The organism is Streptomyces sp. NPDC012637, assembly GCF_042954805.1.
Taxonomy (GTDB): domain Bacteria; phylum Actinomycetota; class Actinomycetes; order Streptomycetales; family Streptomycetaceae; genus Streptomyces.
The window spans coordinates 56,263-110,349 of record NZ_JBIBDS010000005.1 but is presented as its reverse complement, the minus strand read 5'-3'; the positions used below and the strand labels follow the sequence as shown (position 1 = coordinate 110,349).

57 protein-coding genes and 1 riboswitch (2 of these 58 cut by a window edge) are annotated in these 54,087 nt (G+C 71.8%); of the genes, 25 read left to right on the top strand and 32 right to left on the bottom strand.

Annotation, left to right across the window (positions count from 1 at the left end):
* The 3 genes from ACFY8W_RS20955 to ACFY8W_RS20945 all read right to left on the bottom strand — a co-directional run.
* Positions 1-511: the 5' portion of an AAA family ATPase gene (locus tag ACFY8W_RS20955; protein WP_391107178.1), read on the bottom strand. Its footprint begins 497 nt before the window's first position; only the first 511 of its 1,008 coding nucleotides appear in the window; the start codon lies at positions 509-511; its stop codon lies off the left edge, out of view.
* A 133-nt stretch (positions 512-644) separates the two neighbouring features.
* On the bottom strand, positions 645-2,690 hold the full coding sequence (locus ACFY8W_RS20950) for a trypsin-like peptidase domain-containing protein (protein ID WP_391107176.1): 2,046 nt from the start codon (positions 2,688-2,690) through the stop codon (positions 645-647).
* A complete protein-coding gene (locus ACFY8W_RS20945) occupies positions 2,687-3,247 on the bottom strand; it encodes a CU044_2847 family protein (protein WP_391107173.1) in 561 nt (186 codons plus the stop codon). The genes ACFY8W_RS20950 and ACFY8W_RS20945 overlap by 4 nt, the downstream gene beginning before the upstream one ends.
* Positions 3,248-3,352: 105 nt before the next feature.
* Between ACFY8W_RS20945 and ACFY8W_RS20940 the strand changes: the two genes are divergently transcribed.
* On the top strand, positions 3,353-3,535 hold the full coding sequence (locus tag ACFY8W_RS20940; protein ID WP_019075209.1) for a DUF6104 family protein: 183 nt from the start codon (positions 3,353-3,355) through the stop codon (positions 3,533-3,535).
* A 29-nt stretch (positions 3,536-3,564) separates the two neighbouring features.
* Here ACFY8W_RS20940 and ACFY8W_RS20935 read toward each other — a convergent pair whose 3' ends face one another.
* A complete protein-coding gene (locus ACFY8W_RS20935; protein ID WP_391107170.1) occupies positions 3,565-4,386 on the bottom strand; it encodes a hypothetical protein in 822 nt (273 codons plus the stop codon).
* Positions 4,387-4,564: 178 nt separating this feature from the next.
* On the opposite strand from ACFY8W_RS20935, the gene ACFY8W_RS20930 reads away from it, so the two are divergent.
* Entirely contained in the window at positions 4,565-5,452 is an 888-nt protein-coding gene (locus ACFY8W_RS20930; RefSeq protein ID WP_391107167.1) for a DUF4097 family beta strand repeat-containing protein, read from the top strand.
* A 1-nt stretch (position 5,453) separates the two neighbouring features.
* Positions 5,454-6,347 carry a helix-turn-helix transcriptional regulator gene (locus tag ACFY8W_RS20925; protein ID WP_391107164.1) on the top strand — a complete coding sequence of 298 codons (894 nt, stop codon included), beginning with the start codon at positions 5,454-5,456 and terminating at the stop codon, positions 6,345-6,347.
* 111 nt (positions 6,348-6,458) lie between these two features.
* Here ACFY8W_RS20925 and ACFY8W_RS20920 read toward each other — a convergent pair whose 3' ends face one another.
* From ACFY8W_RS20920 to ACFY8W_RS20910, 3 genes are all read right to left on the bottom strand, one after another.
* Positions 6,459-7,838 carry a cellulase family glycosylhydrolase gene (locus tag ACFY8W_RS20920; protein ID WP_391107162.1) on the bottom strand — a complete coding sequence of 460 codons (1,380 nt, stop codon included), beginning with the start codon at positions 7,836-7,838 and terminating at the stop codon, positions 6,459-6,461.
* 90 nt (positions 7,839-7,928) lie between these two features.
* Positions 7,929-8,894, bottom strand: a complete 966-nt coding sequence (locus ACFY8W_RS20915) for a zinc-binding dehydrogenase (protein ID WP_391107159.1) — start codon at positions 8,892-8,894, stop codon at positions 7,929-7,931.
* Between the two features lie 153 nt (positions 8,895-9,047).
* A complete protein-coding gene (locus ACFY8W_RS20910; RefSeq protein ID WP_391107156.1) occupies positions 9,048-10,259 on the bottom strand; it encodes a malic enzyme-like NAD(P)-binding protein in 1,212 nt (403 codons plus the stop codon).
* Between the two features lie 547 nt (positions 10,260-10,806).
* Between ACFY8W_RS20910 and ACFY8W_RS20905 the strand changes: the two genes are divergently transcribed.
* The 3 genes from ACFY8W_RS20905 to ACFY8W_RS20895 are packed head-to-tail and all read left to right on the top strand — an operon-like array spanning position 10,807 to position 13,516.
* Positions 10,807-11,772 (top strand): transporter substrate-binding domain-containing protein, encoded by a 966-nt coding sequence (locus tag ACFY8W_RS20905; RefSeq protein WP_391107153.1) that lies wholly within the window; start codon positions 10,807-10,809, stop codon positions 11,770-11,772.
* Between the two features lie 29 nt (positions 11,773-11,801).
* Positions 11,802-12,755: an ABC transporter permease subunit gene (locus ACFY8W_RS20900; RefSeq protein ID WP_391107151.1), complete on the top strand. Its 954-nt coding sequence runs from the start codon at positions 11,802-11,804 to the stop codon at positions 12,753-12,755.
* Positions 12,752-13,516: an ATP-binding cassette domain-containing protein gene (locus tag ACFY8W_RS20895; protein WP_391107148.1), complete on the top strand. Its 765-nt coding sequence runs from the start codon at positions 12,752-12,754 to the stop codon at positions 13,514-13,516. Before ACFY8W_RS20900 ends, ACFY8W_RS20895 begins: the two co-directional genes overlap by 4 nt.
* A 60-nt stretch (positions 13,517-13,576) precedes the next feature.
* On the opposite strand, the gene ACFY8W_RS20890 is transcribed toward ACFY8W_RS20895, so the two are convergent.
* Positions 13,577-14,362, bottom strand: a complete 786-nt coding sequence (locus tag ACFY8W_RS20890; RefSeq protein ID WP_391107145.1) for a methyltransferase domain-containing protein — start codon at positions 14,360-14,362, stop codon at positions 13,577-13,579.
* A gap of 96 nt (positions 14,363-14,458) precedes the next feature.
* Here ACFY8W_RS20890 and ACFY8W_RS20885 point away from each other — a divergent pair, with 96 nt between their 5' ends.
* Positions 14,459-15,088: an ABATE domain-containing protein gene (locus ACFY8W_RS20885; protein WP_391107142.1), complete on the top strand. Its 630-nt coding sequence runs from the start codon at positions 14,459-14,461 to the stop codon at positions 15,086-15,088.
* Here ACFY8W_RS20885 and sodX read toward each other — a convergent pair.
* Complete coding sequence (sodX, locus tag ACFY8W_RS20880) at positions 14,992-15,426, bottom strand: nickel-type superoxide dismutase maturation protease (protein ID WP_391107139.1); 435 nt, start codon at positions 15,424-15,426, stop codon at positions 14,992-14,994. The two genes, ACFY8W_RS20885 and sodX, sit on opposite strands and share 97 nt — an antisense overlap.
* Before the next feature lie 142 nt (positions 15,427-15,568).
* Here sodX and sodN point away from each other — a divergent pair, with 142 nt between their 5' ends.
* A complete protein-coding gene (sodN, locus tag ACFY8W_RS20875; RefSeq protein WP_128982927.1) occupies positions 15,569-15,964 on the top strand; it encodes a superoxide dismutase, Ni in 396 nt (131 codons plus the stop codon).
* A gap of 64 nt (positions 15,965-16,028) precedes the next feature.
* Here the strand turns inward: sodN and ACFY8W_RS20870 are convergent, their stop codons facing one another.
* The 3 genes from ACFY8W_RS20870 to ACFY8W_RS20860 are packed head-to-tail and all read right to left on the bottom strand — an operon-like array spanning position 16,029 to position 17,937.
* Positions 16,029-16,490 (bottom strand): GNAT family N-acetyltransferase, encoded by a 462-nt coding sequence (locus ACFY8W_RS20870; RefSeq protein WP_391107136.1) that lies wholly within the window; start codon positions 16,488-16,490, stop codon positions 16,029-16,031.
* Positions 16,487-16,987, bottom strand: a complete 501-nt coding sequence (locus ACFY8W_RS20865) for a hypothetical protein (RefSeq protein WP_391107133.1) — start codon at positions 16,985-16,987, stop codon at positions 16,487-16,489. The genes ACFY8W_RS20870 and ACFY8W_RS20865 overlap by 4 nt, the downstream gene beginning before the upstream one ends.
* Entirely contained in the window at positions 16,984-17,937 is a 954-nt protein-coding gene (locus ACFY8W_RS20860; protein ID WP_391107131.1) for a LysR substrate-binding domain-containing protein, read from the bottom strand. The genes ACFY8W_RS20865 and ACFY8W_RS20860 overlap by 4 nt, the downstream gene beginning before the upstream one ends.
* A 178-nt stretch (positions 17,938-18,115) precedes the next feature.
* Here ACFY8W_RS20860 and snpA point away from each other — a divergent pair, with 178 nt between their 5' ends.
* Together snpA and ACFY8W_RS20850 are read left to right on the top strand one after the other, a co-directional pair.
* Positions 18,116-18,757 (top strand): snapalysin, encoded by a 642-nt coding sequence (gene snpA / locus ACFY8W_RS20855; RefSeq protein WP_391107128.1) that lies wholly within the window; start codon positions 18,116-18,118, stop codon positions 18,755-18,757.
* A 40-nt stretch (positions 18,758-18,797) separates the two neighbouring features.
* Positions 18,798-19,274 (top strand): group II truncated hemoglobin, encoded by a 477-nt coding sequence (locus ACFY8W_RS20850; protein ID WP_391107125.1) that lies wholly within the window; start codon positions 18,798-18,800, stop codon positions 19,272-19,274.
* A gap of 43 nt (positions 19,275-19,317) precedes the next feature.
* Here the strand turns inward: ACFY8W_RS20850 and ACFY8W_RS20845 are convergent, their stop codons facing one another.
* The 5 genes from ACFY8W_RS20845 to ACFY8W_RS20825 all read right to left on the bottom strand — a co-directional run bounded on the left by ACFY8W_RS20845 (position 19,318) and on the right by ACFY8W_RS20825 (position 23,374).
* On the bottom strand, positions 19,318-19,737 hold the full coding sequence (locus ACFY8W_RS20845) for a DUF6304 family protein (RefSeq protein ID WP_391107123.1): 420 nt from the start codon (positions 19,735-19,737) through the stop codon (positions 19,318-19,320).
* A 42-nt stretch (positions 19,738-19,779) separates the two neighbouring features.
* Positions 19,780-20,049, bottom strand: a complete 270-nt coding sequence (locus ACFY8W_RS20840) for a hypothetical protein (RefSeq protein ID WP_391107120.1) — start codon at positions 20,047-20,049, stop codon at positions 19,780-19,782.
* A 26-nt stretch (positions 20,050-20,075) separates the two neighbouring features.
* Positions 20,076-20,660, bottom strand: coding sequence for a dihydrofolate reductase family protein (locus ACFY8W_RS20835; protein WP_391107118.1), 585 nt, complete (start codon positions 20,658-20,660; stop codon positions 20,076-20,078).
* 140 nt (positions 20,661-20,800) lie between these two features.
* On the bottom strand, positions 20,801-21,853 hold the full coding sequence (locus ACFY8W_RS20830) for a family 2 encapsulin nanocompartment cargo protein polyprenyl transferase (protein WP_391107115.1): 1,053 nt from the start codon (positions 21,851-21,853) through the stop codon (positions 20,801-20,803).
* A gap of 108 nt (positions 21,854-21,961) precedes the next feature.
* A complete protein-coding gene (locus tag ACFY8W_RS20825) occupies positions 21,962-23,374 on the bottom strand; it encodes a family 2B encapsulin nanocompartment shell protein (RefSeq protein WP_391107112.1) in 1,413 nt (470 codons plus the stop codon).
* 267 nt (positions 23,375-23,641) lie between these two features.
* Here ACFY8W_RS20825 and ACFY8W_RS20820 point away from each other — a divergent pair, with 267 nt between their 5' ends.
* Complete coding sequence (locus tag ACFY8W_RS20820) at positions 23,642-24,232, top strand: N-acetylmuramoyl-L-alanine amidase (protein WP_391107110.1); 591 nt, start codon at positions 23,642-23,644, stop codon at positions 24,230-24,232.
* A gap of 68 nt (positions 24,233-24,300) precedes the next feature.
* Positions 24,301-25,227, top strand: coding sequence for a pyridoxal-phosphate dependent enzyme (locus ACFY8W_RS20815; protein WP_391107107.1), 927 nt, complete (start codon positions 24,301-24,303; stop codon positions 25,225-25,227).
* Here the strand turns inward: ACFY8W_RS20815 and ACFY8W_RS20810 are convergent.
* Positions 25,206-26,801 (bottom strand): Na+/H+ antiporter, encoded by a 1,596-nt coding sequence (locus ACFY8W_RS20810; protein WP_391107104.1) that lies wholly within the window; start codon positions 26,799-26,801, stop codon positions 25,206-25,208. The two genes, ACFY8W_RS20815 and ACFY8W_RS20810, sit on opposite strands and share 22 nt — an antisense overlap.
* Positions 26,802-26,852: 51 nt before the next feature.
* Between ACFY8W_RS20810 and ACFY8W_RS20805 the strand changes: the two genes are divergently transcribed.
* From ACFY8W_RS20805 to ACFY8W_RS20795, 3 genes are all read left to right on the top strand, one after another.
* Positions 26,853-27,113 (top strand): UBP-type zinc finger domain-containing protein, encoded by a 261-nt coding sequence (locus ACFY8W_RS20805; protein ID WP_391107102.1) that lies wholly within the window; start codon positions 26,853-26,855, stop codon positions 27,111-27,113.
* A 226-nt stretch (positions 27,114-27,339) separates the two neighbouring features.
* Positions 27,340-27,753: an anti-sigma regulatory factor gene (locus ACFY8W_RS20800; protein ID WP_015036094.1), complete on the top strand. Its 414-nt coding sequence runs from the start codon at positions 27,340-27,342 to the stop codon at positions 27,751-27,753.
* On the top strand, positions 27,750-28,694 hold the full coding sequence (locus ACFY8W_RS20795) for a SigB/SigF/SigG family RNA polymerase sigma factor (RefSeq protein ID WP_391107099.1): 945 nt from the start codon (positions 27,750-27,752) through the stop codon (positions 28,692-28,694). The genes ACFY8W_RS20800 and ACFY8W_RS20795 overlap by 4 nt, the downstream gene beginning before the upstream one ends.
* An 89-nt stretch (positions 28,695-28,783) precedes the next feature.
* Here ACFY8W_RS20795 and ACFY8W_RS20790 read toward each other — a convergent pair whose 3' ends face one another.
* On the bottom strand, positions 28,784-29,239 hold the full coding sequence (locus tag ACFY8W_RS20790; protein ID WP_391107096.1) for a hypothetical protein: 456 nt from the start codon (positions 29,237-29,239) through the stop codon (positions 28,784-28,786).
* Positions 29,240-29,326: 87 nt separating this feature from the next.
* Between ACFY8W_RS20790 and ACFY8W_RS20785 the strand changes: the two genes are divergently transcribed.
* Together ACFY8W_RS20785 and ACFY8W_RS20780 are read left to right on the top strand one after the other, a co-directional pair.
* Positions 29,327-30,295, top strand: coding sequence for a diacylglycerol kinase family protein (locus tag ACFY8W_RS20785; RefSeq protein WP_391107093.1), 969 nt, complete (start codon positions 29,327-29,329; stop codon positions 30,293-30,295).
* Between the two features lie 319 nt (positions 30,296-30,614).
* Entirely contained in the window at positions 30,615-30,872 is a 258-nt protein-coding gene (locus tag ACFY8W_RS20780; RefSeq protein WP_003953983.1) for a WhiB family transcriptional regulator, read from the top strand.
* A gap of 341 nt (positions 30,873-31,213) precedes the next feature.
* On the opposite strand, the gene ACFY8W_RS20775 is transcribed toward ACFY8W_RS20780, so the two are convergent.
* Both ACFY8W_RS20775 and ACFY8W_RS20770 read right to left on the bottom strand, forming a co-directional pair.
* Positions 31,214-32,680 carry a histidine kinase N-terminal domain-containing protein gene (locus ACFY8W_RS20775; RefSeq protein WP_391108243.1) on the bottom strand — a complete coding sequence of 489 codons (1,467 nt, stop codon included), beginning with the start codon at positions 32,678-32,680 and terminating at the stop codon, positions 31,214-31,216.
* A gap of 364 nt (positions 32,681-33,044) precedes the next feature.
* Positions 33,045-33,647, bottom strand: a complete 603-nt coding sequence (locus tag ACFY8W_RS20770) for a TetR family transcriptional regulator (protein ID WP_391107090.1) — start codon at positions 33,645-33,647, stop codon at positions 33,045-33,047.
* An 86-nt stretch (positions 33,648-33,733) separates the two neighbouring features.
* Here ACFY8W_RS20770 and ACFY8W_RS20765 point away from each other — a divergent pair, with 86 nt between their 5' ends.
* Positions 33,734-34,486 carry an SDR family oxidoreductase gene (locus ACFY8W_RS20765; protein WP_391107088.1) on the top strand — a complete coding sequence of 251 codons (753 nt, stop codon included), beginning with the start codon at positions 33,734-33,736 and terminating at the stop codon, positions 34,484-34,486.
* A gap of 183 nt (positions 34,487-34,669) precedes the next feature.
* Positions 34,670-35,455, top strand: a complete 786-nt coding sequence (gene nagB / locus ACFY8W_RS20760) for a glucosamine-6-phosphate deaminase (RefSeq protein WP_391107085.1) — start codon at positions 34,670-34,672, stop codon at positions 35,453-35,455.
* Between the two features lie 78 nt (positions 35,456-35,533).
* Here the strand turns inward: nagB and ACFY8W_RS20755 are convergent, their stop codons facing one another.
* From ACFY8W_RS20755 to ACFY8W_RS20740, 4 genes are all read right to left on the bottom strand, one after another.
* Positions 35,534-37,051, bottom strand: a complete 1,518-nt coding sequence (locus tag ACFY8W_RS20755) for a glycoside hydrolase family 3 N-terminal domain-containing protein (protein WP_391107083.1) — start codon at positions 37,049-37,051, stop codon at positions 35,534-35,536.
* A gap of 9 nt (positions 37,052-37,060) precedes the next feature.
* A complete protein-coding gene (locus ACFY8W_RS20750; RefSeq protein ID WP_391107080.1) occupies positions 37,061-37,930 on the bottom strand; it encodes an ABC transporter permease subunit in 870 nt (289 codons plus the stop codon).
* A complete protein-coding gene (locus ACFY8W_RS20745) occupies positions 37,927-38,949 on the bottom strand; it encodes an ABC transporter permease subunit (protein WP_391107077.1) in 1,023 nt (340 codons plus the stop codon). The genes ACFY8W_RS20750 and ACFY8W_RS20745 overlap by 4 nt, the downstream gene beginning before the upstream one ends.
* Before the next feature lie 292 nt (positions 38,950-39,241).
* Complete coding sequence (locus ACFY8W_RS20740; protein ID WP_391107074.1) at positions 39,242-40,534, bottom strand: extracellular solute-binding protein; 1,293 nt, start codon at positions 40,532-40,534, stop codon at positions 39,242-39,244.
* Between the two features lie 283 nt (positions 40,535-40,817).
* On the opposite strand from ACFY8W_RS20740, the gene ACFY8W_RS20735 reads away from it, so the two are divergent.
* From ACFY8W_RS20735 to ACFY8W_RS20710, 6 genes are all read left to right on the top strand, one after another.
* Positions 40,818-41,582: a GntR family transcriptional regulator gene (locus ACFY8W_RS20735; protein WP_128983038.1), complete on the top strand. Its 765-nt coding sequence runs from the start codon at positions 40,818-40,820 to the stop codon at positions 41,580-41,582.
* Between the two features lie 140 nt (positions 41,583-41,722).
* Positions 41,723-41,977, top strand: a complete 255-nt coding sequence (locus ACFY8W_RS20730; RefSeq protein WP_391107072.1) for a DUF3311 domain-containing protein — start codon at positions 41,723-41,725, stop codon at positions 41,975-41,977.
* Complete coding sequence (mctP, locus tag ACFY8W_RS20725) at positions 41,974-43,599, top strand: monocarboxylate uptake permease MctP (protein WP_391107070.1); 1,626 nt, start codon at positions 41,974-41,976, stop codon at positions 43,597-43,599. The genes ACFY8W_RS20730 and mctP overlap by 4 nt, the downstream gene beginning before the upstream one ends.
* Positions 43,600-43,678: 79 nt before the next feature.
* Positions 43,679-44,191: a GNAT family N-acetyltransferase gene (locus ACFY8W_RS20720; protein ID WP_391107068.1), complete on the top strand. Its 513-nt coding sequence runs from the start codon at positions 43,679-43,681 to the stop codon at positions 44,189-44,191.
* Positions 44,192-44,272: 81 nt separating this feature from the next.
* Positions 44,273-44,349: riboswitch (cobalamin riboswitch) on the top strand.
* A 150-nt stretch (positions 44,350-44,499) separates the two neighbouring features.
* Positions 44,500-46,857 (top strand): ribonucleoside-diphosphate reductase subunit alpha, encoded by a 2,358-nt coding sequence (locus ACFY8W_RS20715; protein ID WP_391107066.1) that lies wholly within the window; start codon positions 44,500-44,502, stop codon positions 46,855-46,857.
* A 53-nt stretch (positions 46,858-46,910) separates the two neighbouring features.
* Entirely contained in the window at positions 46,911-47,867 is a 957-nt protein-coding gene (locus ACFY8W_RS20710; RefSeq protein WP_391108240.1) for a ribonucleotide-diphosphate reductase subunit beta, read from the top strand.
* 95 nt (positions 47,868-47,962) lie between these two features.
* Here the strand turns inward: ACFY8W_RS20710 and def are convergent, their stop codons facing one another.
* The 7 genes from def to ACFY8W_RS20675 form a co-directional block, all read right to left on the bottom strand.
* Entirely contained in the window at positions 47,963-48,592 is a 630-nt protein-coding gene (def, locus tag ACFY8W_RS20705) for a peptide deformylase (protein WP_391107063.1), read from the bottom strand.
* Between the two features lie 68 nt (positions 48,593-48,660).
* Positions 48,661-49,641, bottom strand: coding sequence for a hypothetical protein (locus ACFY8W_RS20700; RefSeq protein ID WP_345485738.1), 981 nt, complete (start codon positions 49,639-49,641; stop codon positions 48,661-48,663).
* 79 nt (positions 49,642-49,720) lie between these two features.
* Positions 49,721-50,968: an HD domain-containing protein gene (locus ACFY8W_RS20695; RefSeq protein ID WP_391107059.1), complete on the bottom strand. Its 1,248-nt coding sequence runs from the start codon at positions 50,966-50,968 to the stop codon at positions 49,721-49,723.
* Positions 50,965-52,515 carry an HD domain-containing phosphohydrolase gene (locus tag ACFY8W_RS20690; RefSeq protein ID WP_391107056.1) on the bottom strand — a complete coding sequence of 517 codons (1,551 nt, stop codon included), beginning with the start codon at positions 52,513-52,515 and terminating at the stop codon, positions 50,965-50,967. Before ACFY8W_RS20690 ends, ACFY8W_RS20695 begins: the two co-directional genes overlap by 4 nt.
* Positions 52,516-52,660: 145 nt before the next feature.
* Positions 52,661-52,972 carry a mycothiol system anti-sigma-R factor gene (rsrA, locus tag ACFY8W_RS20685; RefSeq protein ID WP_391107053.1) on the bottom strand — a complete coding sequence of 104 codons (312 nt, stop codon included), beginning with the start codon at positions 52,970-52,972 and terminating at the stop codon, positions 52,661-52,663.
* The gene (locus ACFY8W_RS20680; RefSeq protein WP_384419839.1) at positions 52,969-53,625 is read right to left on the bottom strand and encodes a sigma-70 family RNA polymerase sigma factor; all 657 of its coding nucleotides are present in this window, start codon (positions 53,623-53,625) and stop codon (positions 52,969-52,971) included. Before ACFY8W_RS20680 ends, rsrA begins: the two co-directional genes overlap by 4 nt.
* 254 nt (positions 53,626-53,879) lie before the next feature.
* Positions 53,880-54,087, bottom strand: partial view of an alpha/beta family hydrolase gene (locus ACFY8W_RS20675; protein WP_391108237.1) — the final stretch only. Its footprint extends 425 nt past the window's final position; only the last 208 of its 633 coding nucleotides appear in the window; its start codon lies beyond the right edge, outside the window — the gene reads right to left on this strand; the stop codon is at positions 53,880-53,882.

The window sequence follows — 54,087 nt, the reverse complement described above, 5'->3', positions numbered from 1 at the left end:
TGAGCAGCACCCGGGGCAGCTCGGAGGGGAGCAGCGCGGTGCCGAGCGGTCCGAGCCGGAGGTACGAGCCGATGCCGGCCGGGCTCGCGGCGCTCCCTTCGGCGTCGGCGCGGGCGCGCTCCAGCTGCACGTCCTGGAGGCGGCCGATGGCGTCGTAGCGGTAGAGGCCGTCCTGGAGCGTCGAGCGGCTGACGATGGGCCAGCGCAGCACCCGGCCGAGGCCCAGCTCGTGGGCGACGGCGTGGGCGAGGGTGGACTTGCCGGTGCCGGGGTTGCCGGTGACGAGGAGGGGGCGGCGCAGGTAGAGCGCGGCGTTGACCGCGTCGGTCTCCGCGGGCCTGGGGTGGTGGTTCTGCACGAGCCTGCGGCGCACGCCGAGCCGCCGGTCGGAACCCGCGAGCGTGTCGTCGGCACCGCCGGCGGAGAAGTCGCGCCAGGGCGGCGGCGGGGGGAGCCGCCGTATCTCCTCGTGCGGATGGCCGGCCCCACGGTAGATCCGCCAATCGTTCACGCCTGACTCCTCCTGGCTGTGATGACTGTGCCGGCCCCGACGAAGGTACCGCTCGACGGCCCGCTCTGCCGACTCCCAAACCGGCCCGGTTGCACACGAGTTGACGGTCGGCCCGGCGGGCCGGCCGCGCGGCTCACCGGTCGCCCTCGCCGAGGATCGGCGGCCCCTGGAGCGGCGCCTCGTACGGGGGGCGGTCCGGCGGGTCGTAGAGGACGGCCAGGTCCTCGGCCCAGGCGTGCTCGGACCGCTCCTCGGGGCCGGCCTCGGCGTCGTCGGCCCGCATCCGGCGCAGCGTGCGCACCGGCCGGTGCAGGCCCTCGGCGCCCCGGACTCCTTCGAGGAACATGCCGGCCCGCTTGTGGAAGTCGGCGCAGTCGGCGTGTTCGCGTGCCGAGTGCCGCCACAGGGCGATGGGGTGGCCGGCGGCCAGCGCGGCCTCCATGGCCCGGTGGCCGTCGCCGCCGCCCGCCGGGCCGCAGTAGACCGGCACGCTGCCGTCGGCCGCGGCGTCGAGGCGGATGAAGGCGGCCATCCGGGTCTCCCTGCGCAGCTGCGGCGCGTGCCCCTCGGCGCCCTGGGTGAGGACCTCGGCGCGCAGCGGGACGGCCCGCAGCGGGCCGCTCTCGCTGCCCCGCCAGCGCCGCCGCCACTCCGGGGACGGCGGATGGTGGCTGCGGTAGCGGTCGCGGATGACGACGGCGCGCCGCTGGCCGAGCGGCAGCGAGCGCTCGCCGAAGGGCTCGTCCTCGGGCGAGAGCCGCCAGGTGTCGAGCGGTTCGTCGAACAGCTCGCGCGGCAGCACCACTTCGACGGCGGCGAGGTGGTCGCCGCTGTCGCCGAGGCCGAGCGCGTCGGCGAGCGGGCCGCGGAGCGTCTCGCGGAGCCGGTCGCGGGCGACCCCCGCGTCGTCGCCGCTGAGCGGGCTGACGGTGCGGCCGTCGAAGAGCAGCATCACGCGCCAGGCGTAGCGCTGCGGGGTGCTGTACGGGACGGCGTCGACCTCGACGCGGACGTCGGCGCGCGCGCCCGGCTCCCGCCCCGGCGCGGCCGCGGCGGGCGGCGGCCCGGGTTCGAGCAGGGCGGTGATCTCCTCGTGCACGGCGGGGTGGGCCTCGCCCGACTCGTCGGCGATCCAGTCGATCAGGCCGGGCAGGCCGGCCTCCTCGCCGTACCGCCCGGTGATGTGGCGCACGACGTGGGCCGCGTACAGCAGGACGGCGTCGAGACCGAGGTCCGCGCCCTCCAGGCGGCCGGCGGGCAGTTCGTGGAGGAGGCCCACGCCGTCCCGCCAGGTGCGGGCGTCGGTCTCCAGGACCGCCTGGTAGTCGGGGTGCAGGACGCGGCGCTTGACCGCGTCGACGAGGGCCATGACCTCGCCGGGGCCGTCGGGTGGCGGGAGTTCGGCGAAGTGGCCGTAGAGGTGGGCCCGGCGGCGCGGGCTCACCCCGCGCGCGGTGGGCGACCACAGAGCGGTCTGGGCGGCGGTCCAGCTGCGCCCGGGGCGGCCGGCGCGACGACGGTGGTGGCGGTCGTGGGCCCGGAGCGCGTCATGGAGCACCGGGGCGTCGGACAGGTCGTGGAGCTCGCGCAGCGAGGTCAGCGGGACGACCGCGCCCTCGCCGTCGCCGCGGCCCTTGATGACGCCGATGACGGCGCCGCGCCCGAGGTCGACGACCGGGCCGCCGGAGCAGCCCTCGATGAAGACGGCGTCGCGCACCAGCAGGGCCTTGCCCACGGCGCCGAACGCCTCTCCCTCCACGTCACGGACGCCGGGCTCGCCGGTCTGGAGGGCCCAGCCGTGCAGGCTGACCCGGCTGGGGGTGGTGGGAGGCCGCTCGCTGAGCCGTACGCAGTCGGCGTGCTCGGCGCCCTCGACGCGGACGAGCGCGAGGTCGGGGAAGTCCCAGGAGGCGAGCTCCTGGTCGGGCGTCGCGGGGCGCGGCTTGGCCAGCACGACCCTGCCGGTGGTCCGGCCGCCCTCCCAGGTGACGCCGACGGCCGGTTCTTCCCTCCACACCGCGCTTCCCCCCTTGGCCACGACGTGGGCGCAGGTCAGCACCCAGCCGGGGGCGATGAAGAAGCCCGTGCCCCAGAACGGGTCGCCGTGCGGGTCATACCCGCCACCGGGAGCGGCGATGCGCACGAGGGCGGGGCGCACGAGAGCGTCGAAGGCGCTCATACGGCGCCAGGGCCGTTCTCCGGCGAGACGGCGGGCGAGGGCAGGGTGGGCGCGGCCGGCGGGACCCGGTGCGCGGACGGGGCTCCGCCGGGCGGAGGTCCGGCGGGTGAGGCCGTCCCGGCGGAGGCGGCGGGTGAGGCCGACCCTGCGGGGCCGGAGGTGCCTGCTGGGCCGGCCGTGGAGTCGGTAACGGCCGCGGCGGCGGTACCGGCCGCGGCGGCGGGCTCGCGGCCGGGTTCGGTCCAGGTCAGGGAGACGTTGACCGAGGCCTTGCCGCCGCCGTCGGCGAGCACGCCGATCACCTTGCCCGCCTGCGCGGAGAGTTCGATGCCGAAGCTGACGGCGACCTCGACCGAGCCCTGCGGGTCGAGTCCGGCGCGCAGCGAGCCGACCACCCCGCGGACCACGTCGGTGAGGCCGCCGGCCATCGAGACCACGCGGTCGCCGATGCCGGTGTCCTGGAACCCGCCGCCCCGGCCGAGTTCCTCCGCCCCGCTGATGCGGGCCCAGACGGGCGTGCCGTCGTCCAGCCGTATCCGAGCGATCCCATGCGTCACAGCGGCCCCCGCTCCCCGAAACGATGATGAAAAAGGCTAGACCGTGGGGCGGTAGAGGAACAGGGGACGCGGTCGGGTCCGCCGACCACGGCCTATTCTGATCGCATGTACTTCACCGACCGTGGCATCGAGGAACTGGAGAAGCGGCGCGGCGAGGAGGAGGTCACCTTCGAGTGGCTCGCCGAGCAGCTGCGGACGTTCGTCGACCTCAACCCCGACTTCGAGGTGCCGGTCGAGCGCCTCGCGACCTGGCTGGCCCGTCTCGACGACGAGGACGACGACGAGTGACGACGGGTGGGGACAGGGCCTGAGGCCTGTCATGACGGGGTTTCGCGCAGCCGGTCGTAGGCGAGGCCGAACACCCCGTGGGCGACGAGCAGCACGCCGGCCGTCGTCCAGCCGCCGCTGCGGCGGCCGATCCCCCAGGCGAGCAGCGGCGCTCCGGCCGCGAGCTGGGCCGCGCCGAGCAGCCGGGCCCGGGGACCGTGCAGGTACGGGCCGAGCCGGCCGCCCGTCACCAGGTCGAGTTCGGCGCGTGGGGCGTCGCCCCGGCCGGGCCGTTCGAGGGGTTCGGCGCCCTGGGCGCCGGCCGCGGAGCGCAGCCGGTCGGCGCTGTCGCCGGGCGCGAGACCCGTGGGCAGATCGAGGCCGGTACGGGCGAGGACCGCGGTCAGCCCGATGATCCGGGTGCGGGCGTCGGCGTCCGGGTCGGGCCGGGTGAGGGGTTCGAGGGCCTGGACGTCGAGCACCGGGTCGAGGGCGAGCCGGGCGGCGAAGGTACGCATCGCCTCGTCCTCGCCGGCCGGGGTCCCGTCGGCGAGCCAGGTGTAGCCGACGGGACGGCGGAAGCCGGCGGCGAGCGTGAACCCGGCGCGGTCCGCGTCCCACCACAGTGCGAGAACCGGCCAGGTGGCGGCGGAGACGGCGAGTGCCGTGGCCCAGCCGGTGACGACGCGGTCGACGGGTTCGCCGTCGTCGAGCCAGGGCCTGCCCTCGGGGACGAGGACGCTCCAGTCGGATCCCGCGGGCGCGAGGAGCAGCTGCTCCCGGAGCAGCTTGGCCGGCGGGCGCACCGCCGGAAGCTCGGCACGGCAGAGCAGCAGCGCTCCGGCGGAGCGGGATCCCGATGTCGCAATCATGCCCCCACGCTAGGGCAATTGCCTGGATATGGCGGCGAATGCCCCACCCGCGACTCCCTCCCCCGATGCGCCCCTGTCAGGGGTGAGTCGGGGTTGACTTGACGAGAGCGCGATATATCGTGTCTATCGGAAGACGCGATATGTTGCGTCGATGTTCGTGACACGGGAGGTCAGCACCATGACAGAGTGGACCGTCACCGAGCCCGGAAAGATCCCGCTGGCCGGCCCCGTGACCCAGGTCCAGGTGCGGGTGGTCAACGGAGCGGTGAACGTCGTGGGCACCGACGAGGGTTCCGCCCGCCTGGAGATCTCCGAGATCGAGGGCCCGCCGCTGATCGTCTCGCAGGAGGGCTCGACCCTGACGGTCTCCTACGAGGACCTGCACTGGAAGGGCTTCCTCAAGTGGCTCGACCCCAAGGGCCACCGGCGCCGGGTCGTGGTCTCGGTCGCGGTGCCGGCGGGTGCCGACGTCGAGGTCGGCTCGGTCGCCGCCGAGACCGTGGTCTCCGGCATCCAGGGGCGCACGGCGGTCCGCTGCGTCACCGGCGACACCACGCTGGTCGGCCTGCGCGGCCCGGTCCGCGCCGAGACCGTCTCGGGGAACCTGGAGGCGCAGTCGGTCACCGGAGCGCTGCAGTTCAACTCGGTGACCGGGGACATCACCGTGATCGACGGCGCCGGGTCCGCGGTGAAGGCCGAGACGGTCAGCGGGGACATGGTCATCGACCTCGACCCGGCCGCCGACCTGGACGGGCCGCCGGCCGACATCCGGCTCACCAGCGTCTCCGGCGAGGTCGCCATCCGGCTGCCGCACCCCGCCGACGCCAAGGTCGAGGCGAGCACCACCAGCGGTTCCGTCTCCAACGCCTTCGAGGACCTGCGGGTCGGCGGCCAGTGGGGCGCCAAGTCCATCACCGGCACCCTCGGCGCCGGACGCGGCGCGCTCAAGGCCACCACGGTCTCCGGCTCCATCGCCCTGCTGCGCCGCCCCGATCCCGAGCCGGACGACGACGGTCACGGCGACGGCCCGGCCGCCACCTCCCCCACGCCCGGAAAGGTCCTCTGACATGCCGCCCGTCTTCGCCCACGGCCGTCTCCGGCTCTACCTGCTCAAGCTGCTCGACGAGGCGCCCCGCCACGGGTACGAGGTGATCAGGCTCCTGGAGGAGCGCTTCCAGGGCCTCTACGCCCCGTCGGCGGGCACGGTCTACCCGCGGCTCGCCAAGCTGGAGGCGGAGGGCCTGGTCACGCACGCCACCGAGGGCGGCCGGAAGGTCTACTCGATCACCGACGCCGGCCGCGCCGAACTGGCCGGACGCGGCGGCGAACTGGCCGACCTGGAAGTGGAGATCCGCGAGTCCGTCTCGGAGCTGGCCGCCGAGATCCGCGACGACGTGCGCGGCGCCGCGGGCAAGCTGCGCAGCGAGATGCGGGCGGCGGCGAGCGCCTCGCGCTCCACGACGAGCTCGCCCTCCTTCGCCGAGGCCAAGGAGGAGCTGCGCAAGGCGAAGCAGGAGTGGAAGGAGCAGGCCCGCCAGGCCCGCGCCGAGGCGCTGTCGGCACGCCGCCAGGCCAAGGAGTTCCAGCGGATCGCCAAGCAGGTCCAGGAACAGGTCCAGGACCGCGTGAAGCACGGCGACTGGCCGACGGGAGTCTGGGAAGGCATCTCCGACATCACCGCCCAGCTGGGCAACCTGGTGACGGGCACCGTCCACGGCCCGCCATCGGCCCGCCCGGCCTCCGCCGAGCAGGCCGTCTCCGACTGGGCCAAGGACATCGACGGCGCGGCCGAGCCGGCCCGTGAGCTCGACCGCCTCCTGGACCGCTTCCGCGACGACGTCCGCGACGCCGCCCGCGACCACGGGGTGTCCCGCACCCAGCTCGCCGAGGCCCGCCGGCACCTGTCGACGGCGGCGGACCACATCCTCGACCTCCTGTCCCCGAACCACAGGAAGCCGTAACGGCGGGGCCGGACAGGGCCAAGGTCGGACAGGGACCGGGCGGGGCAGACCTCCGCGGCGCCCCGCCCCGCCCGCCGCGGTCCTCAGCGCCGTCCCGCCCCGCCGCCGTCCTCAGCCCCGGCCGGTCGCCGTCACCGTGACCGTCACCCGCGCGCCGGGGGCGGCGAGGACGACGGCCCGGCCCGCCTTCGGGCGGAGCACGATCGCCGTGCCCCCGGTTCCGACCTGCCACGTGCCCGGGGGCAGGGAGAGCTCGGTGGCGCGGGAGCCGCGGCGCGGGGCGGCGTCGTACTCGAGGCGGTAGACACCGGTGGCCGGGTCGTAGGAGGAGGTCCGGACGGTGCCGGCGACTGCCTCCGCGTAGGGCTCGGCGGTCAGCTCCTTGTTCGTACGGAACGCGCCGGTGGCGTCCACCGCGCAGTAGCCGCCGCCGTAGCACCACTCCCAGCCCGCCCAGCCGGTGCTGTAGCGGCCGAGGGAGGCCATCGCCTCGCGGAAGAAGCGGTTCATGTTCGGCAGCGAGTTGTTGAGCGGGCCCCACTCGCCCACCAGCACGGGAACCCCGTACTTCTTGGGGTAGGCGGTCACGGCCTGCTCGTAGTTCTCGATCCAGCGGGCCGCGGGGTCGTAGTCGGCGCCCGCCTCCATGCCGCTGTTGTAGAAGTGCGGGGCGTAGACGACCTTGGGGTCGTCGATGCGGCCGAGGCCGGTCGGGACGCCCTCGCCCACGATCGGGGTGGGCTCGACGAAGATCCAGCCGTCCCGGTCGGCCGAACGGACCGCGTCCGCGAGCCGGTTGTACATGGCGGTCAGCTGCTCGCTCTCGATCCGCCGCGCGGCGGTCGGCAGGTCCTCGCCCTCGCGCAGCTCGCCCATCGGCTCGTTGATGAGGTCGTAGCCGAGGACGGCCGGGTGGTCCTCGAAGCGCTCGGCGAGCACCCGCCACATGCGGGCCTGGGCCCGGCGCAGGTCCTCGTCCTCGTAGAGGTGGGTGAAGGCCCGTTGCACGGCCGGCTCGAAGTACTCGGAGAACCAGTCGTCGGGGTGCGGGGTGAACGGCAGCCCGTCCGTCCGGGTCGCCCAGGCCGGGATGCCCCGGTGGCCGAACGCGGGCCCGAAGACGTCCTGGTGGGCGTCGAGGACCACCTGCACGTCGTACTTCAGGGCCCAGTCCAGGACGCGTTCGATCTTCCGCAGGTACGCCTGGCTGTACTGGCCCTTCTCCGGCTCCAGGTCGTCCCAGAAGACCACCAGGCGGGCGAAGTTGAAGCCCTTGGCCCGCATGTCGCGGAAGTGCTTCTCGGTGATGCCGCTGAGCGCCTGCTCGCCGCTGTGGGCCTTGTCCGCGAGGTTCCAGCCGCGCAGCGTGAGGACCCGGCCGCGGGAGTCGGTGAGGGCGGGTATCGCGTCCCCGCCGGTGTCCGCGTGAGCGGCGGTCGGGGCGAGCAGCGAGGCGAGGACGGCGCCCGCCGCAAGGGTGGTTCGCAACAAGGAGACCTCCGGCACGACGATGGTGAGCGTTGTTCACGTTTCGTGTGCCGGAGATCCCATCAGTCCTCCTGACGAGTCATCAAGGGGTCGTCACGGGTTGGTGAGGACGATCTTCCCGAAGAGTTCGCCCGACGCCATCTTCTCGAAGCCCTCACGGGCCCGGTCCAGCGGCAGCACCTCGTCGATCACCGGCCGCAGTCCCGTGGCGGCGCAGAAGGACAGCAGGTCCTCCAGCTCGTCCTTGGAGCCCATGGTCGAGCCGACCACCTTGAGCTCCAGGAAGAAGATCCGGGTCAGCTCGGCGTGCGACGGGCGGTCGCCGGTCGTCGCACCGGAGATGACGAGCGTGCCGCCGGGGCGCAGCGACTTGACGGAGTGGGACCAGGTCGCGGCGCCGACCGTCTCGATGACCGCGTCCACGCGCCGCGGCAGCCGCGCGCCGGGCTCGTACGCCTCGACGGCGCCCAGCTCGACGGCCCGCTTGCGCTTGGCCTCGTCCCGGCTGGTGGCGTAGACGCGCAGTCCGGCCGCCTTGCCGAGGGCGATGGCGGCGGTCGCGACACCGCCGCCCGCGCCCTGCACGAGGACCGAGTCACCGGGCCGCACGCCGGCGTTGGTGAAGAGCATGCGGTACGCGGTGAGCCAGGCGGTCGGCAGACAGGCGGCCTCCTCGAAGGAGAGCTCCTTCGGCTTGGGCAGCACGTTCCAGCTGGGCACGGTGACCCGCTCGGCGAAGGTGCCCTGGTAGCGCTCGGTGAGGATGGAGCGCGGCTCGTCGGGGCCGACACCGTGTCCGGTCTGGCCGATGACGGAGTGCAGGACGACCTCGTTGCCGTCCTCGTCGATGCCCGCGGCGTCGCAGCCGAGGATCATCGGCAGCTTCTCCTCGGGCAGCCCGACCCCGCGGAGCGACCACAGGTCGTGGTGGTTGAGCGAGGCGGCCTTGACGGTGACGGTGGTCCAGCCGGGCCGTGCCTCGGGCTCGGGGCGTTCCCCCAGTTCGAGGCCGTTCAGCGGCTGGTCGCGGTCGATTCGGGCGGCGTAGGCGGCGAACATGGCCCCGACCCTAGGGGCCCGACGGTGAGTCACGGAACCACGCACCGCTGTGACGCATGTCCCTCGTGCCCGCCGGGGAAGGGCCCGCGTACGGCGAAGGGCCCCGCCCGGTTCGGCCGAACCCGGGCGAGGCCCCTCGTGGTGCTGCGCGCGTCAGCGGCGGGCGACGCCCTCCGCACGGGCGGCGGCGGCTACCGCGGCCGCGACGGCCGGGGCGACGCGCTCGTCGAACGGCGACGGGATCACGCAGTCGGCGGACAGCTGGTCACCGACCACGCCCGCGATCGCGTCGGCCGCGGCGATCTTCATGCCCTCGGTGATCCGGGAGGCCCGGACCTGGAGCGCGCCGGCGAAGATGCCGGGGAACGCGAGGACGTTGTTGATCTGGTTCGGGTAGTCCGAACGGCCGGTGGCCACGACCGCCGCGTACTTGTGCGCGACGTCCGGGTGCACCTCGGGGTTCGGGTTGGCCATGGCGAACACGAAGGCGTTCGGCGCCATGGACGCGACAGCCTCCTCCGGGACCGTACCGCCGGAGACGCCGATGAAGACGTCCGCGCCGGCCAGCGCGGCCTCCAGGGAGCCGCTGAGGCCCGCCTTGTTGGTGAGCCCGGCGATCTCGCGCTTGACGTCCGTGAGGTCCTCGCGGTCGCTGCTGACGATGCCCTTGCGGTCGGTCACGCAGACGTCGCCGATGCCGGCCTCCAGCAGGAACTTCGCGATCGCCACACCGGCCGCACCGGCGCCGGAGATGACCGCGCGCAGGTCGCCCAGCGTCCGGCCGGTCAGCTTCGCCGCGTTACGGAGGGCGGCGAGGGTGACGATGGCCGTGCCGTGCTGGTCGTCGTGGAAGACCGGGATGTCCAGGCGCTCCTGGAGCTTGCGCTCGATCTCGAAGCACCGGGGCGCCGAGATGTCCTCCAGGTTCACGCCGCCGAAGGACGGGGCGAGCCGGACGACGGTCTCGACGATCTCGTCGGTGTCGGTGGTGGCGAGCGCGATCGGAACCGCGTCCACGCCGCCGAACTGCTTGAAGAGGATGGCCTTCCCCTCCATGACCGGAAGCGAGGCCTCCGGGCCGATGTCGCCGAGGCCGAGCACCGCCGTGCCGTCGGTCACGACCGCGACGACCTGAGACTTCCAGGTGTAGTCGTTGACCAGCTCGGGCTGCTCCGCGATTGCCGTGCACACCTTGGCGACGCCGGGCGTGTACGCGAGGGACAGGTCGTCCTTGTCGCGCAGCGGCACCGTGGCCTGGATGGCCATCTTGCCGCCGCGGTGCAGCGCGAACACCGGATCGAAGGGCTCGCCGGGAGCCCCTTCCGTACCGCTCTCGCTGCGAGGATTGACGATCTCCGCTGCCATTGGGTTGACCCCTTAAGTCTTCTTCATTTGAGGGTGGCCACTCCTTGTTGAGGAGGGGTGGGTGGGTCCCGCGGCCGCCCTGTCTGGCAGCCGCGCGGGCGCGCCGCACAACGCGCCCTGAGCCCCGGATGAGGGGTGTAAGGATCCTTCTTACCGGACAGAAGGCTCCGGAGACGAGTCCATACCTCCTCGGTGATGCGACTCATACCGAGTGCTACACGCCCCGGATGGAGCACGGATAGAGAACGACTCGTCACTCGATGTCCGGATAGATGCACCCGACACCCGAATAGCGGCCTTCATGTCGTCCGAATGGCGAGATGGGCAGGAGAATTTACGGTGTCGGCCGGACCTCTCCGCAGAAGGTTTCGCCTTGGGAGGACTGGCCACCGGGATTCGGCCACGACCCGTTATCCGATTTTGACATCCGTGGCCGTCGGATTGAGGGGGTCCGAATGGCAAGATGCCGTAATCACACGAGGTCGCGGCACTCGAAGGTGCGTGCGCGACCTAAGGCAACTCCCTCACACGCCGGAGGAACCCGACCATGACCGCACGCTCCACGCGCTGTACGACCGCCAAGACCCGCACCTCCCGTCTTGCCGCGGTCGCCGCCATCGCGGTCGCCGGCTCGATGCTGCTGACCGCCTGTGGCGACCAGACCGAGGGCGGCTCCACGAAGGAGGGCGGCGAGTCCACGGCCGCCGCGAGCAAGGCCCCGCTCTTCTCGAAGCTCCCGGCCGACGTCCAGAAGGCCGGCGTCATCAAGGTCGGCACGGACGCCTCGTACGCCCCCATGGAGTTCACCGAGGGCGGCAAGATCGTCGGCGTCGACCCCGACATCGCCGAGGCCCTGAGCAAGCAGCTCGGCGTGAAGTTCCAGTTCACCTCGGGCACCTTCGACGGCCTGATCACCTCGATCTACACCGGCCGCCAGGACCTGATCATGTCCTCGATGACGGACAACAAGAAGCGTCAGGAGGGCCTGGACGACAACGGGAAGAAGATCGGCAAGGGCATCGACTTCGTCGACTACTTCTCCTCCGGCGTCTCCCTCCTCGTCAAGAAGGGCAACCCGCAGGGCATCAACTCCCTCGACGACCTGTGCGGCAAGACCGTCGCCGTCCAGCGCGGCACGATCTACGAGGACACCTTCAAGGCGCAGGCCACCAAGTGCGGTGACAAGAAGCTCACCATCCAGGCCTTCGACACCGACGCCGAGGCCCAGACCCGCGTGAAGGCCGGCGGCGCCGTCGCCGACCTGAACGACTACCCGGTCGCCGCGTACATCGCGAAGACCTCGGGCGGCGGCAACGACTTCGAGGTCGTCGGCAGCCAGAGCGACGTCGGCCTCTTCGGCATCGGCGTCTCCAAGGAGAACACCCAGCTGCGCGACGCCGTCAAGGAGGCGCTCGACGCGATCATCAAGGACGGCTCCTACGCGGAGGTCCTGAAGAAGTGGGACGTCGAGGACAGCGCCGTCAAGCAGGCGACCGTCAACGCCGGCAAGTGATCTCCTCGCTCCACTGAAGGGCAGTCGTCGTGACTGACAAGATCTCCAAGGAACCGGCCGACGCCACGCCGGCCGGCTCCAGCCCCTCGGGCACCCCGTACGAGGCGATCAAGGCGATCCCCGTACGCCACTACGGCCGCTGGATCAGCGGCGTGGTGGTCGTGGTTCTCCTCGGGTGGCTCCTCTACGCCTTCTCCCAGGGCAACATCATCTGGGACACGGTGTGGGACAAGGTGTTCGACCCGTCGATCCTCGACGGTCTGGCGAACACGATCATCATCTCCGTCGCCTCCATGGCCCTCGGCCTGGTCCTCGGCATCGTGTTCGCCGTGATGCGCCTGTCGAAGAACCCGGTCACCGGCGCGGTCGCCTGGCTCTACATCTGGTTCTTCCGCGGCACCCCGGTGTACGTGCAGCTGCTGGTGTGGTTCAACCTGTCGCTGATCTTCGAGTACATCAACCTCGGGCCGATCTACAAGAACGAGACCGTCGACGTCATGACGCCGTTCATGGTCGCCCTCCTCGGCCTCGGCCTCAACGAGGGCGCCTACATGGCGGAGATCGTCCGCGCCGGCATCCAGTCGGTCGACGAGGGCCAGACCGAGGCCGCCCACGCGCTCGGCATGTCCCAGACCAAGACCATGGGCCGGATCGTCCTCCCCCAGGCCATGCGGGTCATCGTGCCGCCGACCGGCAACGAGTTCATCAACATGCTGAAGACCTCCTCCCTGGTCTCGGCGGTGCAGTACACCGAACTCCTGCGGGCCTCGTCCAACATCGGCAGCACGGCCGGCGCCGTGATGGAGATGCTCTTCGTCGCCTCCATCTGGTACCTGGCCCTCACCAGCGTCTTCAGCGTCGGCCAGTACTACCTCGAGCGCCGCTTCGCCCGCGGTTCGACCCGCAACCTGCCGCCCACCCCCTGGCAGCGGGTCAAGAAGAACCTCATCACGTTCAAGCGTTCCCCGGAGGCGGCAGCATGACCGAGCCCATGGTCAAGGCCGAAGGCGTCCACAAGTCCTACGGCGCGGCGCACATCCTCCGCGGCATCGACCTGGAGGTGCAGAACGGCGAGGTGTTCTGCCTGGTCGGCCCCTCCGGCTCCGGCAAGTCCACCTTCCTGCGCTGCATCAACCACCTGGAGCGCATCGACGGCGGACGCCTGTCCGTCGACGGCCAGCTGGTGGGCTACAAGCAGAAGGGCGACAAGCTCTACGAGCTGAAGGACAGCGAGGTCGCCGCCCAGCGCCGCGACATCGGCATGGTCTTCCAGCGCTTCAACCTCTTCCCCCACATGACGGCCCTGGCCAACGTCATGGAGGCACCCATCCAGGTCAAGGGCGAGTCCAAGGCCGTCGCCCGCGAACGGGCCGAGCGCCTGCTCGACCGGGTCGGCCTGCGCGACCGGATGGGCAACTACCCCTCCCAGCTCTCCGGCGGCCAGCAGCAGCGCGTCGCCATCGCCCGCGCACTGGCGATGGAACCCAAGCTCATGCTCTTCGACGAGCCGACCTCCGCCCTCGACCCCGAGCTCGTCGGCGACGTCCTCGACGTCATGCGCCAGCTCGCCGAGGACGGCATGACGATGATCGTCGTCACCCACGAGATGGGCTTCGCCCGCGAAGTGGGCGACTCCCTCGTCTTCATGGACGGCGGCGTCGTCGTCGAGTCGGGCAACCCGCGCGACGTCCTCACCAACCCGCAGCACGACCGCACCAAGGCCTTCCTGTCCAAGGTGCTGTAAAGGAACACCGGAAGGGGCGGTACGGGCGGCAGGAGGCCCGTACCGCCCCTTCCTGGTGCCTCAGCGCACGGCGAGGAGCAGCGTGTCGGACGGGGAGGCCCAGACGGCACGGGCCTCGCCGAAGCCGGCGGCGCGCAGGGTGTCGGCGTGCCAGCGGGGCGCGGGCATGTCGCCGTCGGCGTGCTCGCCGTAGATCTCGAAGCGCCGGGCGGTGGGCCCGGCGAGGACCGGGTCCTCGGCGGCGAGCGCCCACCAGTCGGCCCAGTCGAGGACGCCGGCGGCCTTCTCGCGGTCCATGCGGGCGTGCCGCTGGGCGCGCTCGGCGGCGTTGATGCGCGGGGTGGTCTCGTCGATCATGTGGTCGGCGTTCATGAAGACGCCGCCTTCGCGGACGAGCCCGGCGAGCTGACCGTAGAGCGCGGCCAGGGGCTCGCTGTGCAGCCAGTGCAGGGCGGTGGCGGTGAGGACGGCGTCGTACGAGTCGTACGGCAGCGCCTCGGTCCACGCCGGGTCCTTGAGGTCGGCGGTCACGAAGGTGACGCGGTCGTCCCCGGCGAAGGAGCCCTCGGCGATGGCGAGCAGCGCGGGGTCGAGGTCGACGCCGGTGCTGGTGGCCTTCGGGAACCGACGGAGCAGCCGGTCCGTGATACTTCCCGTACCACAGGCGAGGTCGAGCACCCGGGGCTCCGGTCCCACGAGTGCCTCGACCATGTCGAGCATGACCCGGAACCGCTCCTCGCGGTCCGGCATGTACCACTCCTGCTGACGGTCCCAGCTGCGCTGCCAGGCCGCCCAGTCGGTCCCGGTCGTCGCCGTGCCCGTCCGGCCCGCGGTGTCGTCCGACATGGTTCTTCCTCCACCCGCTTCGTAATACCCTCGAAGGGCAAGCGTCGCTTACCCTTCCCCGCCCCCGACCCTAGCCCGCCGGAGTAAGGACTACAAGTGGAACTCGCCTATTACTCGGATTACGCCGTGCGCCTGGTCAACACCGAGGAACCGGCGCGCGGCAAGGACTCCCTCACCTCCGTCGAGGTGGTCCGCGAACTGTTCGGCGCGGCGTCCCAGATGGCGCGGCGGGCGACGGACGCCGACGTGACCCGCTTCCGTTCGGTGCGGTCCCGGCTGCGGGCCGTCTTCACGGCGGCCGACGAGGGCGACCACACGGGAGCCGTGGACCTGCTCAACTCCCTCCTGCTGGAGTTCCCGGTCAGCCCGCAGATCTCCGGCCACGACTACCTCGACGAGGAGGGCCGGCCGCGGTGGCACATGCACCTCGCCGATCACCCGTCGAACGCGACCGCGGGCTACGCCGCCATCGCGGCCATGGGCCTGGCCTTCCACCTGACCGAGTTCGGTGCCGACCGCCTCGGCCTGTGCCAGGCGGCGCCCTGCCGCAACGCCTACCTGGACACGTCGACCAACCGCTCCCGGCGCTACTGCTCCGACCGCTGCGCCACCCGCGCCAACGTGGCCGCCTACCGCGCCCGCAAGCGCCAGGAGGCCCTCGACGCCGAACGCACCGGCCGCACGGCGGACAGCAGCCAGGAGACGACCACTCCGACCGACCGCTGACGACCGGGGGTGACGGGCCGGTACCGCGCGAGCACCCGCCCGAGCACGAGCTGCTCGGGGACGACACCGAACACCCGGCTGTCCCCCTCGGTGCCGGGGTTGTCCCCCAGCACCCACCAGCCGCCGTCGCGCCGCTCGGCCAGCCGCTTCACGATGAGGAGATCCTGCTGGAGCGGGTGCCGCAGCACGGCCACGTTCCCGGCCCGCAGCCGCGCCCCGTAACGCACGAACAGCTGGTCACCGTGGAGCAGGGTGGGCACCATCGAAACCCCCGTCACCTCGGCGATCCCGAACGGGGCCCCGGTCTCCCGCCCCGGCTCTCGCCCCGATTCCACCATCCGGCACCTCCCGGTCCGATCGTCCACGAGTCCCATGGTGACCCTGGACTTTTGTCCTAAGCACCAGGGGGCACTCGCGAAATCGCGCTTCTCACCGAGTAATGTCCCACCTGAGAAGACGATCACGAGGAAGGACAGCAGCATGCTCTCCCGCCTGTTTGCCCCCAAGGTGAAGGTCAGCGCCCACTGCGACCTCCCCTGCGGCGTTTACGACCCGGCCCAGGCCCGCATCGAGGCCGAGTCGGTCAAGGCCGTCCAGGAGAAGTACCAGGCGAACGAGGACCCGCACTTCCGCGCTCGCGCCACGGTCATCAAGGAGCAGCGCGCCGAGCTGGCCAAGCACCACGTCTCGGTCCTGTGGAGCGACTACTTCAAGCCCCCGCACTTCGAGAAGTACCCCGAGCTGCACGTGCTCATCAACGACACCCTGAAGGCCCTGTCGGCGGCGAAGGCCTCGACGGACCCGAAGACGGGCGAGAAGGCGCTGGAGCTCATCGCCGAGATCGACCGCATCTTCTGGGAGACGAAGAAGGCCTGACCTTCCTCCTCACCTGCCCTGAAGGGGCCCGTCCGCGGCAGCGGGCGGGCCCCTTCGGCGTTCGTCAGTCCACCGCGAGCGAGTAGCGGCGCTTCTCCTTCGACGTGGCGCCCAGGCGGTCGTAGAAGCGGATCGCGCCGTCGTTCCAGACAGGCGTCTGCCACTGGACCTCCGTGAGGCCGAGGGAGCGGGCCTCGGCGCGGACCGCGGCGACGAGGAGGGGGCCCAGGCCGTGGCCGCGGGAGCGTTCGGTGAGGTAGAGGCAGTCCATGTGCAGGTACTCGGTCGCGGACCAGGTGGAGAGTTCCGGGGCGCAGGTGGCGTAGCCGGCGAGGGTGGTGTCGGGGAGTTCGGCGACGAGGCAGCGCAGGCGTGGCGCGGCGGGCCCGAACAGGAGCCGGCGGAGGCGGACGGCGAGGTCCGGGGGCGGGGGCGCGGCCTTCTCGTAGGCGGCGTGCTCGGCCGCCAGTTCGGCGACCCGGTCCAGGTCCTCGGGGCGGGCGTGGCGGACGAAGGCGTCGGTCATCGGACCTCGCCCTCCAACGTGTCGGCCGACCACGCCGCCAGGCGGTTCCCGGCCGCGCCGGTGCCGTCCAGGACGTGGCGGACGAAGGCCTCGCGCTCGTGGGCGAGGACGGCGGCCTCCCAGACGCACGGGGCGAGGCCGGCGCGGCCCGGGCGCAGCTCCTCCGGGCGGCCCGCCGGTCCGGTCCAGATCCCCAGGTCCGACATGTGTCCCTCGATCCAGCTGTGGACGAGCACGTAGTCCCCGTCCCCGCCCGCGTGCACGAGCAGCACCGCGAGCCCGAGCGAGCCCCGGTGGCGCCCGAGCGCCAGATGGCCGGCCGCCAGTCGCAGTGCGGACTCGGCCTCCGCCTCGCCGACCGTACGGCCCGGGGCCTCGATCCCGTACGCCTTCAGGAGGTGGCCGGCCACCTCCCGGGTGCCCAACGGCCTTACCGTGCGCGCGTGGTGTTCCTTCGACAGCGCCATGACGGCGTCCCAGTCCCCGTGTTCGCTCATACCGCCATCATGCACGGCCCCGCGGTCCCGCCCGCCCGCAGCCAGGTGCGGTACGGGGCCGCGCGGAGGGCGGCCTCGCGGTAGGCGGCGGCCAGTTCGGCGTACGGGCGGTCGAGCGGGACGCCCGGGGCGGCGAAGAGGAAGAGGCGGACGGCCAGCGGGTCGCCGCGGAGCGGACGGATCGCCATGTCCTCGCGCGGGCCCGAGGTGGGCTGGCAGGGGGCGACGGCCTCGCCGAGGGCGATGAGGGAGGCCGCCGTGTGGTAGTCCGCGTGCAGCACCGGCGGGTCGAGGCCGGCCGCGGCGAGGACCCGGCGCAGGCCGTCCCATTCGCCGTCGACGGCCGGGTCGACCGTCCAGCGGTCGTGGGCGAGGTCCGCGAGGTCGACGACCTCGTGGCCGGCCGCCGGGTGGTCGCGGGCCATGGAGACGAACTGCGGCTCGCGTTCGACCAGGACGCGGCCCCGCAGGCCGTCCGGGAGCCGTAACGGGCAGCCCTCGACCTCGTGGACGAAGGCCAGGTCGAGCCGGCCGGCGGCGACCGCGTTCAGCAGCGTGTTCGCGGAGACGTCCACCCGCAGCGCGATGTCGCTCCCGGGCAGCCCCTGGCGGAGACGGCGGAGCCAGCCCGGCAGGGCGCGGCTCGCGGTGGAGCCGACGCGCAGCGCGGGGCCTTCGGCGCGGGCGGCGGCCGCGCGGGTCTCGGCGACCAGGGCGGTCATGCCGTCGACGAGCGGGCGGGCCCGGCTGAGGACGGAGCGGCCCAGCGGGGTGGGGTGGCAGCCGGTGCGGCCGCGGGTGAAGAGCTCGGCACCGAGGGCGTTCTCGATGCGGCGCAGCTGGGTGGTCAGGGAGGGCTGGCTGACGCCGAGCCGGCGGGCGGCCTTGTGCAGACTGCCGGTGTCCGCGATGGCGCAGAGCGCCCGCAGGTGCCTCACCTCCAGCTCCATGGTCCGAGGTTAGGACGCCGCTCGGCTGCCGCGCCAGACCGTCTTCACGACGTCAACCCTCGCTGAAGGAAGGGGAGTTGGTGTCGACGTGATGCCATCGGGTTATCGGCGGATGACATCATCCCCACGCGCCCCGGCTCCCCCGACACTCTCCTCAACCCCACAGGAGGAGCCCCCCATGCGACACCCGAAGATCCTCACGTCCTTACTGGCCACCGCCGTCGGTGCCGGCCTCGCCCTCTCCCTCGGAGCCGTACCGGCCTCCGCCTCTCCCGCCGGCTCCGCGCCCACGGTGGCGTACGCCGGCTCCGCCGAGGAGGCCAGGGCCAACCAGGCGTTCTTCGACGCCGTCCTCAGGTCGGTCGCGAAGAAGCGGGCCGCCACGCCTGGTGCCACCGCCGTCACCGTGGTCTACAGCGCCGCCAACGCACCGAGTTTCCGCACCCAGATATCCCGCTCGGCGCAGATATGGAACAGCTCCGTCGTCAACGTCCGGCTCGTGGAAGGCTCCAACGCCGACTTCGCGTACTACGAGGGGAACGACTCCCGCGGCTCGTACGCGAGCACCGACGGGCACGGCAACGGCTACATCTTCCTCGACTACCGGCAGAACCAGCAGTACAACTCCACCCGCGTCACCGCCCACGAGACCGGCCACGTGCTCGGCCTCCCCGACCACTACAGCGGCCCGTGCAGCGAGCTGATGTCCGGCGGCGGGCCCGGCACGTCCTGCCAGAACGCCTACCCGAACTCCCAGGAGCGGGCCCGCGTCGACCAGCTGTGGCGCTACGGGCTCGCGTCGGCGTTCAAGACGTCCTGACCGACCCTGACGGGGGCGCGGGGTTGGTAGCGTGGCGGACATGCCCGAAGAGCGGAGCACCGACACCGACCGGAGCACCACCCTGTACGAGGCCGTGGGAGGCGCCGAGGCGCTGCGCCGGCTCTCCGACACCTTCTACGAGGCGGTCCTCGCGGATCCCCTCCTCGCCCCCGTCTTCGCCGACTTCACCCCGGCCCATGTCGAGCACGTCGCCGTGTGGCTGGCCGAGGTCTTCTCCGGCCCCGCCGGCTTCACGGCGGAGCACGGCGGTCATCAGGCCCTCCTCACGGCGCACCTCGGTCTGGCCATCACCGAGGAGCAGCGGCTGCGCTGGATGGAGCTGATGACCGCGGCCGTGGAGAAGGAGCTTCCGGACGACGCGCTGCTGCGCCGCCGGGTGATCGAGTACTTCGACTGGGGAACCCGGATCGCCAAGGACGTCTCGGCCTCTCCGCCGGGTACGGACCTGGGCGAGCCCGGGCCCACCCCGCGCTGGGGCTGGGACGGCCTCGCCTGAGTGCGTTCTGCCCCGGTCTGCGGTACGGGCGGGGGCGGCGGCCTCAGGCCGCCTGCAGCAGCCTCCGTCCGAACTCCGTACCGGGCGGCAGCTGACGCCGTACCCGGCCCAGCGCCTCCTCGAAGTCGCCGCCGGCGATGCCGGATTCGAAGGCCGCTCCCCCGTAGTGGAGGGTGAGGCTGAGGTCGGCGCGCTCGCCGAGGGTCAGCAGGCAGCTGAGCGTCGCCTGCTGGGTGACCCCGTCCGCGACGACGGGGAGCGGGAGATCCCACTCCAGCACGCACCCGGTGAGGGCCTGCCCGCCCTCGTCCGCGGCGCTGAGCGCGGCGAAGCTCGCGCCCGTGTACTCGATTCCCCTGATGCGGGTCACCACACGGCTCCCGTCGGCCGTGATGACGATCGCTTCCGCACCACGGCGGTCCCGGTACCAACCGGTCCAGACTTCTGTCGACTCCGATGACATGCGCGGACTGTAGCGGTATGACCGGCTCCGGCGCGCGCCCGGTCACCCGGCGGCCGGACTTCTCCCGGTCTCGCCGTTCTTGCCGGTCACGTGCGTGCTGGTGGCTTCCGCGCCGTCTTCGCCGCGCGGTTCCCCGTCGTCGGGCACGTACAGCTTGCACCGCGGGTTGCGGCAGGGCTGCACCTCCCACTCCGGCACCCAGGCGCCGAGGACCTTGTGGCGCTTCGCCAGGACCTGGCGGTGTTCCCCGCAGGCCGGGCAGGGATGCTCGGCCTGGGGGTCCCGTGTGGTGAACGGCGCAGGCTCGGTCATGTCTCCAGACTAGGGCGCGACCCCCGTCACCGCTTCCTGGTGTACGTCCGCACGACGACCCCGTTCCCGAAGGTCCGGACGTCCTCGAGCGCGAAGTCGCGCACGGCGAAGTCCGTCCCGAACATCGGCATTCCGGAGCCGTACACCTGCGGGTAGCTCTTGATGACCAGCTCGTCGATCTCGTCGGCGAGCTGACCGGCGATGTTCGCGCCGCCGCAGAGCCAGATGCCCAGCGGGCCGTCCTCGGCCTTGAGCTCGCGGACCCGGCCGACCAGGCCGCCGGCCACCAGCTCGACGTTCGGGTCGGGCGACTCGGTGAGCGAGCTGGTCGCGACGATCTCGCGCAGATGGGCGTACGGGCTGGTGATGCCGGTGTCCAGGGCGAGGCGGTACGAGCCGAGGCCCTGGATCACGGTGTCGAACCGCTTGTTGGGCACGCCCGCGACGCCGAAGGCCTCCCGGGCGACGGACGGGATCGTCTCCGGGTATTCGCTTTTCATGAAAGCGGCGTACTCCTCGTCCATGAACTGGAACATGGAGGAGGCGTCGCCCTTGGGGTCGCCGATGAAGCCGTCGAGGGAGCAGGCGACGTAGTACGTGAGCTTGCGCAAGCCGGAACTCTTTCCGTTAGGAGGCAGTGGCCGTTGACCACTGCATCCATAGTGCTCCACCCGTAGTGGTTGCGCAAGCCCCTTTCGCACATCGATTCGCCCCACCGGTCCCCGCCGCCGCCCCGTGCGCCCCGCGGGCGTCAGCGGGTGCGCCGCGTCACGAACTCCGCGAGCGCCAGCAGGTCCCCCGCCGCCGACAAGTCCGGCACCGCCCGCGAGAGTTGCTCGACCGCGCGGGCCATCCGCTCGGCCGCCTGGCCCTGCGCCCAGTCCCGGCCACCGGCCCGCTCCACCGCGTCCGCCGCCGCCCGCACCGCCTCCGCGTCCAGGACCGGGCGGGCATAGAGCTCCGCCAGTTCCTCGCCCGCCGGGGTCCCGGAGGTGAGCGCGGCCACCACCGGCAGCGACTTCTTGTGGGCGACGAGATCGGCGCCGGCCGGCTTGCCCGTGCGCCCCGGGTCGCCCCAGATGCCGATCAGGTCGTCGATCAGCTGGAACGCGAGCCCGGCCTCCCGGCCGAACGCGTCGAGCGCGGCGACCGCCTCCTCGTCGGCGCCCGCGTACAGCGCGCCCAGCGCGCAGGCGCAGCCGAGGAGCGCCCCGGTCTTGGCGGTGGCCATCGCCACCACCTCGTCCAGGGAGACCTCGTACGGCCCGCGCTGCTCGAAGGCGCAGTCCGCCTGCTGGCCCGCGCACAGCTCGATGACACAGGCGGCGAGCCGGGCGGCGGCGGGGACGGCGGCCGGGTGGGGATCCTCGGCGAGGAGCCGCAGCGCGAGCGCGTTCATCGCGTCACCCGCGAGCAGCGCGTCGGGGATGCCGAACACCTTCCAGGCGGTGGGCCGGTGACGGCGGGTCGGGTCCTCGTCGACGATGTCGTCGTGGAGCAGGGTGAAGTTGTGGGCCAGCTCGACCGCCGCGGCGGCCTTCACCGCCGGGGCCGGGTCCGCGCCGAGCGCGCGGGTGGCGGCGAGCACCAGGGCCGGGCGGATGGCCTTGCCGCTCTGGCCGTCCGCGGCCGGACTGCCGTCGGCCTCCTCCCAGCCGAAGTGGTACGCCGCGATACGCCGTATGGAGCCGGGCAGGGACGCGACGGTCGTGCGGAGCTGGGGGTCGACGACGCTGCGCGTCCGGTCGAGGAGCAGCACGGCGCTCCGTCCCCCGGTCGCGGCGTCCGCGCTGGTCGTGGTCATTGTTCTCGGTCACTTTCCTGACGGGTCTGCGGCGGGCGGCGGAGCGGGCACCGGGGGCGGAGGCCCGTCGGCCGGGTCCCGCCCGCGGAGGATCGGCCCGGTGCTCGGTCAGTGCCGGCGGCCGATCTCGACGTTCTCCAGGACGCCCAGCGCGTCGGGGACCAGGACGGCCGCCGAGTAGTAGGCGGTGAGCAGGTAGGAGACGATCGCCTGGTCGTCGATGCCCATGAAGCGGCAGGACAGGCCCGGCTCGATCTCGTCCGGCAGGCCCGGCTGGTGCAGGCCGATCACGCCCTGGTCCGACTCGCCCGTGCGCATGCAGATGATCGAGGTGGTGCGGGCGCCGGAGACCGGGATCTTGTCGCACGGGTAGATCGGGACGCCGCGCCAGGTCATGATCCGGGTGCCGTCGGCGTCGATCGTGTCGGGGACCAGGCCGCGCCTGTTGAGCTCGCGCCCGAAGGCGGCGATGGCCTGCGGGTGGGCGAGGAACAGCTTGGATCCGCGTCGGCGGGAGAGCAGCTCGTCCATGTCGTCCGGGCCCGGCACGCCGTCGTGGGGCTGGAGACGCTGGCCGTAGTCGCAGTTGGCGAGGAGGCCGAACTCCCGGTTGTTGACCAGCTCGTGCTCCTGGCGCTCGCGCAGTGCCTCGACCGTGAGCCGCACCTGGTGCTCGGTCTGGTCCATCGGGTGGTTGTAGAGGTCGGCCACGCGCGTGTGGACCTTCAGCACGGTCTGGGCGACGCTCAGCTCGTACTCGCGCGGGGAGATCTCGTAGTCGACGAAGGTGTGCGGGACGACGGGCTCGCCGACGTGGCCCGCGGAGAGTTCGATGGCCGCCTCGCCGAACCCGTTGGCGGGCCGGTGGGGCAGCGCCGCGTACTCGGCGAGGTGGCCGGCGAGCGCGCCGGCCCGCGCCGCGACGCCGAGGACCTCGGCCCTGCCGAGCTCGAGGACCGTGCAGGCGGTGGCGGCGCGTGCGGTCCACGCCCAGGTGGCCTCCGCGCTGACCAGCGCGTCCGCTCCGAAGTAGGCGCCGTCGGCGAGGACGCCGAGCACGGTCTCGCCCCCGTACGGCCCCTCTCCGAGCTGCTCGACCTTGCCGTGCGCGAGCAGGTGGACCCGGTCGGCGGTCCCGCCCCGGGTGGCGATGACCTCGCCCGCCGCGTACTCCCGCTGGACGCAGCGGGCGGCCAGCTCGGTGAGGACGCCCTGGTCCTCGAAGTCGCGCAGGGCGGGGAGCTCGCCGAGCTCGGCGGGGACGACCGCGACGCGCTCGCCGGTCTGCACGAAGGTGACCCGGCCGTCGCCCACCGCGTAGCTCAGCCGCCGGTTCACCCGGTAGGTGCCTCCCTGCACCCGCACCCACGGCAGCGCGCGCAGCAGCCACCGGGAGGTGATCTCCTGCATCTGCGGGGCCGACTTGGTGGTGCTCGCGAGGTTCCGCGCGGCGGCGGTGCCGAGACTCTGCTGCGCGGGCGTGCCCTCGCGCACCTCGTCGCCAACCGAACCAACGGACATGGAACTCCCTCTCGATACGACAAACCTGCGAGAGAAAGCCTTTCAGCACGCAGCGTGCCCGCGCCATTACACAAAAGAGTGGGAGTCGACGGCGCGGGGCTGGGCATGGCGCACGGTTTCCGGACGCCCCACCCGGTCCGCGCACTCGGCCGGATCGACTCGCACACCGTCCGAACGGATGGCAGTGGAGCCGATCCCTCCGGTACTCCGTGGGACTGGAGGAGAACCGGAAGAAGCCGGGTCCCCCCGTCCCGAAAGGAGCCGGTCATGGCCACACCCATGTCCGCGAGCCGCTTCCTCGACGCCCTGCGCGACGAGGGTCTGACGGTCGTCGAGGTCGGCGAGTGGCGCACCCACAACCGCAACCACAAGGGCCCCTGGGGTCCCGTGCACGGCGTGATGATCCACCACACCGTCACCCGGGGCACCAGCAACACCGTCCGTATCTGCCGGGACGGCCACGACGCCCTGCCCGGGCCGCTGTGCCACGGCGTGATCGCCAAGGACGGCAGCGTCCACCTGGTCGGCTACGGCAGGGCCAACCACGCCGGCCTCGGCGACGACGAGGTGCTGCGGGCGGTCATCGCCGAGAAGCGCCTCCCGCGCGACGACGAGGCCACGACCGACGGCAACCGCCACTTCTACGGCTTCGAGTGCGAGAACCTGGGCGACGGCAAGGACCCGTGGCCCAAGGTCCAGCTGGAGGCCATCGCCAAGGCCGCGGCCGCGCTGTGCCGGGTGCACGGCTGGACCCACCGCTCGGTCATCGGCCACCTGGAGTGGCAGCCGGGCAAGGTCGACCCGCGCGGCTTCACCATGGCGTCGATGCGCGAGCGGATCGCGGAACGCCTGCGGTAGCCCGGGGGCCGACGGCAGGGGGCAGCCCGGCAGCCGCCGGCCTTCGGCAGCCGGTGGACAATGGCCGGGTGAACGCGTTCGACCTCGCTCTGTCCCGGCTGCGGCCCCGGCTGCCGTCCCCTCTGGAGCCGGTCGAGGACGAGCGCTTCGCCCGGCGTGGCCTGCGGCTGCTGCTCAAGCGCGACGACCTGATCCATCCGGACCTGCCGGGCAACAAGTGGCGCAAGCTGGCGCTCAATCTCCGGGAGGCCGACGGCCGCCCGGTGCTGACCTTCGGCGGTGCCTACTCCAACCACCTGCGCGCCACGGCCGCCGCAGGCCGGCTGCTCGGCTTCGACACGATCGGGGTCGTACGGGGCGACGAGCTGGAAGACCGCCCCCTGAACCCCTCGCTGGCGCGCTGCGCGGCGGACGGCATGCGGCTGGTGTTCGTCGACCGCGGCACGTACCGCGCGAAGGACGGTCCCGCGGTCCTCGCCCGGATCCTGGAGCGGGCCCCGGAGGACGTGTACGCCGTCCCCGAGGGCGGCAGCAACGCGCTCGCCGTCCGGGGCTGCGCGGAGCTCGGCGGCGAGCTGTGCGGGGCCGCGGACGTGGCCGTCGTCGCGTGCGGCACCGGCGGCACGCTCGCGGGCCTCGCGGCCGGGTTCGACGGCCGGACGCTGGGCGTCCCGGTGCTCAGGGGCGGCTTCCTCGGCGGGGAGATCACCGCGCTCCAGGAGTCCGCGTTCGGCGGTCCCCGGGGCGCGTGGAGCCTCGACGAGCGCTTCCACGGCGGCGGATACGCCCGTACGACACCGGAACTCGACGCCTTCGCACGGGATTTCGAGGCGCGTCACGGAGCGCGGCACGGACTCGCCATCGAGCGACTGTATGTCGCCAAAATGCTCTACGGACTGGTGACGCTCGCCGAGGAGGGCGCCTTCGCGCCGGGCACCCGGATCGCCGCGGTGGTCACGGGTGCGCCGGAGCCTCAGTCCGCCTCCTCCCGGTAGGCCGCGGCCTCTTCGAGGTCGAGCCGGCGCAGCAGGGTGCGCATCATCTCGTCGTCGATGCGGCGGGCGTCGCGGAGCTTCACGAAGACCTCGCGCTCGGCGTCGATCATCTCCCGGGCGAGGCGCCGGTAGGTGTCGTCCACGGTCTCGCCGGTGATCTCGTTGACGGTGCCGAGACGCTCCCAGACGGCGTTGCGGCGCCGTTCCATGACCGTGCGCAGCCGGTCGGCGAGCGGGCCCGGGAGGGCGTTGTGCTCGTCGGCGAGGAGTGCGTCGAGCCGGGCCTCGGCGGCCCGGGAGGCCTCGCTCTGGGCCTGTGCCTCGGCGAGGGTCTCCTGGACGCGGTCGCGGCCGGGCAGCTTCAGGGCCCGGATCAGCGGCGGCAGGGTCAGGCCCTGGACGACGAGAGTGCCGATGACGGTGGTGAAGGTGAGGAAGAGGACCAGGTTGCGGGCCGGGAACTCGACGCCGCCGGAGACCACCGGGATGGAGAAGGCGATGGCGAGCGAGACCACTCCCCGCATGCCGGCCCAGCCGACGATCACCGGCGCCTTCCAGTCCACGCCCTGCTCCCGCTGCCTGATGCGGGCGGACAGCGCGCGGGGCAGGAAGGTCGCGGGGAAGACCCAGACGAAGCGGACCACGACCACGAAGACGAAGACCCCGACCGCGTACCAGGCGGCCTCGCCGATCCCGTACCGGCCGAGGTCCCGCACGACGAACGGCAGCTGGAGCCCGATCAGCGCGAAGACGGCGGACTCCAGGACGAAGGCGACCATCCGCCACACCGCCTCCTCCTGGAGCCGCGTGGCGAAGTCGACCTGCCAGTTCTTGTGGCCGAGGAAGAGGCCGACCACGACGACGGCGAGGACGCCGGAGGCGCCCACCTGCTCGGCGGCGGCGTAGGCGACGAAGGGGATGAGCAGGGAGAGGGTGTTCTGGAGGAGGGCCTCCCGCAGGTGGGTGCGGAGCCAGTGGATCGGCACCATGAGGACGAGGCCGACGCCGATGCCGCCGATCGCGGCGAGCGCGAACTCCCCCAGGCCGCCGGCCCAGCTGATGCCCTCCCCCACGGCGGCGGCGAGGGCGACCTTGTAGGCGGTGATCGCGGTCGCGTCGTTCACCAGGGACTCGCCCTGGAGGATCGTGGTGATGCGGTTCGGCAGGCCGAGCCTGCGGGCGATGGCGGTGGCGGCGACCGCGTCCGGCGGGGCGACGACCGCGCCGAGCACGAGGGCGGCGGTCAGCGGCAGGTCGGGCACGAGGACGTACGCGAGCCAGCCCACCGCGACGGTCGCGAAGAGCACGTAGCCGACGGAGAGCAGCGCGACCGGCCGGATGTTGGCGCGCAGGTCGAGGTACGAGGACTCGACGGCGGCCGTGTAGAGCAGCGGCGGCAGGATCAGCGGCAGCACGATGTGCGGGTCGAGGGTGTAGTCGGGCACCCCGGGCACGTACGCGGCGGCGAGGCCCACCGCGACGAGGAGCAGCGGGGCGGGTACCGGCGTCCTGCGGGCGAAGCCCGCCACCGCGGTGCTCGCCGCGACCAGCGCCACCAGTTGCAGTGCGTCCATGCCGTCCCATCTCCCCTCGTGTCACTCGCGCCACAACGTAACCTGGCCATCATGAGCGAGTGCCCGCACGTTGCCGAGATGCCGCGCCCCGAACCGGTGCCGCTGCACGACACCTGCCCGGAGTGCCTTGCCGACGGCACGCACCCCGTCCAGCTGCGGCTCTGTCTGAGCTGTGGGCACGTGGGGTGCTGCGACTCGTCGGAGGGACGGCACGCGACGGCGCACTTCCACAGCACCGGGCACCCGGTGATGCGGACCTTCGAGCCGAACGAACGCTGGCGGTGGTGCTTCGTGGACGGTTCGATCGTCTGACGGCTGGGTACGTCACCCCTCCGCGGGTTCTCCGCGGCCGCCGGTGCGTACGGCGGGTCCATCGGTCCGGGCCCTCGCGGGGGGCGGTCCTGCCGGACCCCCGGCGACACGGCGGGACGGATCGCGATAGCGTCTCGGCGGACTGCGCAAACCGACTGCGTACCGCCAGGTCCGGGGGGCTTCCTTCCCGGACCCCGAAAGAGCTTGTGCCACCTTGGAGGTGAGGGTGTCCCAGATCGCAGGCGAGCCCGGGACCCAGGACTTCGTGGAAGTCCGGCTGCCCGCTGCGGGTGCCTACCTGTCCGTGCTGCGTACGGCCACGGCCGGTCTCGCGGCGCGCTTGGACTTCACCCTCGACGAGATCGAGGACCTGCGGATCGCCGTCGACGAGGCGTGCGCGATCCTGCTCCAGCAGGCGGTGCCGGGCTCGGTACTGAGCTGTGTGTTCCGACTGGTCGACGACTCCCTCGACGTGACGGTCTCTGCTCCGACGACCGACGGCCGGGCGCCGGAGCGGGACACCTTCGCGTGGACGGTGCTCTCGGCGCTGGCCGGGAAGGTGGAGTCGTCGGTGGCCGAGGACCGGACGGTCTCCATCAGCCTGTACAAACAGCGCGGCGCGGGGCCAGGCCCGGCGTGAGGAGCGGGGACGCGACGGCCGGCATCCCTGAGCAGCAGGCACGGCCGCAGGGGGTGGCCGGTACCGAGGTCGAGATCGAGGTCGCTACGGAGCAGGCGGACCAGATGAGCGAGCAGCACGAGCAGCACGAAGCGGTCCCTGACGCGGCCGGGCCGCGGGAGGTGCCGCCGCAGGAGGTGCCCGACCCGCACGACCGCAGCGGTGCGCGGGCGCTCTTCGTCGAGCTGCGCGGCCTTCCGGAGGGTTCGCCGGAGAAGGCGGCGCTGCGCGACCGGCTGGTGCGGATGCACCTGCCGCTGGTGGAGCACCTCGCCCGGCGCTTCCGCAACCGGGGCGAGCCGCTGGACGACCTGACCCAGGTGGCGACGATCGGTCTGATCAAGTCGGTCGACCGGTTCGACCCGGACCGCGGGGTGGAGTTCTCCACGTACGCGACGCCGACGGTGGTCGGCGAGATCAAGCGCCACTTCCGTGACAAGGGCTGGGCGGTACGGGTCCCTCGGCGGCTCCAGGAGCTGCGGCTCTCGCTGACGACGGCGACGGCGGAGCTGTCGCAGCAGCACGGCCGCTCGCCGACCGTGCACGAGCTTGCCGAGCGCCTCGGGATCTCCGAGGAGGAGGTCCTGGAGGGCCTGGAGTCGGCGAACGCCTACTCGACGCTCTCCCTTGACGTGCCCGACACGGACGACGAGTCGCCGGCGGTCGCGGACACGCTGGGCGCGGAGGACGAGGCGCTGGAGGGCGTCGAGTACCGGGAGTCGCTCAAGCCGCTCCTGGAGGACCTGCCGCCGCGCGAGAAGCGGATCCTGCTGCTGCGCTTCTTCGGGAACATGACCCAGTCGCAGATCGCCCAGGAGGTCGGCATCTCGCAGATGCACGTCTCCCGGCTGCTGGCGCGCACGCTGGCGCAGCTGCGGGAGAAGCTCCTCGTCGAGGAGTGAGCCGCCGGTCCGGGCCTGCCCGGCCCTGAGCCGGTCGAGGAGTGAGCCGCCGGTCCGGGCCTGCCCGGCCCTGAGCCGAAGGAGACGGCCTACGCGGAGTCCTGGCCGGGGCGCTTGATGCCGAGCGCCTCGGTCGTGGACGGGCTCGCCAGAAGGACGAGGCCGGTCACGGCGAGGACCGCGAGGGCGATGCCGGCCGGGATCATGACGCTGTCCGCCTGGAGGAGCTGCCAGGCGACGGGCAGCGCGAGGACCTGGGTGATCACCGCGGGGCCGCGGCTCCAGGACCGGCGCAGCCACAGGCCGCGGGCGGCGACGAGCGGGATGAGCCCGAGGGCGACCAGGGTGGCCGCGCCCATGAGGGCGGAGGCGAGGTCGCCGGCGCGGTCGGTGAGACTCGTCACCAGCATGACGAGGCCGCCCGCCACGAGGGCCAGGCCCTCGACGCCGGCCACCGCCGCGGCGGCGGTGAGCCGCCCGGGCCGGATTCCCGGCTCCGCACGCTGCTCGGGACTGCTGGTGTCGGCACTGCTCGCACTGCTCATGCAAGGCAGGGTAGCCGGGGCGGCCGGGGGCGGTCCCGGGCAGGCCGGGACTGGGCCCGGTACCGCCGGGTAGGTACGCTGGCGGTCATGCGCGCGCTTCTCGTGGTCAATCCGGCAGCAACCACCACCAGTGCCCGCACACGGGACGTGCTGATCCACGCGCTCGCCAGCGAGATGAAGCTGGAGGCGGTGACGACCGAGTACCGGGGCCACGCCCGTGACCTGGGGCGCAGGGCCGCCGAGTCGGACGACGTCGACCTGGTGGTGGCGCTCGGTGGCGACGGCACGGTCAACGAGGTGGTCAACGGGCTGCTGCACGCCGGGCCCGATCCGGAGCGGCTGCCGGGGCTCGCGGTGGTGCCGGGCGGATCGACCAATGTCTTCGCCCGGGCGCTCGGACTCCCGAACGACGCGGTGGAGGCGACCGGCGCACTCCTCGACGCGCTGCGTGAGCGGCGGACACGGACGGTGAGCCTGGGTCTCGCGTCCGGGACGCCGGGCACGGACGACGAGGGCGTGCCGGAGCGCTGGTTCACCTTCTGCGCCGGATTCGGTTTCGACGCGAGCGTGATCGGCCGGGTCGAACAGCAGCGCGAACGCGGCAAGCGTTCGACCCACGCGCTCTATCTGCGTCAGGTGGTGCGCCAGTTCCTGGGCGAGCAGAACCGGCGGCACGGCACGATCACCCTGGAGCGGCCGGGTGAGGATCCCGTGCAGGATCTCGTCCTGTCCATAATCTGCAACACCTCTCCCTGGACCTACCTGGGGAATCGTCCGGTGTACGCGTCGCCGGAGGCGTCCTTCGAGACGGCGCTCGACGTGCTCGGACTGAGCCGGCTCTCGGCGCCTTCGGTGGCCCGGTACGCGACCCAGCTGCTCACTTCGACCCCGGAGCGCGGGCCGCACGGCAAGCACGCGGTGACCCTGCACGATCTGACCGACTTCACCTTGCATTCGAAGGTGCCGCTCCCCCTCCAGATGGACGGAGACCACCTGGGGCTGCGTACGAGCGTGACGTTCACAGGCGTTCGCCGTGCACTGCGTGTGATTGTGTGACCAGAAGGACCGAAAGTCCTTCTACTCGAACGTTTAGGCTGCCCTCCACCCCCTAGAAGTACGGCTGTGACGGAGCCGACACCGAGGAATCAAAAAAAACTTTCCAGAAGGGGTTGTATCCGTTGCTGGGGTTTGGGAGTCTCTTCTTGGCGATCGGGACGGCCCGCAGGACCGGCCTCCACTGAGAGCCAGAACCCCACCCCAGTGACAAGGACCACGCCAGTTCACCTGGCAGTCGGCCCTTCCCCTGCGGGGGGATTCGTGAAAGCGTTCACATTCACAAGCAACTTGCACGCAACACCTGAGAGAGGTAGCAGCCATGGACTGGCGTCACAACGCCGTTTGTCGTGAGGAAGACCCCGAGCTGTTCTTCCCCATCGGCAACACCGGTCCTGCGCTGCTGCAGATCGAGGAAGCCAAGGCCGTCTGCCGCCGCTGCCCCGTGATGGAGCAGTGCCTGCAGTGGGCGCTCGAGTCCGGCCAGGACTCCGGCGTCTGGGGTGGCCTCAGCGAGGACGAGCGCCGCGCGATGAAGCGCCGCGCCGCCCGCAACCGGGCGCGCAACGCCAGCGCCTGAGCCACCTGCACAGCCTGAGGCACGCGGCGCGTACATCGCGTACGTCATCACCGCCCCCCGAGCCGCAGCCGCGCAGCAGTAACCCACAGCATTCGAGCCCCGGACCGATTCCCTTCGGTCCGGGGCTCGCTGCTGTGAACAGGGGCCACCGCCGGGCGGTGAACTCCGTTTGCCCCCGCGGGACTTCCGCGCGACTTTGCTCCCGCGGGATTTCCGCGCGACTTCCCGCGGGACATCCGCGCGGCTTCTGTGCCCGTCCCGCGCTGGTCCCGCTCTGGTCCCGCTCTGGGATCGCGCCGCTTCCGCTCTGGCCCCGCGGCCGCTCCCGCGCCGCTTCCGCGCTACTTCTGCGGCTGTACGGGGATGTCGAGGACGACGCGGGTGCCGCGCCCGGCGCCGGGCTGCATGTCGAAGGTGCCGCCCAGCTCGCCCTCGACCAGCGTCCGCACGATCTGCAGACCGAGGTTGCCGGCGCGCTGCGGGTCGAAGCCCTCGGGCAGTCCGCGGCCGTCGTCCTTGACCGTGATGAGCAGTCGGGCGTCGGCGCGGGGTTCGCCGCGGACGGCGGTGACCTCGACGGTGCCGTGCTCGCCCGGCGCGAAGGCGTGTTCCAGGGCGTTCTGCAGGATCTCGGTGAGGACCATGGAGAGCGGCGTGGCGACCTCGGCGTCGAGGATGCCGAAGCGGCCGTTGCGGCGGCAGGTGACCTTGCCCGGGGAGATCTCGGCGACCATCGCGATCACCCGGTCGGCGATCTCGTCGAACTCGACCCGCTCGTCCAGGTTCTGGGACAGCGTCTCGTGGACGATGGCGATCGAACCGACGCGCCGCACCGCCTCGTTGAGGGCCTCGCGCCCGCGGTCGGAGTCCATCCGGCGGGCCTGGAGGCGCAACAGGGCGGCCACGGTCTGGAGGTTGTTCTTCACCCGGTGGTGGATCTCCCGGATGGTGGCGTCCTTGGTGATCAACTCGCGCTCGCGGCGGCGCAGTTCGGTGACGTCACGGAGCAGGACGAGCGAGCCGATGCGGGTGCCCTTGGGCTTGAGCGGGATGGCGCGCAGCTGGATCACCCCGCCGTTGCCCTCGACCTCGAACTCGCGCGGGGCGTAGCCGGAGGCCATCTTGGCCAGGGCCTCGTCCACCGGACCGCGGGAAGGGGCGAGTTCGGCGGTGATCTGGCCGAGGTCCTGGCCGACCAGGTCGGCGGCGAGGCCGAGGCGGTGGTACGCGGAGAGGGCGTTGGGCGAGGCGTACTGGACGACGCCCTCGGCGTCGAGGCGGATGAGCCCGTCGCCGGCCCGCGGGGAGGAGTCCATGTCGACCTGCTCGCCGGGGAACGGGAAGGAACCGGCGGCGATCATCTGGGCCAGGTCGGAGGCGGACTGGAGGTAGGTGAGCTCCAGGCGGGACGGGGTCCGCACGGTGAGCAGGTTGGTGTTGCGGGCGATCACGCCGAGGACGCGGCCGTCGCGCCGTACGGGGATCGACTCGACCCGGACGGGGACCTCCTCGCGCCACTCGGGGTCGCCCTCGCGGACGATCCGGCCCTCGTCGAGGGCGGCGTCGAGCAGCGGGCGCCGGCCGCGCGGGACCAGGTGGCCGACCATGTCGTCCTGGTAGGAGGTGGGCCCGGTGTTGGGCCGCATCTGGGCGACGGAGACGTAGCGGGTGCCGTCCAGGGTGGGAACCCACAGGACCAGGTCGGCGAAGGAGAGGTCGGAGAGCAGCTGCCACTCCGAGACCAGCATGTGGAGCCAGTCGAGGTCGGACTCGCTCAGCGCGGTGTGCTGGCGGACGAGGTCGTTCATGGAGGGCACGTGTGCGAGCGTACCCGTGGAATTCGACGGCGGTGAACCTGGAGTTCCCGGCGTTCGTGTTGGAGGATGGGCCCGGAACCACCGCGTTCCCATGGATGGACAGACGAGAATGGTCTAGTCCACAATGTTTTCCACAGAGCCTCCGTCCTCCCCGCACAGGAGGACGGACGAGGTACCCGGCGCTCTCTGCCCTGACTGCGCCGAGACCTCCCATCACGGCCGAGGGACCGCACACCCCCGGCCGGGCTACTCCGGGCTGCGGTGCCGGACGGGTTGAGGGTCCCGTCCCGGCGCCGCGGCCCGCGGGTTTTCCGGGGCCCCTCCCCTACGTGCGCCGGGCCGGCCGGGCCCGCGTCTACGCCCGCGAGGCGGGCCAGGCCCGCATCGCCAGCTCGGCCAGCGCCTCCAGCTCCTCCGCCGTCGCCCCGTCGCGGGCCTGCTGGGACATGCCCTGGAGGACGGCGCCGCTGAAGCGGGCCAGAGCGGCCGGGTCGGTGCCGGGCGGGAGCTCGCCCGAGTCGACGTCCTGGCGGATCCGCTTCTCGAACCGCGCGATGTTGCCGTTCCGCCGGTCGCGGAGCAGCCGCTCGACCTCGGGGGTGGAGCAGTTGACCGCCGCCGAGATCATCAGGCAGCCGCGCGGGTGGGCCGGGTCGGTGTACAGCCCCGCGGCCTCCCGGAGCATCCGGCCGATGGCGCCGCGCGCGGTCGGCTCCTCCGCGAGGGCCCGCCCGCCGAAGGCCCCGTACGAGCCCGCGTACCCCTCGACGACCTCCTCGAACAGGGTCTTCTTGTCGCCGAAGGCCGCGTAGAGGCTGGGCGCGCTGATCCCCATGACCCGGGTGAGGTCGGAGACGGAGGTCGTCTCGTACCCGTGCTCCCAGAAGGCCATCGTCGCCTGCTCCAGCGCCGTCGGGCGGTCGAAGGAGCGGGGGCGGCCACGCTGCTTGGTCGTCATGACGGAAATTCTATAGCGAGCACTACGGAACGTGGGGTACGGTTCTTTCTGTAACGACCGCTAGGGAATGCGAGGGGGGCGTCGTCATGGGCGTGCTCAAGGGAAAGACGGCACTGGTCACGGGCGGCAGCCGGGGCATCGGGCGCGGGATCGCCGAGCGGCTCGGCAGGGACGGCGCGCGGGTCGCGGTGCACTACGGGAGCAACGAGGCCGCGGCGAAGGAGACGGTCGCGGCGATCACGGCGGCCGGCGGCGACGCGTTCGCGATCGGCCAGGAGCTGGGGGTCGCCGGGGACGCGGAGGCGCTGTGGGCGGCCTTCGACGCCCATGCGGACGGCCTGGACATCCTGGTGAACAACGCGGGGATCGGGGCCTCGGCGCCCTTCGCCACGATCGGCGAGGAGGAATACGAGCGGATCTTCGCGGTCAACACGAAGGCGCCGTTCTTCCTGGCACAGCTGGGTGCGGAGCGGCTGCGCGACGGCGGCCGGATCGTGAACGTGTCGACGGGCCTGTCGCACGCCGCGGCGATGCCGGACCTCATCGCCTACGCGATGTCGAAGAGCGCCCTGGACGTCTTCACCCGCTACCTGTCGAAGGTGCTGGGCGCGCGGGGGATCACGGTCAACGCGGTGGCGCCGGGCATCGTCGACACCGACATCAACGCGCACTGGCTGCGGGGGAACGAGGAGGCGATGGCGGGTGCCGCGGCGATGGCGGCCCTCGGACGGGTCGGCACCCCCGAGGACATAGCCGACGTGGTGGCCTTCCTGGCCTCCCATGACGGGCGCTGGGTGACGGGGCAGTGGATCGACGCGACGGGTGGCTCCCTGGACTGACGCGAGAGGGGCAGCCGAGGGGTTCGAGTGGCTGCTGGGACCGGTGCGGCCGACGATGAGATGAGGCCCGTCCGCGGGGCGGAACGGCATGGGCGGACGGCCAGCGCTCTGCTAGATTTGAACCTAGATTGGTCTATACCACCTCGGTTCTTTCCAGCCCCTCACCAGATCGGCAGGCTCAGCGTGGAAGTTGTCATCGTCAAGGACGCCAAGGCGGGCGGCGAGCTCATCGCGGACGGCATCGCCGGCCTCCTGCGCCGCAAGCCCGACGCGCTGCTCGGCGTGGCCACCGGCTCGACCCCGCTGCCCATCTACGACGCCCTGATCGCGCAGGTCAAGGCCGGTTCCGTGGACGCCTCCCGGGCCCGGATCGCCCAGCTGGACGAGTACGTGGGCCTGCCCACGGGGCACCCGGAGTCGTACCGGGCCACGGTGCTCCGCCAGGTCGTCGAGCCGCTCGGGCTCTCCGAGGCGGCCTTCATGGGCCCGGACGGCTCGGCCGAGGACGTCCAGGCGGCCTGCGAGGCCTACGACCGGGCGCTCGCCGAGGCGGGCGGTGTCGACCTCCAGATCCTGGGCATCGGCACCGACGGGCACATCGGCTTCAACGAGCCCTGCTCCTCGCTCGCGTCCCGGACCCGGATCAAGACGCTGACCGAGCAGACCCGGGTCGACAACGCGCGCTTCTTCGACGACGACATCGAGCAGGTGCCGCACCACGTCATCACCCAGGGCATCGGCACCATCCTGGAGGCCCGTCACCTGGTGCTGCTCGCCACCGGCGAGGGCAAGGCCGAGGCCGTGGCGCAGACGGTCGAGGGCCCGGTCGCCGCGCTGGTGCCGGCCTCGGCGCTCCAGCTGCACCCGCACGCGACCGTGGTCGTGGACGAGGCCGCCGCCTCCAAGCTGAAGCTCGCGGACTACTTCCGCCACACGTACGCGAACAAGCCGTCCTGGCAGGGCATCTGACCGGCGCCCCGGGACCCCGGGGCCCACGCGCAAGGGGCCCGGCACCTGATTCCAGGTGCCGGGCCCTTGCGCGTACCGCTACCTGCCCGCGATGACCTCGGCCGCCGCGCGGCCGCAGACGCGGGCCGCGCCGTGCGTGGCGATGTGGAGGGCGCCGCGGGGCGCCGACTCGTTCAGGCCCATCTCCACCACGACCGTGTCCGGGCGGGCCGCGACCAGGGCGTCCAGGGCGCCGGCCATCCACGGGTGCCGGTGGGCGTCGCGGACGACGGCGACCACCCGCCGGTCCCCCGCGGCGGCCAGGACGGCGTCCACCGAGGCCTCGGCCCCGTAGGAGCCGGTCGTGGTGCCCGGCAGCAGGCGCTCCAGCTCGGCGGCGATCCCCCAGGGCGTCTCGTCGCCGACGGCGAAGTTCGCGACGGGGGTGAAGGAGGCCACGTAGGGCGCGGTGGTCAGCGGCTCGTGGGCCCGCTCCCCCGCCGTCACCTCGAGGGCCCTGCGAGCCGCGACGAGGCCGACCTCGGTGCCGGGCGCGGTCCCCTCCTGTTGTGCCGCGCCCGGCCCCGATACCCCCCTGGCCCGGTGCGCCTGGGTCCAGGCCGCCAGCGCGCGTACACGCGCCGCGGCGTCGGCCAGCCGCTCCTCGGGCAGTTCACCGGTCCGTACCGCGTTCACCAGCGCGTCGCGCAGTCGCAGTACGGTGTCCTCGTCGGCCAGCCCGCCGCCGACGCAGATGGCGTCGGCGCCCGCGGCGATCGCGAGGACGGATCCGCGCTCGATGCCGTACGTCGACGAGATGGCCTGCATCTCCATCCCGTCAGTGACGATCAGCCCCTGGAAGCCCAGCTCCCGGCGCAGCAGTCCGGTGAGGATCTGCGGGCTGAGGGTGGCCGGCCGGTCGGGGTCGAGCGCGGAGAGCAGGATATGCGCGCTCATCACGGCTTTGGTACCGGCGGCGATGGCCGCGCGGAAAGGTGCCAGCTCACGGGCGTGCAGTGTGTCGAGGTCCACATCGATCCGGGGCAGCGCGTGGTGCGAATCCACATTGGTGTCGCCGTGCCCCGGGAAGTGCTTGGTGCAGGCGGCGACGCCCACGGACTGCAGGCCGTCGACGTAGGCCACGGTGTGCCGGGCGACGAGCCCGGGGTCGGCGCCGAAGGAGCGCACGCCGATGACCGGGTTGTCGGCGTTGGAGTTGACGTCGGCGGACGGCGCCCAGTTGAGGTCGACCCCGCACTCGGCGAGCCGGCGGCCGAGCTCACGGGCCACGGCCCGGGTGAGCTCGACGTCGTCGACGGTGCCGAGGGCGTAGTTGCCGGGGAAGGAGGAGCCCTCCTTCACCTCGAGGCGGGTGACGTCGCCGCCCTCCTCGTCGATGGCGACCAGGACGTCCTCGCGCTCGGCGCGCAGTCGCGCGGTGAGCGCGGCGAGCTGCCCGGGGGCGACGATGTTCCGGCCGAAGAGGCCGACCGAGGACAGTCCCTCGCCGATCCGGCGGAGCAGCCAGTCGGGGGCGGTGGTGCCGACGAAGCCCGGCTGGAGGACGGTGAGCGCGTCCCTGGTCAGGGTGTCCGGGGCGGTTGCGAGCGTGGTCATGAGGCGCCGTTATCCCTTCACCGCGCCGGCGGTCATGCCGCCGACGGCCTTGCGCTGGAGGAAGAGGAAGACGATCAGGACGGGGAGCGCGAAGAGGGTCGAGGCGGCCATGGTGGCGCCCCAGTCGCTGCCGAACGCGGTCTGGAACTGGGTCAGCCAGAGCGTCAGCGTCTGGGTCTCCTTGTCCTTGTTGAGCATGAGGATCATGGCGAACTCGTTCCAGGCCGTGATGAAGCCGAAGATCGAGGTCGACATCAGGCCCGGGGCGAGCAGCGGGAAGATGACCTTGCGGAAGGCCTGGCCGCGGGTGCAGCCGTCGATCTGGGCGGCCTCCTCCAGCTCCACCGGGACGGCGGCGATGAAGCCGCGCAGGGTCCAGATGGTGAAGGGCAGGACCATCACGAAGTAGATGAGCGTGAGGACCGGGATGCTGTTCAGCATGTCGTTCTCACGGGAGATCATGTACATCGCGATGACCATGACCTCCCAGGGGGCCATCTGCGCCATCATCACGACGAGGACGATGCCCTTGCGGCCGCGGAACTTCATCCGGGCGAGCGCGAAGCTCGCGAGCAGGGCCACCAGGAGGGCGAGGAGCACCGCGCCGAGGGTCACCACCAGGCTGTTGGTGACATAGGTCCAGAAAAGGTCGACGCCGGTGGCGGTCGAGTAGTTCTCGAAGGTCGGCGTGAAGACGAAGACCGGGTCCTTCGTGAGGATCTCGTGCTGCGGCTTCAGCGAGGACGAGAACATCCAGTAGACCGGGAAGACGAACACCGCCGCGATCACGAGGGCGGAGAGGTTCTTGACGACGGCTCCGACCGTGAGCCGCTTCCTCGCGCGGTACTTCTTCGGGGCCGGGCTGGTGGTGGCGCTCACAGCTGCTCCTCCTGCTTCAGGATCAGGCGGAAGTAGAAGGACATGATCGCGACGAGCATCACGATCGTCAGGACGGAGATGGCCGCGGCGACGCCGTAGTGGAACTGGCCGACGCCCTCGATGTACGCGAAGACCGGCAGGGTCTCGGAGGCGCGGTCGGGGCCGCCCTTGTTCATCGCGTAGACCTGCGTGAACGCCTTGAAGATCCAGATGATCTCCAGGAACGTGGTGATCAGGAAGAAGGGCTTGAGGTTCGGGAAGACCACGGCCCAGAAGGTGCGCCAGCCGTTCGCGCCGTCCATCTTGGCGGCCTCGTAGAGCTCGCCGCCGATGGTGGTGAGGGCGGCGTACATGTTGAGGGCCACGAACGGCACCGAGCCCCAGACGAGCAGGAGCAGCGAGATCACCAGGGTGGAGAAGCCGGTCTCGAACCAGTTGTGCTGGTCGTAGCCGGAGAAGCCGAGCGTGCGCATCACCCAGTTGGCGACGCCGAACTGCTCGTCGAAGAGCCACTGGAAGACGGTGACGGAGGCGACGATCGGCATGGCCCAGGCGAAGACCAGGGCGAGCGAGAGCACCAGCCGCATCTTCTTGCCGAGGCGGTTGAGGAGCAGGCCGATGCCGGTGCCGACGGCCATGATCAGCAGGACGTTGACGGCGGTGAAGAGGACCGAGCGGACGACGACGGTCCAGAAGTCGGAGTCGCCGAGCAGATCGGTGTAGTTGTCGAAGCCGGTCCACACCGTCTCGCGGGTGATGAACTCCTTCCGGTTCAGTTCCTGGAAGGAGAGGACCACGTTGCGGACCAGCGGGTAGAGCAGCAGGAGCGCCATCGACAGCAGGGCCGGGGCGACGAGCAGGTACGGCAGCAGCCCGCCAGGCAGGGAGCGTCTCCCTCGCGAGGGCTGACGGACTTCCTTCGGGCTGGCGGGGGCCGGCGGGGTCTGAGACTTCCCTGCCGCCCTCCCGGGCGCGTCCTGGGGACCGGCGGTCGCCGTCCCCGGGGAGTCCACGGTCATGATCTTCTTCCTCGCGGTTCTGGGGCCTGTCCGGTGGATCAGGGCCGGACAGGCCGCGGGGTCTGGTGCGGTGCGTCGCAAGGCGCCGGAGCATCGCGATAGCGGAGCTATCGGGGCGCTCCGGCAACGCGGCGAGGTGCCGCGCCAGGGGTCGCGGGCCCGGCCATGATCCGCCGGGCAGGCCCCAGGGCTCCCGTGCCCACCGGGAAGCGGCCCGGGGGAGCGGGCCGCTGCAAACTGCGGAGCACCGGCGGTGCGGTCCGGGTCACCGGGCCGCACCGCCGGGCTGTGATCACTGCTGGTTGATGCGCTCGTTGATGACCTTGTCGGCGGCCTCACCGGCGGCCTTGGCGTCCTCGCCCTTCAGGACCTTGGTCATGTAGTCCTTGATCGGGTTCGGGGCGGTCTCGACGTTCGCCCAGCCCGGGGTCACCGGGGTGATCTTGCCGACGGAGGCGGACAGCTTCATGGCCTCGGCGAAGGAGCCGGCGGCCGGCGTGAACTGCGCGGCGTCGTTGTTCGGGAGCAGGGCACCCTCGGTGGCGGCGGCGTACTTCGCCATGTACTCCTTGCCGGCGGCGAGGGCCAGCCACTCCTTGGCGAGGTCCTTGTTCTGGGAGCGCTCGGCCACGGCGAGGTTCGAGCCGCCGAAGAACACGGAGCCCGGCTTGTCGGCGGTCTTGCCCGGGATCGGGAAGTAGCCGAAGTCGGCGGTCTTGCCGGCCTTCTTCATGGCCTCGATCGCGCCGCCGGCCTCCCAGCCGAGACCGACCCAGGACGCCACGCCGCCCTTGGGCACGACGTCGGTGGACTGCTGCGGGGTCGCCTCGTCCTTGTCCTTGGGAGCGGTGGAGTAGGACGCCAGCTCCTTGTAGAAGTTCATGGCGTTGGCGGCCTCGGGGGAGGACAGGTTGCCCTTCCACTTGTCGCCGTCCTTGACCGCGAGGTCGCTGCCCTCGTCCCAGATGAAGCCGGCGAGGACGTACCAGCTCTGGCCGGGCAGGTAGATCGGCTGGCTCTTCGGGTCGGAGGCCTTGAGCTTCTTCAGGCCCTCGATCCACTCGGCGCGGGTCTTCGGCGGGGTGACGCCGGCCTTCTTGAAGGCGGCCTTGTCGTAGACGACGACGCGGTTGGTGGCGTACCACGGGGCGGAGTAGAGCTTGCCGTCCAGCTCGTTGGAGGCGAGCATGCCCTTGTTCCAGCCGTCGTAGCCCAGCTTGGCCTTGTCACCGGTGAGGTCGGCGAGGCCTCCGGTGACCGCGTAGCCGGCGGTCTGGGTGTTGCCGAGCTCCAGGACGTCCGGCGGGGTGTCCTCGGAGAGGGCGGTGGTGACCTTCTCCTGGATGCCGTTCCACTGCTGCTTCTCGACCTTGACCTTGACGCCCGGGTGCTTGGCCTCGAAGGCCTTGTTGACCTCGGCGGTCCAGGCGTCCGGCGCGGAACCGTCCATCACCCAGACGGTCAGGGTCTTGGCTCCGCCGTCGGCCTTGCCCTTGTCCCCCTTGTCGCCGCTGTCGGAACCACACGCGGCAATGCTGACCATCATGCCCGCGACGCCGATCGCCGCGATGAGCTTGCGCTTCACGCCACCCTCCTCAGGGATGCCTGCTCCCCCCACCACCGCGCGAAGACATACGTCGAGTAATGCTGTGGGGCTGGGACCTGGTCTTTAATGGTTTAGACCAGTACCCGGAGCTTGGCCTAGACCTTTAGGGGTGTCAAGGGTGTATAAGAAGGGCAGTCGCGTCCGTTATCGGACCGACACCTGAGGGAGGGCGACGACCTGTGACCGGTCCGTGCCACCATGTGAGCCGCGACAGACGGAGGAGCCGGTGACGGCAGCAGCACAGGAGTCGGAAAGGCAGGCCATGGCCACGGACGCGGGCAACACCGAGACAGAGGGCGGCGTCGCCACCCGCACCGCGCGCGTGCCCAAGTACTACCGACTGAAGCGGCACCTGCTCGACATGACGGAGACCCTGCCGCCCGGCACCCCGGTCCCGCCCGAGCGGACGCTCGCCGCCGAGTTCGACACCTCCCGCACCACGGTCCGCCAGGCCCTGCAGGAGCTGGTCGTCGAGGGCCGCCTGGAGCGGATCCAGGGCAAGGGCACCTTCGTGGCCAAGCCCAAGGTCTCCCAGGCCCTGCAGCTCACCTCGTACACCGAGGACATGCGCGCCCAGGGCCTGGAGCCCACCTCGCAGCTCCTGGACATCGGGTACGTCACGGCCGACGACACCCTCGCCGGCCTCCTCGACATCTCCCCCGGCGGACGGGTCCTGCGCATCGAACGGCTGCGGCTCGCCAGCGGCGAGCCGATGGCCATCGAGACCACCCATCTGTCCGCCAAGCGCTTCCCCGCGCTGCGGCGCTCGCTGGTCAAGTACACCTCGCTCTACACGGCGCTCGCGGAGGTGTACGACGTCCACCTGGCCGAGGCCGAGGAGACCATCGAGACCTCCCTCGCCACCCCGCGCGAGGCCGGCCTGCTCGGCACGGACGTGGGCCTGCCGATGCTGATGCTCTCGCGCCACTCGCTCGACGCCAACGGCGAGCCGGTGGAGTGGGTGCGCTCGGTCTACCGCGGCGACCGCTACAAGTTCGTCGCCCGGCTGCAGCGCCCCAACGGCTGATCCGCCGATCCGCTCTGACGGCTGATCCGTCATTCCGCTCTGACGGCTGATCCGTTATACGGACAGGGGTTCCTAGAAACGAAACCGTCCCCTAGATTTCCTCGGCATTACGAGGTGATCAGCGAGGGGACGGTTTCGCCATGTCAGAAGCCACACAAGGGAAACAACCGGTCATCACGCCACTCAGAGTGGTGATCGCGCTCTGCCTCTTCGCGCCTTTCGTCGCGATGCTCTGGGTGACGTCGTACGCCAAGGTGGAACCCACCTTCATCGGCGTCCCGTTCTTCTACTGGTACCAGATGCTCTGGGTCGTGGTGTCCACCGCGCTCACCATGGTCGCCTACAAGCTGTGGCAGCGTGACCAGCGCGCCCGCAAGGGGGGTGCGTCGAAGTGAACGACGGCGTGAACGGCGTCGCGCTCGGCGTCTTCGTCTTCTTCTTCCTGGCCGTCACGGTCATGGGTTTCATGGCCGCGCGCTGGCGCAAGGCCGAGAACGAGCACAGCCTCGACGAATGGGGCCTGGGCGGCCGCTCGTTCGGCACCTGGATCACCTGGTTTCTGCTCGGCGGCGACCTCTACACCGCGTACACCTTCGTCGCCGTCCCGGCGGCCATCTACGCCGCGGGCGCGGCCGGCTTCTTCGCCGTGCCGTACACCATCCTGGTCTACCCGCTGATCTTCACCTTCCTGCCCCGCCTGTGGTCGGTGTCCCACAAGCACGGCTACGTGACCACCTCCGACTTCGTCCGCGGCCGCTTCGGCTCCAAGGGCCTGTCGCTCGCGGTCGCGGTCACCGGCATCCTCGCCACCATGCCGTACATCGCGCTCCAGCTCGTCGGCATCCAGGCCGTCCTGGACGTGATGGGCGTCGGCGGCGGCGAGAACACCAACTGGTTCGTCAAGGACCTGCCGCTGCTCATCGCCTTCGGCGTGCTCGCCGCGTACACGTACTCCTCCGGCCTGCGCGCCCCGGCGCTCATCGCCTTCGTCAAGGACACGCTCATCTACATCGTCATCGCGGTGGCGATCATCTACATCCCGATCAAGCTGGGCGGCTTCGACGAGATCTTCGCCAAGGCGGGCGAGGCGTACTCGACGGTCAACCCGGCCACCGGCAAGCCGAAGGGCGCGCTCGTGCCCGGCGAGGCGGGCCAGTGGACGTACGCGACGCTGGCGCTCGGCTCGGCGCTCGCGCTCTTCATGTACCCGCACTCGATCACCGCGACGCTCTCCTCCAAGAGCCGTGAGGTGATCCGCCGCAACACCACGATCCTGCCGCTGTACTCCCTGATGCTGGGACTGCTCGCGCTGCTCGGCTTCATGGCGATCGCGGCCGGCGTGAAGGTGACCAACGGCCAGCTGGCCATCCCGCAGCTGTTCGAGAACATGTTCCCGGCCTGGTTCGCGGGCGTGGCCTTCGCCGCCATCGGCATCGGCGCGCTCGTGCCCGCCGCGATCATGTCGATCGCCGCCGCCAACCTCTTCACCAGGAACATCTACAAGGACTTCATCAAGAAGGACGCCACCCCGGCCCAGGAGACCAAGGTCTCCAAGCTGGTCTCGCTCCTGGTGAAGGTCGGCGCCCTGGTCTTCGTCCTCACCATGGACAAGACCGTCGCCATCAACTTCCAGCTGCTCGGCGGCATCTGGATCCTGCAGACCTTCCCGGCCCTGGTCGGCGGCCTGTTCACCCGCTGGATGCACCGCTGGGCACTGCTCGCGGGCTGGGCCGTCGGCATGATCTACGGCACCTGGACCGCCTACGGGGTCGCGAGCCCCACGCAGAAGCACTTCGGCGGCTCCTCGGCGGAGATCCCGGGCATCGGCGAGATGGGCTACATCGCCCTCACCGCCTTCGTCCTCAACGTCCTCGTCACCGTGGTCCTCACCTTCGTCCTGAAGGCCGTCAAGGCGCCGGACGGCGTCGACGAGACCGCGCCCGGGGACTACACGGCGGACGCCGGCGACGCGGGCGTCGCCACCGAGCTGCCGAAGGTCGGTGCCGCCGGGCACTGATCCCGACCGCACCGCCCTCTCCGCCCGCCGACCGGGACCCCGGCCGGCGGGCGGAGCCGTCCAAGGGGGAGACTGTGCCATGGACTTCATGATCAGAGAGGTACGGCCGGAGGAGTACGAGGCCCTCGGCGAGATCACCGGGCGCGTCTACCTCGCCGACGGGTTCCTCATCCACGGCGAGGACGACTGGTACTTCGGCCATCTGAAGAACGTGGCCGGGCGGGCCGAGGTGGCCGACGTGCTCGTGGCCGTCGACGAGACGGCCGGCACCGTCCTGGGCGGTGTGACCTTCGTCCCGGCTCCCGGAGTGATGGGCGACCGCGCCACCACCGGCGAGACCGAGATCCGCATGCTGGCCGTCGACCACTCGGCGCGCGGCCGCGGTATCGGCGAAGCTCTCGTCCGGGCCTGCGCGGACCGGGCGCGGGCCGTCCCGGGCTGTGTGCGGATCGTCCTGTCCACCCAGCCCGAGATGCGCACCGCGCACCGCATCTACGAGCGCCTGGGCTTCCACCGCGCCCCGGAACGGGACTGGAGCCCCATCCCTGACCGGCCCGAATTCACCCTGCTCTGCTACACGCTGGAGTTGTAAGGGCGCAAACGACACACAACATGTGGGGGGTGCCTACAGAGGCGCCCCCCACATGTATGCTCATCCTCGCTGTCGCCGCAGGGGAATCCGGTGGAAATCCGGAACTGTCCCGCAACGGTGTGCTTCGTGCGTTTTCGTGTGACGTGAGTCCGAGGACCTGCCGACGGCGCACCCGGTCCGTCCGTTCCGGGTGCCACAGACGTCCGGGCCTCGCGGAGTGGGCCGGTGGACGCGGCGCCGCCGTGCGTACGGCCGCCCGTTCCCGCCTCCCCGCCCTGGCCCCGAGCCGAGCGAGGGAGAGCCCCCACGTGACCATCGCGCCCGCCGATCCGGCCGCAGCGATCGAGAACGACGGCCCCGGGACCGCGCTGTTGCGCACCCTGACCGATCTCACCGCCGACCTCCCGGACACCGACCCCGGCAAGGTCGCCGCCGCCGCGCTCCGCGGCCGGCACCCCGGCTCGGACGAGGCGGAGCTGCGCGAACTGGCCACGGAGGCCGCGGCCGGACTCATCGCCGAGGACCCGGCGTACTCCCGGCTCGCCGCCCGGCTGCTGACGATCACCATCGCCGACGAGGCGGCCGGCCAGGGCGCGGTGTCCTTCTCCGCCTCCGTCGCCGTCGGCCACCGCGAGGGCCTGATCGCCGACCGCACCGCCGAGTTCGTCGCCGCGCACGCCGCCCGGCTGGACGCGACCATCGACCCGGCCGCCGACGACCGCTTCGGCTACTTCGGTCTGCGCACCCTCTACTCGCGCTACCTGCTGCGTCACCCGATCACCCGCAAGGTCATCGAGACCCCGCAGCACTTCATGCTGCGCGTCGCCTCCGGCCTGGCCGAGGACGACTCCGCGCGAGCGCTGGACGAAGTGGCGGCGCTGTACGGCCTGATGAGCCGGCTCGACTACCTGCCCTCCTCCCCCACCCTGTTCAACTCCGGCACCCGCCACCCCCAGATGTCCTCCTGCTACCTGCTGGACTCCCCGCAGGACGAGCTGGACTCCATCTACGACCGCTACCACCAGGTCGCGCGCCTGTCGAAGCACGCCGGCGGCATCGGCCTGTCGTACTCCCGCATCCGCGCCCGTGGTTCGCTGATCCGCGGCACCAACGGCCACTCCAACGGCATCGTCCCGTTCCTGAAGACGCTGGACGCCTCCGTCGCCGCCGTGAACCAGGGCGGCCGCCGCAAGGGCGCCGCCGCGGTCTACCTGGAGACCTGGCACGCGGACATCGAGGAGTTCCTTGAGCTCCGCGACAACACCGGCGAGGACGCCCGCCGTACGCACAACCTCAACCTGGCGCACTGGATCCCGGACGAGTTCATGCGCCGGGTCAACGCGGACGCCGAGTGGTCGCTGTTCTCCCCGGCCGACGTGCCCGAGCTCGTCGACCTGTACGGCGAGGAGTTCGACGCCGCCTACCGCAAGGCCGAGGCGGCGGGCCTGGCCCGCAAGACCATGCCGGCCCGTGACCTCTACGGCCGGATGATGCGCACCCTCGCGCAGACCGGCAACGGCTGGATGACCTTCAAGGACGCCTCCAACCGGACCGCCAACCAGACCGCCCTGCCCGGCACGGTCGTCCACTCCTCGAACCTCTGCACCGAGATCATCGAGGTCACCAACGACGACGAGACCGCCGTCTGCAACCTCGGCTCGGTCAACCTCGGCGCCTTCGTCGACACGGCCTCCGGCGACCTCGACTGGGAGCGGCTCGACGCGACCGTCCGCACCGCGGTCACCTTCCTCGACCGCGTCGTCGACATCAACTTCTACCCGACCGAGCAGGCCGGCCGCTCCAACTCCAAGTGGCGTCCGGTGGGCCTGGGCGCCATGGGCCTCCAGGACGTCTTCTTCAAGCTGAAGCTGCCCTTCGACTCGGCCGAGGCCCGCGCGCTGTCCACCCGGATCGCCGAGCGGATCATGCTCGCCGCGTACGAGGCCTCCGCCGACCTCGCCGAGCGCGGCGGCCCGCTGCCCGCCTGGGAGCAGACCCGCACCGCCCGCGGCGTGCTGCACCCCGACCACTACGACGTGGAGCTGAACTGGCCGGAGCGCTGGGCCGCGCTGCGCGAGCGGATCGCCGCCGTCGGCCTGCGCAACAGCCTGCTGCTCGCGATCGCGCCGACCGCGACGATCGCTTCGATCGCCGGCGTCTACGAGTGCATCGAGCCGCAGGTCTCCAACCTCTTCAAGCGCGAGACGCTGTCCGGGGAGTTCCTCCAGGTCAACTCGTACCTGGTCGACGAGCTGAAGGAGCTCGGCGTGTGGGACGCGCAGACCCGCGAGGCGCTGCGCGACTCCAACGGCTCGGTGGCCGGCTTCGGCTGGGTGCCGGCCGAGGTGCGCGAGCTGTACCGCACGGCCTGGGAGATCCCGCAGCGCGGCCTGATCGACATGGCCGCCGCCCGCACCCCGTTCCTCGACCAGTCGCAGTCCCTGAACCTGTTCATGGAGACGCCGACCATCGGCAAGCTGTCGTCGATGTACGCGTACGCCTGGAAGCAGGGCCTGAAGACCACGTACTACCTGCGCTCCCGCCCGGCGACCCGGATCGCCCGCGCCGCCCAGGCCACGACCATCCCCGTCCAGCAGGCGACGCCCGACGCCGACGCCGTCGCCTGCTCCCTTGAGAACCCCGAGTCCTGCGAGGCCTGCCAGTGACCAGCCGTAACAACAACCTGCTCGACCCGGGCTTCGAGCTGACCCTGCGTCCGATGCGCTACCCGGACTTCTACGAGCGCTACCGCGACGCGATCAAGAACACGTGGACCGTGGAGGAGGTCGACCTCCACTCGGACGTCGCCGACCTCGCGAAGCTGTCCCCGGGCGAGCAGCACATGATCGGCCGTCTGGTCGCGTTCTTCGCGACCGGCGACTCGATCGTGGCGAACAACCTGGTCCTGACGCTGTACAAGCACATCAACTCCCCGGAGGCGCGCCTGTACCTGTCGCGCCAGCTCTTCGAGGAGGCCGTGCACGTCCAGTTCTACCTGACGCTGCTCGACACCTACCTGCCCGACCCGGACGACCGCGCCGCCGCGTTCGCCGCCGTCGAGAACATCCCCTCCATCCGCGAGAAGGCGCAGTTCTGCTTCAAGTGGATGGACTCGGTCGAGAAGATCGACCGTCTGGAGACGAAGGCCGACCGCCGCCGCTTCCTGCTGAACCTGATCTGCTTCGCCGCGTGCATCGAGGGTCTGTTCTTCTACGGTGCCTTCGCCTACGTGTACTGGTTCCGGTCCCGCGGTCTGCTGCACGGCCTGGCCACCGGCACCAACTGGGTGTTCCGCGACGAGACGATGCACATGAACTTCGCCTTCGAGGTCGTGGACACCGTCCGCAAGGAGGAGCCCGAGCTCTTCGACGACGAGCTCCAGCAGCAGGTCACCGACATGCTGAAGGAGGCCGTCGAGGCGGAGCTCCAGTTCGGCCGGGACCTGTGCGGTGACGGCCTGCCGGGCATGAACACCGAGTCGATGCGCGAGTACCTCCAGTGCGTCGCCGACCAGCGGCTCACCCGCCTGGGCTTCGCCCCGGTGTACGGCTCGGAGAACCCGTTCGCGTTCATGGAGCTCCAGGGCGTCCAGGAGCTGACCAACTTCTTCGAGCGCCGGCCGTCCGCGTACCAGGTGGCGGTCGAGGGCTCGGTGGACCTGGACGAGGACTTCTAGTCCCCGCTCCGGCCCACGAGGAAGGGCCCCGCTGCCACGGGGGGAGCGGGGCCCTTCGGCGTACGTGCGCACCCGCGTCCGTACGTACGGGAACGTCAGTCGTTCGGGACGACCGGGTAGCGCGGGGTGCCCTCTTCCATCTGGCGCAGGGCGTCCTTGCGGTCCCGCTTCGACAGCTTGTCGATGTACAGGAAGCCGTACAGGTGGTCCGTCTCGTGCTGCAGGCAGCGGGCGAAGTAGCCGGTGCCCCGCACCTTGATGGGGTTGCCCTGCGCGTCCTGGCCGTGCACCTCGGCGTAGTCCGGGCGGGCCAGCGAGGCGTACGCGGTCGGCACCGAGAGGCAGCCCTCGTTGGAGTCGTCGAGGTGGCGGCGGTCGGCCGGCAGGTCCACCAGGACCGGGTTGCAGACGGCGCCGACGTGCCGGACGCCCTCGTCGTCCATGCAGTCGTAGACGAAGACCTTCAGGTCCACGCCGATCTGGTTCGCGGCCAGGCCGACGCCCTCGGCGGTCCGCTGGCTGGCGAACATGTCGTCGATGAGCCGGCCGAGCTCGTCGTCGAACTCGGTGACGTCCTTGCACTCGCGGTGGAGCACGGGGTTGCCGACGACCGTGATCGGGCGCGAGGTGCCCCGCTCGCGGTGGGCGAGCTCGCGCTCCTCGCAGTCCTCCGTGTCCACGACGAAGCCGTCGTTGATCTGCTCGTCCGTCTCCTGCTGCGCCATGTCCGGCCGCGCCCTTCTGAAAACCCGATTCCGTCGGAGGACAGCCTACGGGCCCGAGCCCACCCGGCTCAGCAGACCTCTTCCAGATCGCGCCACTCGCGGCTGTCCGGGCTGTCCGCGACCCAGCCGTCGAGCAGCCCGCGGACCAGCCCGGCGGGCGCCGCGATGCCGCACTCGCGCTCCGGGACCCACAGCTCGCCGGGCGAGCGGTGGCCCAGCGGGCCGGGGTGGCCGGGCTCGCTGTGGTCGTGCGGGTCCAGGTGCTCGCCCTCGCCCTCGGCGCTGGGCATCGTCGACTCGGAGCAGGCGCGGCAGAGCAGCCGGACGGAGGACGACCAGTCCTCGGCTGCGAAGCCCGCGTCGGCGGCGAGCTGCTCCAGGGCGTCGCGGTCGGCCTCGGTGGCGGCCTCCAGGAGGACCACCCAGGTGGGGACGGGCGAGGGCGCCCACAGCTCGATCTCGTCGAAGACGGGGTAGGAGGGGCCGGCGCTGGTGGTGCGCTCGCCGTTCGGGACGCCGTCGTGCAGCACGACCTCGCCCCAGCGGCGGCCCGAGGACGGGAGCGGGATGGAGAGGACCTCGATGCGCGCCGGGTCCAGGCGACGGCCCCACACGACCTCGGCCTCGCCCTCCGGGGAGAGCCGCACGGCCGCGCTGCCCAGCTCCATGCCGGCCGGCTCGCCGGTGCCCGAGGCGGCTCCCGGGACCTTGAGCCCGTAGGCCTGCCAGGCGCGGCGGGCCAGCGGCCAGTCCTGCAGGGCGGTGGCGGCGATGCCCACGTTCCACCAGTCGGGGGCGCCGGTCTCCTTGTCGAGCAGGGCGACGGCGCGCAGCCCCGCGGCGCGGGCCTGCTCCCAGTCGTGCCGGAACTTGTGGAGCAGGGCCAGGTTGAACCAGGACTCGGACAGCCAGGGCTCCAGGTCCGCCGCGCGCGTGAGCAGCGCGCCCGCGTCCTCGTACCGGCCGTCGCCGATCAGCGTGAACGCGCGGTCGGTGGCCTGCCGCCACGAGGCGGAGGGCCGATGCCGTACCTTCCCGAAGATCCTCACGATTCCCGCCTGCCGGTCGCTTCACCCTCTTGTTCGCATCCAACCATGCCCGGTCGGACACGCGCTCATTACCCATGGGTTACCCCGGAGGAGCTGGGGTGACGCCGCCCCGCGCGAGAACGCGGGCGAGGGATTCCACGACGTCGGGGTGGTAGTCGTGCGCGGTGCCGAGCCGGAGCCGTTCCAGGGCGCCCAGGCCGCCGCCCGGGCTGCCCGCGGCGAGGTCGTCGTAGGCGTTGACGGCCCGCACGATCCGGGCCGGGAGCGGCTGCTCGACGTACGGGTCGGCCTGCCGCTCGACGATCCGGGCGACGGCCTCGGGGACCCCGGTCTGCCGCACCACGGCGGCGCCGAGCAGCGCGATCCTGCGCTGCTCCTCGGCGGGCAGCGGGGCGGTGGCGCCGCCGGCCACCGGGTCGACCAGGGAGAGCTGTCCGATGTCGTGCATCAGCGCCGCGGACTCCAGGACGGTCAGCTCGGGCCCGGAGAGCCCGAGCTCCCGGCCCACGGCCCGGCTGAGCGCGGCCACCCGGTGGGCGTGGCCGGGCGGGGTGCAGCCGGCGATCTCGGTGGCGCGGGCGAGCGAGGCGATGGTCTGCCGACTGGTGGTGCGCACGGCCGCGTACCGCCGGAAGGAGACCTGGGTGAGCAGCAGCGGTACGGCGAAGACGGGCAGCGCCCACAGTCCGGCGACGGCCACCGCGAGGGCCATGACGGCGCCGGTGGCGCACACGGCGGAGCCGATGCCGGGCAGGGCGCGCAGCTCGTCGCGGAGCAGCGGCCCGTAGGGGTGGCCGTTGCGGGCGCGGTGCAGCAGGGCGGCGAGGACGGCGTCGCACAGTGCGGTGAGGAGCAGCAGCAGGAGCAGGAAGAGGGCGTGCGCGGGGCCCTGGCCGAGGTGGGCGGTGACGGCGCCCGCGTTGTAGAGGGGCTGGAAGCAGGCGGCGGTGAAGGCGACGGTGAGGACGCGGCGGGCCAGGTGGTCGAGGTCGGGATCACGTCCGCGGGCCAGGTGCGGGACGGTGCCGACGAGGCCGGCCGCGACGGCCACGGCGACGGTCTGGAGGACGCCGTGGGTGGTGGCCTCGCCGGCGTTCTGGCCCAGCAGGGCGTACGCGAGGGCTCCGGCGGTGGCGAGCGGGGCCGGTTCCCGCTCGCCGGGCTGGGCGCCCCAGCGGGCCAGCTCGCCGAAGGCGATGAGGACGCCGAAGGCCAGGGCGTTGGCGGGCTCGTCCAGGCCGTGCCAGAGGGTGAAGCCGAGCGCGGTGAGGGTGAGCAGGAGGGCGGCACCGTGAACTGCCGTGGTGGTGGTGCGGGCGGTCTTCATGCCGGCCGCCGATCGGAGTGGCCCCGCCGGTCCGCGGGGCCCGGGGCCTCCGCGGCGGAGGGAGGCGTCCGGTCCGCGACCTCCGCGGCGGAGGGCGGCGTCCGGTCCGCGACCTCCGCATCGCTCCGCTCGTTCAGGACGCCGCCACGGCCGGACGCCTCCCTGCCACACTCCGGCCCCGGATCCCTTCCGGCCGTCGGCGCCCGCGGTTCTCGCGGGGCCGGGACGGCGGGCTCGTCCGCCGTGACCTCCGTCTGCCAGCCGTGCTGGTGCAGCGCGCGGGCGAGGGCGTCGACCATGCGGGGGTCGAACTGGGTGCCCGCGCAGCGCTGCAGCTCGGTCAGGGCCGTCGCGACGGGGCGGGCGCGGCTGTAGGAGCGGGTGGAGGTCATGGCGTCGAAGGCGTCGGCGACGGCCACCACGCGCGCGTACTCGGGGATCTGGTGGCCCTTGAGGCCGTACGGGTAGCCGGAGCCGTCCATGCGTTCGTGGTGGTGGAGGATCGCCGTGCGGGCCTCGCCGAGGAAGCCGATGCCGCGGACCATCTCGTGCCCGTACTCGGGGTGGAGTTCGATGACCCGGCGCTCGTCGGGGGTGAGCGGGCCGTCCTTGCGCAGGACGCGGGTGGGGACGCCGAGCTTGCCGACGTCGTGGAGGATGCCGGCGAAGCGGACGACCTCCAGGCGGGGTTCGTCCATGCCGAGCTCTCGGGCGATGAGGACGGAGGCGTGGCCGACGCGCTCGCTGTGGCCGCGGGTGTAGCGGTCCTTGATGTCGACGGCCTGGACGAGGGCCCGGATGGTGGCCTGGTGGGCGGCGCGTTCCCGGTGGTACTGGGCGAAGCCCCAGCAGGAGATGTACATGGGCAGCAGGACGAAGAGGGCGGCCGGCGGGCCGTAGCTGCTGCGCCAGAGGACGGCCATCATCAGGCCTGCCAGGCCGTGCACGGTGTGCGGGGCGAGCGCGCGGCCGAACAGCCCGCGCCACGCGGTGCGCAGCGGGAACTGCTCGGCGGTGGCGCGGATGCCGCCGTCGAGGGCGGTGAGGACGAGGCAGAAGGTGAGGGTCGTGGCTCCGGCCGGGAGCAGGACGTAGGGGAAGTCGGGGGTGTGCGGTCCGAGACCGAGCGCGTCGGGGCAGCGCAGGGCCTGGCCGGTGCGGGCGGCGGCCCAGACGGCGAGGACGAGCTGGGCGGCACGCCACGCCCGGCGCAGGGCGAAGGGCGGGCGCTCCACGCGGGCGAGCAGGGCCCCGGGCAGGGCGGTGAGCGCGGCGGCGGCGGGCGGCAGCAGCAGCGCGGCGGCGAGCAGGACGGGGAAGAAGGAGCCCGTGCCGAGCGGCGCGGGACCGCGCTCGCCGTCGGGGCCGCCGCCGAGGATCCGGCTGGTGAGCCGGCAGCGGGCGGGCAGTTCGCAGACCGGGTGGAGGGCCGCGAGCAGCAGCACCGTCTGCCAGGGCGTGCCGGGGCGTAAGGCGGGCAGGGCGGCCGCGGCGGCGGCCAGCAGGGCACAGCCGATGAACACGCGTGCCGTTCGCGGGACCACCATCACGCCCGCCACGCTAGCGAGTTGGGCTCCGGGGAGCGGCCGGGCGCGGGCGATTCGCACCATCGGGTGATACAAGCCGATGGGCCTATAGACAGACCGGGAGCCGGGCGAGGTGCTCGCCCGGCTCCCGGTTCGCGTGCTGCGGCTACTGCTCCTGCGGGGTCGGGGAGGGTGCGGCCACGTCCTGTTCGGGCACCAGGTGTCCCGAGCGGATCAGCTCGATCCGGCCCATCACCTTGGCGCGCAGGTCGACCGGCACGTCGTCACTGCCGCAGCAGCGCTTGACCAGCTTCTTCACGGCCTGTTCGAGGCCGTACTTCTCCAGGCACGGGGAGCACTCCTCGAAGTGCACCTCGAACTTGGTGCATTCACCGTCGGGCATCTCTCGGTCGAGGAACTCGTAGAGATGGTCCAGGACCTCTGAGCAGTCCGTCTCGTGCGGGTCTCCGCAGCTCATGAGCCCGAGCCTTTCAGATCGTGCGACGACTCACCGGCGCCCGCGGGAACCAGCCCGCGGTCGCGGGCGTAGTCCTCGAGCATGCCGCGCAGCTGGCGGCGGCCCCGGTGCAGTCGGGACATCACCGTACCGATGGGTGTACCCATGATGTCCGCGATCTCCTTGTACGCAAAGCCCTCGACATCGGCGAGATAGACGGCGATGCGGAACTCCTCGGGGATCGCCTGCAGCGCTTCCTTCACGTCGGAGTCCGGCAGGTGGTCGAGGGCCTGGGACTCCGCGGACCGCAGTCCGGTCGACATGTGCGACTCGGCGCGGGCGAGCTGCCAGTCCTCGATCTCCTCGGCGGCCGAGCGCTGGGGCTCACGCTGCTTCTTGCGGTACGAGTTGATGAAGGTGTTCGTGAGGATGCGGTACAGCCACGCCTTCAGGTTCGTGCCCTCGCGGAACTGGTGGAAGGAGCCGTACGCCTTCGCGTAGGTCTCCTGCACCAGGTCCTCGGCGTCCGCGGGGTTGCGCGTCATGCGCAGCGCGGCCGAGTACATCTGGTCGAGGTAGCCGAGGGCGTCCCGCTCGAAGCGCGCGTTGCGCTCCTCGGTCGTCTCCTCGGGGCCTTCGTCGGTCCCTGTGTCGGTCCCAGTGACCGGACCCACCTCCTCCAGCGCTGCGGCGAACCCGAACGCGGACCCGCTCGCTTCGGAGGATAGACGAGGAACCGCTCCGTCCGCCGCCCGAATAGGCGTGCCCTTGGGCGCAGGCAGTACCGTCCAGTCCAGGTCAGCGGCCTGCGGGCGCTGCGGGCAGATGGTCGAACCCATGCGACGGACTCCCTCTTTCCTTGCTCTCCTGTACCGACGTCCGTCACAACAGTGGTCCCGCACTCCACATTCCCGGTGCGGCCGGACGGTCAGCGAAGTGACGCGATCCACCCCGCGACCTCGCGGACGATCATGTCCAGGGCCTCGTCCTGCGTGATCGGGGCCCGCTTGGGCACGGCGAAGCCGTGGTCGCCGTACGGGACCTCGACGAGCGTGTGGTCGCCGGGCGGGAACTCGGCGGGCTTCCCGAACGGGTCGTTGCCGCCCTGGACGACGAGGGTCGGCACGCCGGAGCCG

What these genes read in the sequence shown, in the direction of transcription:
- ACFY8W_RS20785 (WP_391107093.1), top strand. Translation starts at nt 29,327, where the DNA reads ATGCGCGCGCTTCTCGTGGTCAATCCGGCAGCAACCACCACCAGTGCC.
- ACFY8W_RS20730 (WP_391107072.1), top strand. Translation starts at nt 41,723, where the DNA reads ATGTCAGAAGCCACACAAGGGAAACAACCGGTCATCACGCCACTCAGA.
- snpA (WP_391107128.1), top strand. Translation starts at nt 18,116, where the DNA reads ATGCGACACCCGAAGATCCTCACGTCCTTACTGGCCACCGCCGTCGGT.
- ACFY8W_RS20695 (WP_391107059.1), bottom strand. Translation starts at nt 50,968, where the DNA reads ATGAAGACCGCCCGCACCACCACCACGGCAGTTCACGGTGCCGCCCTC.
- ACFY8W_RS20870 (WP_391107136.1), bottom strand. Translation starts at nt 16,490, where the DNA reads ATGACCGACGCCTTCGTCCGCCACGCCCGCCCCGAGGACCTGGACCGG.
- ACFY8W_RS20910 (WP_391107156.1), bottom strand. Translation starts at nt 10,259, where the DNA reads ATGGCAGCGGAGATCGTCAATCCTCGCAGCGAGAGCGGTACGGAAGGG.
- ACFY8W_RS20720 (WP_391107068.1), top strand. Translation starts at nt 43,679, where the DNA reads ATGGACTTCATGATCAGAGAGGTACGGCCGGAGGAGTACGAGGCCCTC.
- ACFY8W_RS20940 (WP_019075209.1), top strand. Translation starts at nt 3,353, where the DNA reads ATGTACTTCACCGACCGTGGCATCGAGGAACTGGAGAAGCGGCGCGGC.
- ACFY8W_RS20775 (WP_391108243.1), bottom strand. Translation starts at nt 32,680, where the DNA reads ATGAACGACCTCGTCCGCCAGCACACCGCGCTGAGCGAGTCCGACCTC.
- ACFY8W_RS20780 (WP_003953983.1), top strand. Translation starts at nt 30,615, where the DNA reads ATGGACTGGCGTCACAACGCCGTTTGTCGTGAGGAAGACCCCGAGCTG.
- ACFY8W_RS20820 (WP_391107110.1), top strand. Translation starts at nt 23,642, where the DNA reads ATGGCCACACCCATGTCCGCGAGCCGCTTCCTCGACGCCCTGCGCGAC.
- ACFY8W_RS20930 (WP_391107167.1), top strand. Translation starts at nt 4,565, where the DNA reads ATGACAGAGTGGACCGTCACCGAGCCCGGAAAGATCCCGCTGGCCGGC.
- ACFY8W_RS20860 (WP_391107131.1), bottom strand. Translation starts at nt 17,937, where the DNA reads ATGGAGCTGGAGGTGAGGCACCTGCGGGCGCTCTGCGCCATCGCGGAC.
- ACFY8W_RS20890 (WP_391107145.1), bottom strand. Translation starts at nt 14,362, where the DNA reads ATGTCGGACGACACCGCGGGCCGGACGGGCACGGCGACGACCGGGACC.
- ACFY8W_RS20825 (WP_391107112.1), bottom strand. Translation starts at nt 23,374, where the DNA reads ATGTCCGTTGGTTCGGTTGGCGACGAGGTGCGCGAGGGCACGCCCGCG.
- ACFY8W_RS20895 (WP_391107148.1), top strand. Translation starts at nt 12,752, where the DNA reads ATGACCGAGCCCATGGTCAAGGCCGAAGGCGTCCACAAGTCCTACGGC.
- ACFY8W_RS20755 (WP_391107083.1), bottom strand. Translation starts at nt 37,051, where the DNA reads ATGACCACGCTCGCAACCGCCCCGGACACCCTGACCAGGGACGCGCTC.
- ACFY8W_RS20905 (WP_391107153.1), top strand. Translation starts at nt 10,807, where the DNA reads ATGACCGCACGCTCCACGCGCTGTACGACCGCCAAGACCCGCACCTCC.
- ACFY8W_RS20770 (WP_391107090.1), bottom strand. Translation starts at nt 33,647, where the DNA reads ATGACGACCAAGCAGCGTGGCCGCCCCCGCTCCTTCGACCGCCCGACG.
- ACFY8W_RS20950 (WP_391107176.1), bottom strand. Translation starts at nt 2,690, where the DNA reads ATGAGCGCCTTCGACGCTCTCGTGCGCCCCGCCCTCGTGCGCATCGCC.
- ACFY8W_RS20840 (WP_391107120.1), bottom strand. Translation starts at nt 20,049, where the DNA reads ATGACCGAGCCTGCGCCGTTCACCACACGGGACCCCCAGGCCGAGCAT.
- ACFY8W_RS20830 (WP_391107115.1), bottom strand. Translation starts at nt 21,853, where the DNA reads ATGACCACGACCAGCGCGGACGCCGCGACCGGGGGACGGAGCGCCGTG.
- ACFY8W_RS20805 (WP_391107102.1), top strand. Translation starts at nt 26,853, where the DNA reads ATGAGCGAGTGCCCGCACGTTGCCGAGATGCCGCGCCCCGAACCGGTG.
- ACFY8W_RS20810 (WP_391107104.1), bottom strand. Translation starts at nt 26,801, where the DNA reads ATGGACGCACTGCAACTGGTGGCGCTGGTCGCGGCGAGCACCGCGGTG.
- ACFY8W_RS20745 (WP_391107077.1), bottom strand. Translation starts at nt 38,949, where the DNA reads ATGACCGTGGACTCCCCGGGGACGGCGACCGCCGGTCCCCAGGACGCG.
- ACFY8W_RS20850 (WP_391107125.1), top strand. Translation starts at nt 18,798, where the DNA reads ATGCCCGAAGAGCGGAGCACCGACACCGACCGGAGCACCACCCTGTAC.
- sodX (WP_391107139.1), bottom strand. Translation starts at nt 15,426, where the DNA reads ATGGTGGAATCGGGGCGAGAGCCGGGGCGGGAGACCGGGGCCCCGTTC.
- sodN (WP_128982927.1), top strand. Translation starts at nt 15,569, where the DNA reads ATGCTCTCCCGCCTGTTTGCCCCCAAGGTGAAGGTCAGCGCCCACTGC.
- ACFY8W_RS20690 (WP_391107056.1), bottom strand. Translation starts at nt 52,515, where the DNA reads ATGGTGGTCCCGCGAACGGCACGCGTGTTCATCGGCTGTGCCCTGCTG.
- ACFY8W_RS20845 (WP_391107123.1), bottom strand. Translation starts at nt 19,737, where the DNA reads ATGTCATCGGAGTCGACAGAAGTCTGGACCGGTTGGTACCGGGACCGC.
- ACFY8W_RS20790 (WP_391107096.1), bottom strand. Translation starts at nt 29,239, where the DNA reads ATGAGCAGTGCGAGCAGTGCCGACACCAGCAGTCCCGAGCAGCGTGCG.
- rsrA (WP_391107053.1), bottom strand. Translation starts at nt 52,972, where the DNA reads ATGAGCTGCGGAGACCCGCACGAGACGGACTGCTCAGAGGTCCTGGAC.
- ACFY8W_RS20935 (WP_391107170.1), bottom strand. Translation starts at nt 4,386, where the DNA reads ATGATTGCGACATCGGGATCCCGCTCCGCCGGAGCGCTGCTGCTCTGC.
- ACFY8W_RS20765 (WP_391107088.1), top strand. Translation starts at nt 33,734, where the DNA reads ATGGGCGTGCTCAAGGGAAAGACGGCACTGGTCACGGGCGGCAGCCGG.
- ACFY8W_RS20710 (WP_391108240.1), top strand. Translation starts at nt 46,911, where the DNA reads ATGCGCTACCCGGACTTCTACGAGCGCTACCGCGACGCGATCAAGAAC.
- ACFY8W_RS20735 (WP_128983038.1), top strand. Translation starts at nt 40,818, where the DNA reads ATGGCCACGGACGCGGGCAACACCGAGACAGAGGGCGGCGTCGCCACC.
- ACFY8W_RS20865 (WP_391107133.1), bottom strand. Translation starts at nt 16,987, where the DNA reads ATGAGCGAACACGGGGACTGGGACGCCGTCATGGCGCTGTCGAAGGAA.
- ACFY8W_RS20915 (WP_391107159.1), bottom strand. Translation starts at nt 8,894, where the DNA reads ATGTTCGCCGCCTACGCCGCCCGAATCGACCGCGACCAGCCGCTGAAC.
- def (WP_391107063.1), bottom strand. Translation starts at nt 48,592, where the DNA reads ATGGCGCAGCAGGAGACGGACGAGCAGATCAACGACGGCTTCGTCGTG.
- ACFY8W_RS20925 (WP_391107164.1), top strand. Translation starts at nt 5,454, where the DNA reads ATGCCGCCCGTCTTCGCCCACGGCCGTCTCCGGCTCTACCTGCTCAAG.